At 46.4% G+C, this 57671-nt stretch carries 50 protein-coding genes, 1 tRNA gene and 1 riboswitch (2 of these 52 running past the window's edge); of the genes, 37 read left to right on the plus strand and 14 right to left on the minus strand.

Going from position 1 to position 57671, the window contains the following annotated elements; all coding sequences use genetic code 11:
- Positions 1 to 828, minus strand: the 5' portion of a protein-coding gene (gene cimA, locus MKZ13_RS10525; protein WP_339183848.1) for a citramalate synthase. It extends 792 nt beyond the left edge of the window; the window shows 828 of its 1620 coding nt (coding positions 1–828); the start codon lies at positions 826 to 828; its stop codon lies beyond the left edge, outside the window.
- A 531-nt stretch (positions 829 to 1359) separates the two neighbouring features.
- Between cimA and MKZ13_RS10530 the strand changes: the two genes are divergently transcribed.
- From MKZ13_RS10530 to MKZ13_RS10540, 3 genes are all read left to right on the plus strand, one after another.
- Complete coding sequence (locus tag MKZ13_RS10530) at positions 1360 to 2661, plus strand: DNA polymerase IV (protein WP_221823544.1); 1302 nt, start codon at positions 1360 to 1362, stop codon at positions 2659 to 2661.
- Positions 2662 to 2778: 117 nt separating this feature from the next.
- Entirely contained in the window at positions 2779 to 3021 is a 243-nt protein-coding gene (locus tag MKZ13_RS10535) for a ferredoxin (RefSeq protein ID WP_017689369.1), read from the plus strand.
- A 219-nt stretch (positions 3022 to 3240) separates the two neighbouring features.
- The gene (locus MKZ13_RS10540; protein ID WP_339183850.1) at positions 3241 to 4683 is read left to right on the plus strand and encodes a L,D-transpeptidase family protein; all 1443 of its coding nucleotides are present in this window, start codon (positions 3241 to 3243) and stop codon (positions 4681 to 4683) included.
- Positions 4684 to 4725: 42 nt separating this feature from the next.
- Here the strand turns inward: MKZ13_RS10540 and MKZ13_RS10545 are convergent, their stop codons facing one another.
- Positions 4726 to 4863 (minus strand): hypothetical protein, encoded by a 138-nt coding sequence (locus MKZ13_RS10545; protein WP_017689367.1) that lies wholly within the window; start codon positions 4861 to 4863, stop codon positions 4726 to 4728.
- Between the two features lie 254 nt (positions 4864 to 5117).
- On the opposite strand from MKZ13_RS10545, the gene MKZ13_RS10550 reads away from it, so the two are divergent.
- The 3 genes from MKZ13_RS10550 (at position 5118) to MKZ13_RS10560 (ending at position 7634) form a co-directional block, all read left to right on the plus strand.
- Positions 5118 to 6215 (plus strand): quinone-dependent dihydroorotate dehydrogenase, encoded by a 1098-nt coding sequence (locus tag MKZ13_RS10550; protein ID WP_221823377.1) that lies wholly within the window; start codon positions 5118 to 5120, stop codon positions 6213 to 6215.
- Positions 6216 to 6349: 134 nt separating this feature from the next.
- Positions 6350 to 7165 carry a GTP pyrophosphokinase family protein gene (locus MKZ13_RS10555; protein ID WP_036609636.1) on the plus strand — a complete coding sequence of 272 codons (816 nt, stop codon included), beginning with the start codon at positions 6350 to 6352 and terminating at the stop codon, positions 7163 to 7165.
- Positions 7152 to 7634 carry a DUF309 domain-containing protein gene (locus MKZ13_RS10560; protein WP_221823379.1) on the plus strand — a complete coding sequence of 161 codons (483 nt, stop codon included), beginning with the start codon at positions 7152 to 7154 and terminating at the stop codon, positions 7632 to 7634. The genes MKZ13_RS10555 and MKZ13_RS10560 overlap by 14 nt, the downstream gene beginning before the upstream one ends.
- Before the next feature lie 216 nt (positions 7635 to 7850).
- Here MKZ13_RS10560 and MKZ13_RS10565 read toward each other — a convergent pair whose 3' ends face one another.
- Positions 7851 to 8399 (minus strand): thioredoxin family protein, encoded by a 549-nt coding sequence (locus MKZ13_RS10565; protein ID WP_047842389.1) that lies wholly within the window; start codon positions 8397 to 8399, stop codon positions 7851 to 7853.
- 221 nt (positions 8400 to 8620) lie between these two features.
- On the opposite strand from MKZ13_RS10565, the gene MKZ13_RS10570 reads away from it, so the two are divergent.
- From MKZ13_RS10570 to MKZ13_RS10595, 6 genes are all read left to right on the plus strand, one after another.
- Entirely contained in the window at positions 8621 to 10318 is a 1698-nt protein-coding gene (locus MKZ13_RS10570) for an RsmB/NOP family class I SAM-dependent RNA methyltransferase (protein WP_339183854.1), read from the plus strand.
- Complete coding sequence (locus tag MKZ13_RS10575) at positions 10315 to 11061, plus strand: pseudouridine synthase (protein ID WP_339183856.1); 747 nt, start codon at positions 10315 to 10317, stop codon at positions 11059 to 11061. The genes MKZ13_RS10570 and MKZ13_RS10575 overlap by 4 nt, the downstream gene beginning before the upstream one ends.
- Positions 11062 to 11482: 421 nt before the next feature.
- Positions 11483 to 12286 carry a Cof-type HAD-IIB family hydrolase gene (locus tag MKZ13_RS10580; protein WP_339185378.1) on the plus strand — a complete coding sequence of 268 codons (804 nt, stop codon included), beginning with the start codon at positions 11483 to 11485 and terminating at the stop codon, positions 12284 to 12286.
- A gap of 96 nt (positions 12287 to 12382) precedes the next feature.
- Positions 12383 to 13423 carry a hypothetical protein gene (locus tag MKZ13_RS10585; protein ID WP_339183858.1) on the plus strand — a complete coding sequence of 347 codons (1041 nt, stop codon included), beginning with the start codon at positions 12383 to 12385 and terminating at the stop codon, positions 13421 to 13423.
- A gap of 106 nt (positions 13424 to 13529) precedes the next feature.
- On the plus strand, positions 13530 to 14078 hold the full coding sequence (locus tag MKZ13_RS10590) for a GNAT family N-acetyltransferase (RefSeq protein WP_339185379.1): 549 nt from the start codon (positions 13530 to 13532) through the stop codon (positions 14076 to 14078).
- Positions 14079 to 14270: 192 nt separating this feature from the next.
- A complete protein-coding gene (locus MKZ13_RS10595) occupies positions 14271 to 15401 on the plus strand; it encodes a glycosyltransferase family 4 protein (protein ID WP_339183860.1) in 1131 nt (376 codons plus the stop codon).
- 133 nt (positions 15402 to 15534) lie between these two features.
- On the opposite strand, the gene MKZ13_RS10600 is transcribed toward MKZ13_RS10595, so the two are convergent.
- Positions 15535 to 16590: a hypothetical protein gene (locus MKZ13_RS10600; protein ID WP_253507299.1), complete on the minus strand. Its 1056-nt coding sequence runs from the start codon at positions 16588 to 16590 to the stop codon at positions 15535 to 15537.
- Between the two features lie 204 nt (positions 16591 to 16794).
- Here MKZ13_RS10600 and MKZ13_RS10605 point away from each other — a divergent pair, with 204 nt between their 5' ends.
- The 4 genes from MKZ13_RS10605 (at position 16795) to MKZ13_RS10620 (ending at position 18613) form a co-directional block, all read left to right on the plus strand.
- Positions 16795 to 17376 (plus strand): xanthine phosphoribosyltransferase, encoded by a 582-nt coding sequence (locus MKZ13_RS10605; protein ID WP_036609617.1) that lies wholly within the window; start codon positions 16795 to 16797, stop codon positions 17374 to 17376.
- A 97-nt stretch (positions 17377 to 17473) separates the two neighbouring features.
- Positions 17474 to 17803 (plus strand): hypothetical protein, encoded by a 330-nt coding sequence (locus tag MKZ13_RS10610; RefSeq protein WP_036609615.1) that lies wholly within the window; start codon positions 17474 to 17476, stop codon positions 17801 to 17803.
- A gap of 119 nt (positions 17804 to 17922) precedes the next feature.
- Entirely contained in the window at positions 17923 to 18141 is a 219-nt protein-coding gene (locus MKZ13_RS10615) for a hypothetical protein (protein WP_036609613.1), read from the plus strand.
- Positions 18142 to 18283: 142 nt separating this feature from the next.
- Positions 18284 to 18613 carry a carboxymuconolactone decarboxylase family protein gene (locus tag MKZ13_RS10620; RefSeq protein WP_017689352.1) on the plus strand — a complete coding sequence of 110 codons (330 nt, stop codon included), beginning with the start codon at positions 18284 to 18286 and terminating at the stop codon, positions 18611 to 18613.
- Positions 18614 to 18686: 73 nt separating this feature from the next.
- Here MKZ13_RS10620 and MKZ13_RS10625 read toward each other — a convergent pair whose 3' ends face one another.
- Positions 18687 to 19151, minus strand: a complete 465-nt coding sequence (locus tag MKZ13_RS10625; RefSeq protein WP_036609611.1) for a C40 family peptidase — start codon at positions 19149 to 19151, stop codon at positions 18687 to 18689.
- A gap of 5 nt (positions 19152 to 19156) precedes the next feature.
- A riboswitch (cyclic di-AMP (ydaO/yuaA leader) is annotated at positions 19157 to 19288 on the minus strand.
- Between the two features lie 419 nt (positions 19289 to 19707).
- On the opposite strand from MKZ13_RS10625, the gene pelA reads away from it, so the two are divergent.
- Together pelA and MKZ13_RS10635 are read left to right on the plus strand one after the other, a co-directional pair.
- Positions 19708 to 20670, plus strand: a complete 963-nt coding sequence (gene pelA / locus MKZ13_RS10630; protein ID WP_339183864.1) for a pectate lyase — start codon at positions 19708 to 19710, stop codon at positions 20668 to 20670.
- Between the two features lie 177 nt (positions 20671 to 20847).
- A tRNA-Leu gene (locus MKZ13_RS10635) sits at positions 20848 to 20931 on the plus strand.
- A 146-nt stretch (positions 20932 to 21077) separates the two neighbouring features.
- On the opposite strand, the gene MKZ13_RS10640 is transcribed toward MKZ13_RS10635, so the two are convergent.
- Complete coding sequence (locus MKZ13_RS10640) at positions 21078 to 22763, minus strand: carbohydrate-binding protein (RefSeq protein WP_339183866.1); 1686 nt, start codon at positions 22761 to 22763, stop codon at positions 21078 to 21080.
- A 419-nt stretch (positions 22764 to 23182) separates the two neighbouring features.
- Here MKZ13_RS10640 and MKZ13_RS10645 point away from each other — a divergent pair, with 419 nt between their 5' ends.
- Positions 23183 to 24022 carry a divergent polysaccharide deacetylase family protein gene (locus MKZ13_RS10645; RefSeq protein WP_339183868.1) on the plus strand — a complete coding sequence of 280 codons (840 nt, stop codon included), beginning with the start codon at positions 23183 to 23185 and terminating at the stop codon, positions 24020 to 24022.
- On the opposite strand, the gene MKZ13_RS10650 is transcribed toward MKZ13_RS10645, so the two are convergent.
- Positions 23997 to 24740: an N-acetylmuramoyl-L-alanine amidase gene (locus MKZ13_RS10650; RefSeq protein WP_339183870.1), complete on the minus strand. Its 744-nt coding sequence runs from the start codon at positions 24738 to 24740 to the stop codon at positions 23997 to 23999. The two genes, MKZ13_RS10645 and MKZ13_RS10650, sit on opposite strands and share 26 nt — an antisense overlap.
- Positions 24741 to 24936: 196 nt before the next feature.
- On the opposite strand from MKZ13_RS10650, the gene MKZ13_RS10655 reads away from it, so the two are divergent.
- Positions 24937 to 25155 (plus strand): YqzE family protein, encoded by a 219-nt coding sequence (locus tag MKZ13_RS10655; protein ID WP_339183872.1) that lies wholly within the window; start codon positions 24937 to 24939, stop codon positions 25153 to 25155.
- A 125-nt stretch (positions 25156 to 25280) separates the two neighbouring features.
- Here the strand turns inward: MKZ13_RS10655 and MKZ13_RS10660 are convergent, their stop codons facing one another.
- The 3 genes from MKZ13_RS10660 to MKZ13_RS10670 form a co-directional block, all read right to left on the minus strand.
- Positions 25281 to 26231: a hypothetical protein gene (locus tag MKZ13_RS10660; protein ID WP_339183874.1), complete on the minus strand. Its 951-nt coding sequence runs from the start codon at positions 26229 to 26231 to the stop codon at positions 25281 to 25283.
- A 210-nt stretch (positions 26232 to 26441) separates the two neighbouring features.
- Positions 26442 to 27635 (minus strand): YqhG family protein, encoded by a 1194-nt coding sequence (locus tag MKZ13_RS10665; protein ID WP_339183876.1) that lies wholly within the window; start codon positions 27633 to 27635, stop codon positions 26442 to 26444.
- Between the two features lie 3 nt (positions 27636 to 27638).
- A complete protein-coding gene (locus MKZ13_RS10670; protein WP_339183878.1) occupies positions 27639 to 29402 on the minus strand; it encodes an SNF2-related protein in 1764 nt (587 codons plus the stop codon).
- 383 nt (positions 29403 to 29785) lie between these two features.
- Between MKZ13_RS10670 and MKZ13_RS10675 the strand changes: the two genes are divergently transcribed.
- On the plus strand, positions 29786 to 32425 hold the full coding sequence (locus MKZ13_RS10675; protein WP_339183880.1) for an adenosylcobalamin-dependent ribonucleoside-diphosphate reductase: 2640 nt from the start codon (positions 29786 to 29788) through the stop codon (positions 32423 to 32425).
- Positions 32426 to 32506: 81 nt separating this feature from the next.
- Here MKZ13_RS10675 and catA read toward each other — a convergent pair whose 3' ends face one another.
- Positions 32507 to 33154 carry a type A chloramphenicol O-acetyltransferase gene (catA, locus tag MKZ13_RS10680; RefSeq protein WP_339183882.1) on the minus strand — a complete coding sequence of 216 codons (648 nt, stop codon included), beginning with the start codon at positions 33152 to 33154 and terminating at the stop codon, positions 32507 to 32509.
- Positions 33155 to 33385: 231 nt separating this feature from the next.
- Between catA and MKZ13_RS10685 the strand changes: the two genes are divergently transcribed.
- The 9 genes from MKZ13_RS10685 to MKZ13_RS10725 all read left to right on the plus strand — a co-directional run bounded on the left by MKZ13_RS10685 (position 33386) and on the right by MKZ13_RS10725 (position 46568).
- A complete protein-coding gene (locus MKZ13_RS10685; RefSeq protein WP_339183884.1) occupies positions 33386 to 33946 on the plus strand; it encodes a flavin reductase family protein in 561 nt (186 codons plus the stop codon).
- 574 nt (positions 33947 to 34520) lie between these two features.
- Complete coding sequence (locus MKZ13_RS10690; RefSeq protein WP_339183886.1) at positions 34521 to 36614, plus strand: acyltransferase family protein; 2094 nt, start codon at positions 34521 to 34523, stop codon at positions 36612 to 36614.
- Positions 36615 to 36870: 256 nt separating this feature from the next.
- Complete coding sequence (locus MKZ13_RS10695; protein ID WP_036609593.1) at positions 36871 to 38184, plus strand: extracellular solute-binding protein; 1314 nt, start codon at positions 36871 to 36873, stop codon at positions 38182 to 38184.
- A 105-nt stretch (positions 38185 to 38289) separates the two neighbouring features.
- Complete coding sequence (locus tag MKZ13_RS10700) at positions 38290 to 39171, plus strand: sugar ABC transporter permease (RefSeq protein WP_221823414.1); 882 nt, start codon at positions 38290 to 38292, stop codon at positions 39169 to 39171.
- A gap of 36 nt (positions 39172 to 39207) precedes the next feature.
- Entirely contained in the window at positions 39208 to 40062 is an 855-nt protein-coding gene (locus tag MKZ13_RS10705) for a carbohydrate ABC transporter permease (protein WP_164783106.1), read from the plus strand.
- A gap of 30 nt (positions 40063 to 40092) precedes the next feature.
- Positions 40093 to 41874: a sensor histidine kinase gene (locus MKZ13_RS10710; RefSeq protein WP_339183888.1), complete on the plus strand. Its 1782-nt coding sequence runs from the start codon at positions 40093 to 40095 to the stop codon at positions 41872 to 41874.
- Positions 41871 to 43457, plus strand: coding sequence for a helix-turn-helix domain-containing protein (locus MKZ13_RS10715; RefSeq protein WP_339183890.1), 1587 nt, complete (start codon positions 41871 to 41873; stop codon positions 43455 to 43457). Before MKZ13_RS10710 ends, MKZ13_RS10715 begins: the two co-directional genes overlap by 4 nt.
- Positions 43458 to 43547: 90 nt before the next feature.
- Complete coding sequence (locus MKZ13_RS10720) at positions 43548 to 46124, plus strand: glycoside hydrolase family 2 protein (RefSeq protein ID WP_339183893.1); 2577 nt, start codon at positions 43548 to 43550, stop codon at positions 46122 to 46124.
- Positions 46125 to 46340: 216 nt separating this feature from the next.
- Positions 46341 to 46568 carry a hypothetical protein gene (locus MKZ13_RS10725; protein ID WP_047842410.1) on the plus strand — a complete coding sequence of 76 codons (228 nt, stop codon included), beginning with the start codon at positions 46341 to 46343 and terminating at the stop codon, positions 46566 to 46568.
- A 117-nt stretch (positions 46569 to 46685) separates the two neighbouring features.
- Here MKZ13_RS10725 and MKZ13_RS10730 read toward each other — a convergent pair whose 3' ends face one another.
- A complete protein-coding gene (locus tag MKZ13_RS10730) occupies positions 46686 to 47801 on the minus strand; it encodes an FAD-dependent monooxygenase (protein ID WP_339183896.1) in 1116 nt (371 codons plus the stop codon).
- 270 nt (positions 47802 to 48071) lie between these two features.
- Here MKZ13_RS10730 and MKZ13_RS10735 point away from each other — a divergent pair, with 270 nt between their 5' ends.
- Positions 48072 to 48554 (plus strand): MarR family transcriptional regulator, encoded by a 483-nt coding sequence (locus MKZ13_RS10735; RefSeq protein ID WP_339183897.1) that lies wholly within the window; start codon positions 48072 to 48074, stop codon positions 48552 to 48554.
- Between the two features lie 95 nt (positions 48555 to 48649).
- Here the strand turns inward: MKZ13_RS10735 and MKZ13_RS10740 are convergent, their stop codons facing one another.
- Positions 48650 to 48949: a hypothetical protein gene (locus MKZ13_RS10740; RefSeq protein ID WP_221823430.1), complete on the minus strand. Its 300-nt coding sequence runs from the start codon at positions 48947 to 48949 to the stop codon at positions 48650 to 48652.
- A 214-nt stretch (positions 48950 to 49163) separates the two neighbouring features.
- Between MKZ13_RS10740 and MKZ13_RS10745 the strand changes: the two genes are divergently transcribed.
- From MKZ13_RS10745 to MKZ13_RS10765, 5 genes are all read left to right on the plus strand, one after another.
- Positions 49164 to 51188: a Na+/H+ antiporter gene (locus MKZ13_RS10745; protein ID WP_339183902.1), complete on the plus strand. Its 2025-nt coding sequence runs from the start codon at positions 49164 to 49166 to the stop codon at positions 51186 to 51188.
- Positions 51189 to 51296: 108 nt separating this feature from the next.
- The gene (locus tag MKZ13_RS10750) at positions 51297 to 52235 is read left to right on the plus strand and encodes an aldo/keto reductase (protein ID WP_339183904.1); all 939 of its coding nucleotides are present in this window, start codon (positions 51297 to 51299) and stop codon (positions 52233 to 52235) included.
- Between the two features lie 66 nt (positions 52236 to 52301).
- Complete coding sequence (locus tag MKZ13_RS10755; RefSeq protein ID WP_339183906.1) at positions 52302 to 53090, plus strand: polysaccharide deacetylase family protein; 789 nt, start codon at positions 52302 to 52304, stop codon at positions 53088 to 53090.
- Between the two features lie 215 nt (positions 53091 to 53305).
- A complete protein-coding gene (locus MKZ13_RS10760) occupies positions 53306 to 53512 on the plus strand; it encodes a YwbE family protein (protein ID WP_026081155.1) in 207 nt (68 codons plus the stop codon).
- A 20-nt stretch (positions 53513 to 53532) separates the two neighbouring features.
- Positions 53533 to 54114 (plus strand): DUF4269 domain-containing protein, encoded by a 582-nt coding sequence (locus MKZ13_RS10765; RefSeq protein WP_339183909.1) that lies wholly within the window; start codon positions 53533 to 53535, stop codon positions 54112 to 54114.
- Positions 54115 to 54135: 21 nt separating this feature from the next.
- On the opposite strand, the gene MKZ13_RS10770 is transcribed toward MKZ13_RS10765, so the two are convergent.
- Positions 54136 to 55578, minus strand: a complete 1443-nt coding sequence (locus MKZ13_RS10770) for a hypothetical protein (protein ID WP_339183912.1) — start codon at positions 55576 to 55578, stop codon at positions 54136 to 54138.
- A 396-nt stretch (positions 55579 to 55974) separates the two neighbouring features.
- Between MKZ13_RS10770 and MKZ13_RS10775 the strand changes: the two genes are divergently transcribed.
- Positions 55975 to 57671, plus strand: partial view of a sensor histidine kinase gene (locus MKZ13_RS10775; protein ID WP_339183914.1) — the 5' portion only. 103 nt of this gene lie beyond the right edge of the window; the window shows 1697 of its 1800 coding nt (coding positions 1–1697); its start codon is at positions 55975 to 55977; its stop codon lies off the right edge, out of view.

The raw sequence follows: 57671 nt of genomic DNA on the forward strand, positions 1-57671 counted from the left end.
AACATAACGAGCCACGTTTGTAAGTTGTCTCATGGAATCCTCAGTAACACATTCATAACCAAGTTTCAGTTGCAGGTTCGGGATAATGGATGCGAGATTGGCGTTACCGCAACGCTCTCCATAACCGTTCATCGTTCCTTGCACCTGACGGGCTCCGGCTTGTACAGCGCTTAGTGTGTTGGCCACAGCCAGTTCACAATCATTATGTGTATGGATGCCGAGATGTGCATAAGGCAGGCTTCTATGCAATGTGGATACGATCTCGTGCACCTCGTTTGGCATCGTCCCGCCGTTGGTATCACACATAACGAGCCAGTCCGCTCCAGCTTCATGAGCCTTGGTCAAGACCGCTTGAGCATACTCCGGGTTATGTTTGAATCCGTCAAAGAAGTGTTCTGCGTCAAAGATCACTTCCATACCATTCTGTTTCAGATATGCGATGGAATCATAGATCATGGACAAGTTTTCTTCCAATGTAGTCTGCAAAGCGGTATGCACATGGAAGTCCCATGATTTACCGACCAAGGTTGCAGCCTGAGCACCAGATTCGATCATGCGCTTCAGGTTGGCGTCTTCACTAGCAACACTGCCTTTTCGGCGGGTACTGCCAAAAGCAACAACCTTTGCGTTCAGGTTTAATTCCTTGACTCTTTTGAAAAACTCAATGTCCTTGGTATTGCTGCCGGGAATTCCGCCTTCAATATAATGGACACCCAGGTCATCAAGCTTCTTGGCAATTTTGAGTTTGTCGTCTGCCGATAAGCTGACACCCTCCCCTTGTGTGCCGTCACGTAAAGTCGTATCGAAGATGGAAATGGCCTTTGACATGAAGATCCTCCTTTGAGATAAAGCGCTCTTTTAAAAGTTTGGATTGTAAGTTGGGAAAAGCTGTTAAGTACGTTAGTGGACGAATCCTTCGATTCGGCAACGCTACACTGTGTTAAACTCGATGCGCTGATTTGTCCTAATGTCGTCAATTTGTATAATTAATTATTATAGCACCATTATAGCCAAATGCTACATAGAAATCGCAGTTTCATGTAACAATTAACGGATTTTAGAGAAAAAAGAAGGATGGTAATCATAATCAAGATGTATGTTATAATCTATTATTAAGTTTTAATTTCAATATATGGAAGAAAAGGAGGGACAATTTTGAGTTTTGTATGGGAAAATACAGTTATTGCCCTGATCACTTTGATTCTTTTTGTAAGTGTAGGCTGGTTGATTATTCGGTCTCTGATCAGATCTCGCAGAAAATAAATGTTCGTGACTGAATTAACATAACGGGTTTGATATACTATAGAAGAAAGAAATTCGTTTCATTAATTAGTGTGCAAGAAAGGGCGGGGGTTCATGATGTCTTCAGACGGCAATCCTCCAGCAAATGTGGATCAATATTACCCTGCAGCCGGACGGGTGATTCTGCATGTCGATATGAATGCTTTCTACTGCTCTGTACATGAAGCCGAGGAACCAGATTTATATAGAGGAAAAGCAACGGCCGTTGCGGGCAGCAGTGAACTGCGAAAGGGTGTAATTGTAACCTGCTCATATGCCGCTCGTAATCGAGGCATCTCAACAGGTATGGTTGTCCACCAAGCCATGAAAAAGTGCCCTGATCTCATTGTGATTCGTCCTGATTTCCATTTGTATCGTCAATATTCAAGAGCGTTCATGCAGATTGCGTATAGTTATACGCCTCAACTTGAGGCTACATCCATTGATGAATGTTATCTTGATATTACAGGTTCAAGGCAATTCGGGAATCCAATGGAGATTGCGGAGAGCATTCAGCGTAGAATCAAGGATGAATTGGGACTGCCATGTTCCATTGGCATTGCACCCAACAAATTATTGGCAAAAATGGCTTCGGATCTGAAAAAACCGAATGGTATCTCCATTTTACGCATGAGGGACGTACCCCGGATTCTATGGCACAGACCATGCAACGAGATGTTTGGCATTGGCAAAAAAACGGCTGAAAAGTTGAAAAAACTGGGCATTGAAACGATTGGTCAATTGGCCAAGTCGGATGAGAACATGTTGACCGAACTATTTGGAGTTAATGGAACATGGCTCAAAAATTCCGCCAATGGCATTAACCACTCCGCAGTTCACGCGGAACGTGAGGCCAATAAATCCATTGGACATACAACCACTTTACCGGCGGATGTATCGGATATGAATGAGATTCATCGGGTATTCCTCAATATAAGTGACCAGGTAGCCAGAAGATTGCGCAAGCACGAAATGTTCAGCCAGGGGATTCAGATTACAATCCGCACACCGGATATGAAGACAATCACCCGATCACGTCTAATGGAAGTTCCTACGGAGGATGCAACGGTCATTTACCGTGAGGCCTGTAAACTATTTGAGAAGCATTGGGGTAGTGGCAAGCCTGTACGCATGCTGGGTGTGACACTTCAGAACCTGATTCCAAGAGAAGAATCCGCTGTGCAGATGGACTTGTTCGAATATGAGCAGAAGCCCAAAAAGGACAATCTCATTCGGATTATGGATCAGTTACGTGATAAATTTGGTGAGAATGCTGTTGTGACCGCAGGCATGCTTGGAGACGATCCTTCCGTGTTGCTTCGCAATCATAAAGTGCGTGGTACTTCCCTGCAAAAAGATAACTTGCAAAGTCTTGATTAAATAAGGGATAATAGAGACTTGTGGTTGCAAAATGATTTGTAATTATCCTTACTTTGTATTAATATGTTTCTAGATAAAGACACTGTACGTTTCGAATTTTAGGAGGAGAGAATGTAAATGAGTAAATATACTTGGGTTGAAAAAGACACATGCATCGCATGTGGCGCTTGTGGAGCAACGGCTCCAGACATCTACGATTATGATGATGAAGGTTTGGCAGAAGTTATCTTTGACGGCGATGCTAACCATGGTGTTAAAGCTATTCCAGACGACTTGTTTGATGATATGCAGGATGCATGCGATGGCTGCCCTACAGATTCAATCAAAGTAGCGGACGAGCCTTTCAATAAAGAAGGCTAAGTATTTCTCCTATGAACACAAAGCACCTTCTTTTGTCTTAACGACAAGGGAAGGTGCTTTTTTTTGCATTCATTTAACTGTGATTATCTGACTATGGATCAAGGACGAACATTGTCGAACCCCCTTTTTTCCACCGGGTACTCAAGTCCTATGGATTCAACGCTTGGTTATGCCGATATATAATGATATACGGAAAAAGGCGAAATAGTGGAGGATCGGATGCAAAATACTCATCTAAGAACATATGTCAAGAAACATCCAGACAATAAAATGGCTTGGTACTTGCTCGGAAAGGAGTACTTGGGCGAAGGACAGGAGGCCAAAGCCAATTATTGCTTTCAACAAGCGGGCGAGGTTTATGAGGCATTTGAACGCAGTAAAGCTCCTGCGGACATCTGGGTGGACTATCAGGAGAAATTGGTGGAGATGTCTGAGCAAAAAGAGAAAAAACAACGTAGACGCAAAATGTGGCTTACGTTGTTCATGCTGCTGATGCTGGCAGGTCTGCCACCTGCGGACGCTCCGGGTGTCAGTCGTGAAGCAGCCGATGCACTGTCAGCAGCACTGGAATCCACAGAGGATATCGTAGCGCCTGTAGAAGCGGATCAACAGGCTGGGACTGCATCCATTGCGCCAAGCAATGTGTTCACCGCTGCGGCATTTGGTGGAGGCAACCATGGCGAGGCTGCGCTCGCAGCTGCCTGGTCCGGGTCTGGCCCAAAAGTAGAGACCTCTGCTGTACTGGGTATGCAAACCTCGGATGACTGGTCTTTATGGAAGCGAAATATGCCTGTGAAATACATAGTACAAACCAATACAAGCGGTAAATTAACTGCACAGAGTTATGATTCCAAGCAATGTAACTGTGAACCTCCTGAAGTCACGCCTAAAATCAAAAAGATGGCCTTGGCGTGGACCGCCAAGCAGGAAGCAGCTGCATCCTTATCAAGTGCAATCGTGGCCTATCGCAAAAAAAATGATGCTTGGCCCAAGAGTGTAACGCAAATGGCCCAGCCATTTCCGAACAATATTCTGGGAGAGACTGCGCCAGGGATGACCGAGATGTTTCCGAAGCTGTTAGCTCTGCATCAGGGAAAGGCACAAAAAGGAAAGAGCGATTCAAATGGTAAAGAGAGCGGTTCAACATCTTTGAATTCGTCTCAAGGCAACAATGCCGCTTTTGCAGATACGCTGGGAGGTCAGCCTTTTTTGCAGGAACCGCTGGAGATTGTCATTGATAAGGATAAACATAAACTTGCACTAATCAGTGGGGATACCATTGTTCGTATGTATGATGTGGGACTTGGGAGTGATCGAACACCTGAGGGTTCATTTGTCATCACGGATAAAGTGGTCAATCCGAATGGGCGCTCGAACGGTGAGTTTGGAAGCAGAGGTATGCAGCTCTCGAATACGAATTATGCCATCCATGGGACCAACGAGCCAGACAGTATCGGACTGGATGAGTCCCTTGGATGTGTGAGAATGCATACAGGAGATGTAGAAGAGTTATTCGCTCTTGCTCCGCAAGGCACTCCGGTACGCATTGGAGAAGATGTACTGCCAGATCTGACGCTTGTTCCAGAAGCAAAGCAGCGTTATCAGCATACACTTGTTCCAAAGCAGAATAATCCGAACAAAACGTATCACTGGCTGAATTGATCTGTTTGATATGTAGAATCAGATGGATTCAGCCTGAATCATCTACATGTTGGCAATAATGATAAGAGCACCAATGATGATGATCAAGCCGCCTACACTGGCTGCAGTCCATGCAATGGCTTTGCGATTCACTTCTTCTTTCTTTTGCTGTAATGCAGGTGGTTTACGTTTGGGAGCCATGAGTTATTCCTCCTTATTTGGAATAGAACTGGTGTAGAGTAACCATGCTCTCATTGTAAAGAATTCAACTCGTCATTACCAGTGGGCTGGTGGATTTCTTGTGAGCATTTTGTATTATTCGATTTGTGCTGTCTATGCGCAAACTACTTTCCTTTTTAATAAGAAACAGATAGACTTGTGTGTAGAGTGTTTTTTACATATGAAAAGACGGAAAACGGCTTTTTGGCGTACCGGACCAGAACGGAGTGAGTGATTTGTTATACAGAAGTCTTGCTAAACCTTTGTTGTTCAAAATGGACCCTGAACAGGCCCATCATCTGATTATTGGCGGCCTTAGTGGCGTGGGTAGCATCCGTCCGGTTCCTTCCGGACTGCGAGTGATGTACGGCGTTCGTGAAACGTCTGATCTGGCTGTTGACATGTTTGGGTGTCATTTCCCTACACCTGTTGGTCTGGCTGCGGGTCTGGACAAAAACGGACAGGCCGTAACGGGCTTTTCTTCCATCGGATTTGGATTCATGGAAGTGGGAACCGTGACACCACTTGCACAACCAGGTAACGATCAACCACGGCTGTTCCGTTTGCCTCCAGATGAGGCTTTGGTGAACCGAATGGGCTTCAACAATCTTGGTGCGGAAGCGATGGCAGGTGAATTGGCACGTCTACAGGATCGGCGTATTCCAGTGGCTGTTAACATCGGCAAGAATAAAGCAACGTCTAATGAGGAAGCTCACCTGGACTATTCGAAGTGCATTCAGGCACTATACGATTATGCTGATCTGTTCGTGGTTAATATCAGTTCACCAAATACACCGGATTTGCGTAATCTGCAACATGGGAATGAATTGAAGGAACTGCTCGCTGCGGTTATGAACGAGATGAATGTGCAGCATGTACGAGCGGGTGGAGCGACCAAATCCGTTCTGGTGAAGATCGCACCGGATGTGAATGATCAGGAACTTGAATATATGGTGCGCACAATTGCAGACAGCGGTGTTGCTGGCATTATTGCAACGAACACAACCATTAGTCGTACAGGACTTTCTCACCAACATGCAAAGGAAACTGGCGGTCTGAGTGGTAAACCTCTGCGTGAGCGTTCTACGGAGATTATTCGTCAGATCTATCGTCAGACCGAAGGCAAACTTCCGATCATCGGTTCAGGTGGCATTTTCACAAGTGAGGATGCATACGAGAAAATTAAAGCCGGAGCAAGTCTGGTCGAAATATATACTGCATTGATCTACGAAGGACCTGAGGTGAATCGGCGTATTCATGCCGGACTGCGTGAGTTACTTCGAAAGGACGGTTATCGTCATATCTCTGAAGCGGTTGGTGCGGAGCATCGTTAAGAAGGAATGTGGATCCCCGGATGGAAAATATAGAAGCATGGAAGAGCGTAAAATGGTTCGGGACTCTTCCCCCCACCAAACATCATGTATAATGGAATAGAACAGGGGACGCTATAGAGACAGGAGGCATAAGCATGGACGGTAGAGACTGGGGTACATTTTTACTTCCTTATGAACAAGCGGTAGAGGAATTAAAAGTCAAGTTTAAGACAATGCGGGCGGAGCTGAAAAAACGGGAAGAGTATGCCCCGATTGAATTCGTTACCGGTCGTGTCAAAAAAATATCCAGTATTCTGGAGAAATCCAGACGACTGAATGTGTCGCTTGATGACGTGGAAACAGGCATCGAGGATATTGCAGGTATCCGCATTATGTGCCAGTTCGTGGATGATATCCGTCGGGTTGCCGAGTATATTCGAGGTCGTAAGGATCTCACGGTACTCATTGAGAAAGATTACATTACGAATTTCAAAGAGAGCGGCTATCGCAGCTTCCATATGATTATTGAGTATCCCGTTCAGACGGCTCTTGGACAAAAGAAAGTTTTGGCCGAGATACAGATCCGGACGCTTGCCATGAACTTCTGGGCTACCATTGAACATTCGCTGAGTTACAAGTTTCGGGAAGGGTTACCTGATGAGATGAGAACCAGGCTGAAAAAAACGGCTGAGGCGGCGTTTATACTGGACAACGAGATGTCTGCAATTCGTCTACAGATTTTGGAGGCGCAGAAGGCATTTGAGGATGATTCCAATATCGTGTCAAGAACATTGAATATCATTCATCAATTATACTTCTACCATCTTGTCAGTGAAGCAATTGAAGCACAAAAGCGATTTAACGATTACTGGGAACGGCATGATATGGAAGGGCTCAAAGACTTGCTGGATGACGTGAAGAAACTTCTGAACAACGCCAGAAAGGGCGAAAACCCGGATGAGCATCTATGAGCCACTGTACGTTGACTACTTAATCTACTTCAATCGTGATCAGGATTATTTCGAGTGCCATGAGGTGCTGGAAGAATTGTGGCTTGAACGTAACCGGGATTCTCTCTATAAAGGGTTGTTGCAAGTTGCGGTTGGTTTATACCACTTCAGGAATGGCAATCTCCGCGGAGCAACGATGATGTTACAGAGCTCACTTGATCTTCTGGAACCTTATCCTGCTACGGTTCTGGGCATAGACCTAGGGGCTTTGGTACGGGATGTACAGGAAATCGTGAAGCAACTGTCCCAATCAGATGTTCAGTCTGTGACTTACAGGGATTTATCCATACGAATTGTTAATGAGGTCTTGGAACAAGAGATATCTAGAAGATCGCTTGAGTTAAAACCTAATATTCCGCAGCGCCGGAGTCCTACCAGAGGGCGAATATACGAAGAGAAGATGAAGGCGATGGATCAGAGTAAAAGTTGAACCGTAATCAGCGTTAACATTCAAATGAGCATCCCATGGATATGAAGTTCCATGGTTATGAAACACCCCGACGATTCCTGTAAAGGGAAAGATCGGGGTGTTTTTGAATGTTGCGTCATATTCAGATGATTGCATGGTGGCACAGCCTGTCCTTCAACAGAACAGTATCGGTGATACAAGGCCTGATTGTAGATATTGTGGAAACGGAACTAGCAGTTAACTTGCCGAAGGAGCAGCACTGCCTTTATATTTTTGGAAAAATTGTTTGTAATCGTCCAGTGTATAGCCTTGGTCACTGCCATTTTCTTGCAGTCCGCCAACCATACGGTCTTTCTCGACACCAGCCTCATAATAGACGAGTGTAGGTGTGAACTCGATATTGTAATCAGTCCATCCTGCTTCGAATTCACGCAGATTGAACTGTGGAAGCTCAATACCTTCACTGTCAACCAGTGGCATCAACTGAGGTGTTGTGGCACGGCAGTGCGAGCAGTCGGAAGCAAAGAAATAAACAAAAAAGCTGTCTTTGTTATCGATTTTGGCTTTGAGATCAGTGGGAACAATAATTTGTTGATAGTTGGGATCACTAAGTAGCTCCCTTGTAGCTGGATTAAGCTTGGAAGCAGCGATGCCATAAGCATTTTCCACTGAATCCATCTGTTTCTTGGATTGCTGGTCTACGACAACCAGTGCTGCAATCATAATGATTAAAATACCCAGGAATATAAGGATCGCAGCACTTTTCTTTTTCTTCTTGGATTTCATTGGACATCCCCCATCGATCATATCGAAATATAGTTTGGGCAAAAATAAAGGTTGGGATAATATGCATAAACACCCGAATTTTTGCTCAGGAATCAATCTACTTGCCATTATACTACATTACACGCTGTAGTGGAATAGATACGATATGATAGGAAAGCAAAGCTTGGATATGATAAAATAAAACGATATTGCAATCTTACCAAGACAGGATGAGTGGGAATATGGGTGTAAAGTTACCTTTGATATTTGCTGAGCGAATGAAAAGTTTGCTGGGCGATGAGTTTGAACAATTTATGAAATCTTATGAACAGTCTCCTCATGCGGGACTGAGAGTGAATACGCTAAAAATATCGATGGAACAATTCGATGAGATTGCTCCGTTTGATCTAAGACCTATTCCGTGGTGTGAGACAGGATTCTATGTACCTCATGGTGTTAAACCGGGGCTGCACCCTTATTATCATGCAGGTCTGTATTATATACAGGAACCAAGTGCAATGGCTCCCGTTGAATTATTGCAGGTGGAACCTGGGGATCGCGTGCTTGATCTGTGTGCTGCCCCGGGAGGAAAAACAACACAGATTGCTGCAAAGCTGCAAGGCAAGGGTGTGCTTGTCACGAACGATATCCATGCGGAACGCACCAAAGCGTTGGCCAAAAACGTGGAATTGTACGGGGTGCGTAACGCCGTTGTTTTGAATGAGTCGCCAGAGCGGATCGCGAATGCATTTCCTCATTATTTTGACAAAGTATTAATTGATGCGCCTTGCTCAGGTGAAGGCATGTTCCGCAAGGATGAAGACATGGTGAAATCGTGGGAACATCATTCGGTGGATAAATGTGTGTTAATGCAGCGTGATATTCTCGAAACTGCGGCACGATTGCTAGCCCCGGGAGGAACTATCGTATATTCGACATGTACCTTTGCGCCGGAGGAAAACGAAGCGATGATTGCGGAGTTCCTGAATGTAAACCGTGATTTCGTAGTCATGGACATTCCTGAAGAGACAGGATTTGCTCCAGGACGTCCGGAATGGGTACGTCAGATGATGCCGGAGAAGGCTGAAGAGACGGAAGCTGTACTGGATCAAACGCGTGGAACCGCAAGATTGTGGCCTCACCTTTTGGAGGGAGAGGGACATTATGTCGCTGTATTGCAGCATCGTGCAAGGCAAGGATTAGAAACAGATCAACTTGGAGTAGTTAAAGAAGGAGCAATGGAGTATGGACAGGTCGTGGATGTGTCCAGGATTGAAGTAGAGGGGAACAAGGATCACTCTATTGCTGCTTCTTCAATTGCTATGACCAAGGCTGATCGTAAAAAGGAACGTTTGTTGCGAATCGAATCCCGAGAGTCCCATGACAGACAGGCTGGTGGCGGCAAGAATTCGGATAGACAGAGCAAAAAAGGTAAAGATCACGGTGGACGTAAATCGGAACGGGGTCAGGGACGCGGAGCTGATTCGGCAAGTATTGATCCGGTTGCGATCTACAGTCAGTTTATGAAAGAACAATTGGAGATTGAGTTAACAGGGGAGACGGTATGTTATGGAGATCGTGTGTATCAATCATCGGTTGGTGCAGCTCGGTTGGAGGGACTGAAAGTCATTCGTCCAGGCTGGTTTATGGGCACGATCAAGAATGGACGATTTGTTCCGTCCCATCCGCTTGCGTGTGCTCTGAATGCATCTGAAGCACGGCGAAGCGTAAATCTGTCATCCGCTGATGGCGAAGCCGTGAGGTATCTCAAGGGTGAAACGTTAAATATGGAAGAAGAACGAGTGGTGCTCAAGGCGGATACGGTTGCCAAAGGGTACGTTCTTGTATGTGTAGATGGTTATGCTGCTGGCTGGGGGAAATGGCTGGATGGTGTACTGAAGAATGAATATCCGGCAGGGTGGAGGTGGACATCGGTATGAGTGGAAAAGGCAAACAAACGCTGCGTCTGGACAAAATATTAAGCCATATGGGTGTGGGAACACGAAGTGAACTCAAAAAGATGGTGAAACAAGGCAGAATCCATGTGGACGGCAAAGCGGTGAAAGACAGTGGTGTACAGGTGAACCCTGAGGTCAACGTCATTGAAGCCGATGGCGAGCGGATTGTGTATCGGGAGATGATCTATCTCATGCTGCATAAACCTCCGGGTGTCGTGTCTGCTACCGAGGATAACAGAGATAAGACGGTACTGGATCTGCTGCGCAAAGAGGATCGGGTTTTCAATCCTTTTCCTGTAGGGCGACTGGATAAGGATACGGAGGGACTGCTCATTCTTACGAATGACGGTCCGCTTGCCCATGATCTGTTATCTCCACGCAAGCATGTGCCCAAAACCTATGAAGCCCGTGTACTGGGAAACGTGGATGAAGCGGATGTGCAACGTTTCAAGGCGGGCATTCAATTGGATGACGGGTACGAGACGTTGCCTGCCGAACTGACTATACTTGGTCAGGAAGAGACGGAAGAAGGCACGATCTCGTCGATCTCGCTTATTATTCACGAAGGGAAGTTTCACCAAGTGAAACGTATGTTTCAGGCGGTAGGCAAGCGAGTGATCTATCTGAAACGCGTAGCCATGGGTGAACTGGAACTAGCTTCCGATCTTGCTATCGGAAGCTATCGTGAATTAACCGCAGACGAGTTGAACCTTCTGCGGAAGTAAAAGCTCCCGTCCTTCGCGAAGCGGAGCAGGGAGTCGTGGAGGGAAGCGGAGCCCCGATACTAAAGCCGAAGGCGAAAAAGCTCCCGTCCTTCACGAAGTGAAGCAGGGAGTTGTGGAGGGAAGCAAAGTCCCGATACTAACGCCGAAGGCGAGAAAGCTCCCGACCTTCACGAAGTGAAGCAGGGAGCCGGGCAGAAAGCGAAGCCCTGCCCGTATTGGTCCCGGTTAAGCTTGGGCGGGACCGCCGCTGACCAGCGGTGTGCCCGGCAACAAGCGTTCCTACGACAACCGTGACATAGCAAGACCCGACCTAACACCGGTGAGCAGGACGGGAGTCCAGAGGGCAGAGCCCTCTGGGGCCCTCCCTCGGAAGGGAGGGTTTGGGTGGGTGCGACTACTAACAGATGAGGATGAAGCCAGAATGACTTATAAATTAATTGCACTTGATGTAGATGGAACATTGCTGAATGATCATCATGAACTTACTGAATGGACTCAGGAGACCTTGATCCAAGCTTCCCGTCAGGGAGCAGAGATTGTCCTGTGTTCAGGTAGAGGTCCGGCCAACACGATTCCTTTTATGGAGCAGATGGGACTGGATGGATATGTGATTACACATAATGGCGCCGTTACTGCGCAAGTCGATACCCGTGAGGTGGTTCATCATTTTGCATTAGATGGACAAGGACTGGAGCCAATCATATCCTACTGTAGAACTAATGGAGTACATTTTGACATCAATACGGCATTTGGTCTGTATGTGGATCAACCGGAAGGTTTGGGTTTGCAGGTGCGTGAGATGTATTACAACTTTATGGCAGAGCCACTGAAGTTACCCAAGTGGGTTGACATGACAGAACCGCTGGCAAAGTTCACTGCATTTGGTCCGATTGAACAGATGGATGCAGTACTTCAGGAATGGTCAACTTGGAATCTGCCTTATTATATGACACGGAGTGGTGACTTTTTTATTGATCTGATGCATCCCGAAGCGTCCAAAGGCGCTGCGCTGAAAAGGCTTGCCGAATCGAAAAGAATCATGCCTTCGGAGATCATGGCCATTGGCAACTACTTCAATGACATTACGATGTTGACCTTTGCGGGCAAAGGCATTGCCATGGATAACTCACCGGACGAGGTGAAAGCTGCTGCGGACGAGGTTACACTCTCCAATAACGAGCAGGGTGTGGCACACGCAATCCAAAAATATGTGTTATCCATCTAACCTACATCTTATATTTGAAATGCATGCTTCCCTCATATTCTACCGTCCTTAGGGGCATCCTAAGAGAATAACGTTAGGAATAGAGGAGGACACGTGATGAAATACGATGTGGAATTGGTTGCAGACCTGCGGACATCAGGTGGAGAAGTACAGGACGTGATGGTCAATGGACAATATGCAGGCTCACTTTTCCTTGTGTACAGAGAAGGAGATCGTTTATCTGGTAGTCTTCAGATCGAGCAGGAGTCTCTGCCTGATGGTACAGAGGAACGTATCGTGGAAAAAGTGCATGCCTATGTCCGATCTCTTGCAGACGCGTTGGAAGCTGCATATTATGAAGTGCTGGTTAGTTGTGGCTCATTACATTCGGTTCTGCATAAGCCTGAGTCAGAGACCGTGTGGCCGTCTGAAGATATGAATCATGACGAAGGCAGCTATGACGATATAGAGAGCAGTGGAAGTAAGGTAATTCCTGTTTCACAAGCCGAATCGTTTACATATGAAGATCGGGATCAGGTTCTGGAGATGGAAATGGTAAGCGCGGGACGCAGCATATCGACGTATATATTCAATGATGTCGAAGGGCAGGAACTAGCAGAAGCTTCCTTAAAACAATATGGCGCTGATGTACAAGGTGAAATACACTGGTATGACGAGCCGGAAGAGAATCAATTGGAAGCTGCGGCAGAGTTGCTGGTCAGAGAGCTGGATGAAGATATCATCGATACGATTACGATCCGCATGTGGCATCAGGGCAACGAACTCGAGACGCTAGAGTGGGTACATCGCGATTTCTCCGAGGATTTTGAGGATACTGATGAATCGGATCTGGATGAGCTGGAAGCTGCTGAAGAAACATGTTATGTCATGCTGAAGCGTAAGGATCGGGAGTTCCGGGTATATGAGCTTTTTCTTCAGGAACGAGGTGGATTGCCTGTGGGAACAGCAACAATAGACACTTCTCATTCCGATCTGACGGGATACATTGATTACGAGGTTCCTGGTACCAGCATTCAGCGAAAGAGCCTGGTCGAAGTGTTGATGCAGGAGTTGGACAAGGAAATGGAGTTTGACACCTTGCACCTGACGATGTTGTATCGAAATCAGATTATTGATGAAGCCAGAATAGATGGGTAAAAGGCAGCTGCCTTTTACCTTTTTTTGTTCTCATTTTGACGAAAAATCCATTTCCCGGTATAGTACCATTAGTTTAACAGAGATCAGGAAGCGGAGGAGAACAATGATGCACTCATTCAGGATCAGTAGCGAATATATTAACGATGGTTTTCAAGCGGTTCAGGCGAAGCCGGAAGATACGGAGGATGTGATGTCGCTGCTGGTGGAGACAGCCGAATGGTTACAGAGCCAAGGTTCTTCCCAATGGAACGCTTTGCTTAAAGGTGAAGATTCACATGATACGGCAGGGGCGATTCGGCGTGGGGATGTGTTTGTATTTAAAAAAGGAGCGGATATAGCGGGGATGGTCATCCTTATGGTTCAGCCAAGCCCTTGGGATATTCATCTTTGGGGTTCAAAAGCTCATGCCGAGGATGGTGCAATTTATCTGCATCGGCTAGCGATTCGAAGAAAATATGCTCAGAGCGGTCTCGGACGGTCCATTTTGCAATGGTCCAGCAGCGGCATACATTTTGAAGGCAAACATACGGTTCGGTTAGATTGCGGAGCGAGCAATGCTACGTTGAACGCCTTTTACGCGCGGAACGGGTATACTTTTTTGGGAGAGACCGATGGTTACAGTACATATGAGAAGCCCGTGGAGCTACAGAGCTGAAATTCTGGTTATCCAATGAATATGTTGACGACAACCGCAAGCGATGGACTGCTGAATTAGAGCTTTTGCTTCTGAGGGGAACGTTTCATGAATATGTTGTATATACGAGTTATCGTAATATAGATGTTCCGGCTTCCCTATGTCATAATGGATAGTAGAGCAGTACGTAAGTTAGAAAGGGGGAAACTAACGGTGAGATTGCTGCAGGCGCTTTTCTTTCCTCCGGAGCAGCCCGGAGGTGTATCCTCTATGATTCCGTATATGCAAGAGAGATTTACAACCCCGAGGTGGGAAATGGATCTATTCTCGTTGCCAAAGCGAATTCGCAATAAGGGCAGAGAGGAAGTTCAGTTCGAAACGTTTGACTGGACGGAATATCAGGATAGTCCTGTTGTCCAAAAATATATTCAAACATATCGTGATTATCTTTGGTGGACCAAACTGCGTATTCAGAAGCCCTATGATCTGATTCATGCCCACCACCCAATTGCAGGACTTGCGATGAAAACGGTTTTCCCGGATACACCCCTCATTCAGACGATTCACTCCAGTTATGAACGAGAATTAATCCTTAATGGACGCATTGAAACGGATGGACCGGAGCATCGATTCCTGCTTGCGATATATGGTGAGCTGGAACACCAGGCAGAGCGCCTCTTAACGGTGTCGGATTCGTTCCGTCGTTATCTGGCTCCCTATGTGAAGGAACCTGATGTCATCGGTGTGATTCCCAATGGATTTGATGAGAAGCGCTTTAAGCCGATTCCTCATGATAATGCGATACCACAACTGGTCACGGTATGTCGGCTTGTTCCGGCTAAAGGGTTGGATATTCTTTTCAAAGCTTGTGCGGAACTGAAGAACCGAGGTCATGATTATGTGTTACATATTATTGGAGATGGACCGATTCGTCCTGATCTGGAAGAATTGGCGCAGCGGTTGGGGATTTATAATGAGACCATTTTCTATGGTTATACACTGCACCCTGAGGAATTCATGCCATTCTTTGATATTTTTGTACTTCCTTCACGGGCAGAAGCATTTGGTTCCGTCTTCGCTGAAGCGGCGCTGAGTTGTCTTGCCCTTGTGGGTACGGATGTAGGTGGTATACCGGAACAGATCGAAAACGGTAGCAATGGGTTGCTTGTACCGGCAGAAGATCCTTCTGCGTTGGCTGAAGCGCTTGAAAAGGTGATGCTGGACCCGGCTTATCGTTATGAACTTGCCCGTTCAGCGTGTGAAAAAGCCAAGACACATTACTCGCTCGGCAGATCGGTCAATGAGTTGAAAAAGATGTATCTACAGTTTCCTGTCCAAGCCTAAAAGGTAGAGCAAAAAGTGCGAGCCGCTGTGCTAAACAGCGGCTTTTTGTCATGTTTAAGGAAAGAATACCCACAATGACTTGGGGTTATGAGCAAACGGATGCTCATATTCATGAAGTACATAACTGTGAGATTTATATATTGTTGCGTTTACGAAAGGCTCCCCAGCGGTTCAGTACCAATTTGGCAGCCCAGATTAATGCCATACTTCCGAAGATAGGGTAAAGGATGGACAGCAGGGAACTGAATCCAAACTGACTGAGTGAGTAACACAACAGCATAATGGTTAATGTAATGAAACGGGGATGGACACGTATATGTTGTCTCAGTTGCAAGGTCATTCCATAGATATCGGCTACAAAGGTACTGAATATTTCCATGAAAATAAGGGATACATATACAGATTGCACTGCCCATCCAAGTTGAAAGGCAATGCTGCCCATCGGGATTTCGAATTGGATGATGCCGGGCATCTGAGCTGACATGGCAAAATGAGCTGCCATCAGCATGAAACCAACGCCAATTCCACCCAATACTCCACCCCACTTCAGCACATTCCGACTACGAATCTGGTTACCTACAGGCACAAGAACAGCTTGAGCCAACACCAGATTGAATGAAGTATACAATAGTGGAGACAGCCACACTTGAATAGGGTTTGAGTCTGTCGTCAGTGTGATGAATCGGGAAGCACCTGGATGATGGATGGTACTTGTGATCATGAGCAGAGATAACAGGAGCATCATGGGCACGACGATGCTATTCATTTGTAGGATGGCTTGAATGCCCCGACCGAGAAGCAGGTATGTCCCTACAAGTGTGACGATCAGACCTGTCTGATAATGCAAACCCAGATGTTCGACAAAAACGGAGCCTGCTCCGGCAAGCATGACACTGTTCACGCCAATGAGAATGAGAAGGGTCACCCAGGTGATCCATTTGCCCGCCTTATGGCCGAATAAATGTTTGTTCAGATCCTCATAAGAGCGGGACCCGGTATCGTGAGCGATCAGCATCATTTTGGTACCTAACCAGACAAAGAGCATGGTGGATAAGCCTATGGTGATGGTGGCCCATTTGCCATACTGGGTAAAAAACTGCAAAATTTCCTGCCCTGTAGCGAAGCCGGCTCCGACAACCGTTCCGATGTATGTAAATGCGATCTGCAGCACCCGAAATGCCTGTTTCATGTGTTTCCCCTCTCAGGCCCCTGTATAGTTTGGACATGCGGGTACCATGGTAGAAGGTATGCTTGACCCACCAAACTCATGACAATCGATAGTGAGCTTTGTCTTGAATTGTGTCTCAAGGACAGCGCCCAGGCAATTTCGCTTGAACTTATAGATAGATATATGATACTTTTACCTCATAGGATAGGCTTGGGAGGTCAAATCATGGAATTATTGAAACAACGAATTTTGCAAGAAGGTGTGGTTATCTCGGATCAAGTATTAAAGCTGGATGGTCTGTTGAACCACCAGATTGATCCTGCATTAACGATGGAGATGGGACGTGAGTTTGCTGCCCGTTTTCGTGAAAGTGGAGTAACTCGGGTAATCACGGTAGAATCCTCAGGGATACCGGTTGCTTTTGCAGCGGCCTATGAACTTGGGGTGCCCCTTGTATTCGCCCGTCGCAAAAAAACACTTCTGGCTGATCCTGATGCTTACTGTGAACGTGTACCGTCCTTTACCAAAGGAATTGTAACTGACATTATGGTATCTCGCGAGTTCATTCATGAGAATGACCGCATTTTGTTCATTGATGATATTATTGCCAATGGAGATGCCGCTCGTGGCGTCATCAAAATTATCGAGCGTTCTGGCGCGGAACTCGTCGGATTCGGCGTTGTGGTCGAGAAAAGTTTCCAGGCAGGGGCACGCACGATTCGTGAACAGGGTATTCCGGTGGAAGCCTTGGTACGCATTCGTTCCCTGAACGATGGAACAGTACAATTTGACGATAACGAAATGTGACATTTTAAAGGAATAGGGCCTATTTTTTGAACTATGCCTTTGCATGACCGCCGATTTCATTTATAATGGGGTTATGTTAGGGAGAGGAGGCAACACCATGGGGAACCAACCGGCAACAGAACAATTTTTTAATGATAAGCTGGCGGAATCGAAAGTTCATTTTGAACGTGCCCTGGATTGTAAACATACGGAATTCGATGACCTTTATCCCTATATGATTGAACATCCTCAATTTTTCTGGTACAAACGCTATGTTGCCTGGTCAGAATTACTGACGATTGTAGGCTTGTGCGAAGAGTTGTCCTTCTCTTGGAAAGAACAATTTACACCGCATCAAGTGGAGTACCTTGAAGAACGTGTGATGTCCGCCAAAGTGCTTGATTTTTGGTTCGAGAAGAACGACAGCAAAGAGCACGCGCAGCGGTAACTTTCAGTCGGGACATAATTTCGAATGACATGACAGTCCAATACAGTCACGTGAGACCTAAATGACTTTTCATTTAGGTCTCTTTTTGTAAATAAATTTGAAATATAGGAGCCATGAAGATGATTAGTGATACAGAATTGGACGCCCTGCGTCTGTCAGGTGAGAAAGTTAGAGTCGTACGGGACGAGCTGGAATCGAACGACGTGAAGGGGATTGTGGTTGCCTGGGATGGCGAGCAGGTACTTATCCGTCGTCAGAATCGACGTGTCGTTAAGCTGGACCGAGGTTACAGCTATCAGCTGTTCAGCGAGCCGCGCCAGAGTCCACTTAGTGAGTAACAGCTTATAATTATAGCAGTGGCCATGCGCGTTAAATGTTTGGAATTACCATGATTTCTTGGCATAATTGGCTCACTCGGGAGAGAAGATAGGTACAGTGAGGAAGATCTGTAACTATAGCCGAGAGGGTGTGCTACAAGCCATGACATTGATGAATGATAAAGTTCATGCCTACAAGGATCAGATTGGAGCATTAAGCGATGTGCTGCCAGGTGTGGTGAAGTCGTATCATGAGTTTACCGGAGAATGTTTCCAACCTGGCGTGATTGATGCGAAGACAAAACAGCTAATTGCCCTTGGGATTGGATTGTTTGCCAACAATGAGGTATGTACCTTCTACCATGTAGAAGAAGCCCGTGCCAAGGGTGCAACAGATCAGGAGATTATGGAGACCGTTGCGGTGGCCGGAGCTGTTGGAGGAGGACATGCCCTGTCTCAGGGTGCGATGCGAGTGCAGAAGGCGCTGCATTAGTAAGCAATGCAACATACATTTTTAAGTGCAAAAAAGGCATCCGGTTAATAACCGATGCCTTTTTGTATGTGAATCACATTTTACCTAGCATTTTATCATACATAAACTGTCCAGTTACCCGACGTGCTGTTACATAACGATCATTGAAGTATGGATTCGATAACTTCGTGATGCTTACACCTTTACTGCTGGAGGCATGAGCGAATTGTCCGCCGCCGATATATACACCTGTATGTGAAATGCCTTTGCCTGTTGTATTAAAGAACACCAGATCACCTGTCCGAACATTGCTCTTGGATACGGGAGTACCTGCTTTGGCTTGCTGCTGCGAAGTACGTGGTAATTCAATGCTGTATTTGTTGAAAAGATATCTCATAAAACCAGAACAGTCGAAGCCGGCTACAGTTGTGCCACCCCATTTGTAAGGAATACCTGTCATGTTGTTCACTACGGAGTTGATACTGCTTGCCTCTGTGCTTGTTGCCCCGGATGTAAATAATACAGCTGCTCCAAAAATGGAGATAATCAGTTTTTTCAAAATCAATGTTCTCCCTTCGATGCCTACGGAGTTAGCTAAGGGTTCGGTAGAAGGTTCCCTATATTTCCTATGTATAAGAATAATTCACCCAAATTGGTTCCCCCGTTTTCAAACATGAAACTCGGCAATGAATAATTAAGTTTTTGTAACTATTTGAAACTATATTGCATAAATGCGTAATTGTCAAACCCATTTAAAACCCTTCGTAATACCTCAATGTTAGCGGAATTAAGGTTTTTATATGAAAGAAGGGATCAAGTTTGGGTATCATTCATGACAAAAACGTCATTATTGGTTCGTTTAAGACGAATTTGGATAAATAAATAGGTTTGTCATGAGTTAAAAGAACTATTCCGTTATGTAGAATTAGAGAGATTATATTCATTAAGTTGCATATATTGACAAAAAGCGATTTTTTGCATATTATCTGAGTATCCAATCCACATATTGGATTAAAATTGATTTTATTATGCGATAAATACAAATAAAGGAGGTTTAGAGACGAGTATCATAGGTAAAGTAGAAGTGGAAGATTTATAAAAACGAACATAGGAGAGTGTTACATTTGAAAGCGAAGAAAATAATTACTTTTGTCCTGGCATGTACAATGGTGTTTTCGGCAGTTGGAATGGCAGTTCTCCCTGTAGGGATGGTATCTGCTGCGGATGCATCGGGTACGACAGCGAGTATTTCTGATATTTTGAAGAACCAGCTGCCGGATGGAGGTTGGAGAAAAGATTATAAACAGACAAGTGGAGAGTGGGCAAAGTCCACGATAGACAACAAGGCTACATACTCAGAAATTAGAAGATTGGCGAAGGAATTTAAAAAGACGAATGATCCGCGTTACTCCACAGCTGCAATCAAAGGAATTAACTTTTTGATCAACATGCAGTATTCAAACGGCGGATGGCCACAAGTTTACCAAAGCTCCGGATACCACAAGCACATCACTTACAATGATGATGCCATGATTAATGTAATGATCATGCTGGATGAAGTAGCGGCACGCAAAGGTGATTTCTCTTTTATCGACAGCATACTTGCTAACCGCAGTAAAAATTCAGTTGCCAAAGGTGTGGAGGCGATTTTGAATACACAGGTCGTTTCAGGTGGTAAGCTCACAGCATGGGGACAACAACATGATTCCAGCTCCCTTAAACCAGCGAGCGCAAGAATCTACGAAGTGCCATCGCTGACAGCTGGAGAGAGTGTAACGATTGTTAAATTTCTGAAAACCAGACCTGCTAACGCTAAAATTACTGCATCCATTAAAGGAGCGGAGGCTTGGTTTAACAAAGTGAAAATTACGGGTTACAAGTATGAAAGAGCTAATGGAGATAGTAAAATTATCGCTGATTCCAAAGCTGCACCAATTTGGGCACGCTTCTATGAGATAGGGACGGATAAACCAATCTTTATTGGTCGTGATGGGGTAGTAAAATACAAATTAAGTGATATTGATAAAGAAAGAAGAGGCGGTTATGCATGGTATGGTAACTGGCCTTCCAAGCTGTAATTTGATGTATGCTTCCGTTTTAATGAACCAAACTATTAGCAGCAGTTAAAGGTAAAGCCTGAAAACGACATGGACGTCTGGTTCGGGCTTTATTGTTATTATTTTCAGTGTTGACATGATAGATTCCACATGATATATTATCTCTTGTCGCCGATATTGATCACGGAGATACAATATGCGGTCGTGGCGGAATTGGCAGACGCGCACGGTTCAGGTCCGTGTGGGCTAACCCCCGTGGAGGTTCGAGTCCTCTCGACCGCATCTAATAAAAAGACTCCTTAAGCTAACGCTTAAGGAGTCTTTTTTTGCATTTTTTGATATAAAACTAACTTTAGACTTGAGTATCCAAGAGGTTAGTGCTTAGCTGCACGTACAGCAAATGGTCTTCCATCAGCCATATGGAACGTTTATTGCGCTGCGGTAACATTAACGCTGTCAATATTCGGTCCTTCCGATCCAGTGGTGACCACTTTCAATGTATTGGTCCCCGTGTTCATGGGGACCTGTATTGTTTTTTCAACCCAAGTGGACCAGCTTCCCGTAGCTAGAAAGGGCTCGTTGCTGATGACTTTGGTTCCGTTCACAAAGATGTCGAGGTTCCGAGTGCCGCTTTCCAGCGCATAACGAAACTTTACGTTTTTGGTACCTGTTGTCGTGTTATTAATGCCGTTCCATTGAATGGCCGAACCAGTCATCGCATTGAAGTTAACATACCCGGAGCCAGTGTAACCGGGGTAGATTGTTTCAATGGTAGCTTCCGTAAGTGACGTTCCGGTCTCGGCTTCATACGTAGTGCCACTGCCTGTATTCCCGCCGCTATTTCCGCCAGTAACGTTGGCAACAAACGTTGTTACGCTCTGAGGCGGGAGCTGTGCCGTGAAGGCTCCATTGGATACGGTAAGCGGGTTTCCGCTTGCCAGGTTTCGACTGCTGTCCGTAATCCATGAGGACACAGTGGAGGCATTACCATTCTGCAGAACGAATTTTTGGCTTGTGGCTGAAGTTCCGCGGTTAATTGCCACAACGACGACTTTGTTATCACCTTTATAGGCTGAGACAAATGTGTTTGTATCCGGATTTTTCGTTGCATCGACTCGCAGGTAGCCTGGACGCACGAATTTAGAGAAATGAGCCATATTATACCCGCGTTTGCTTATGGTACCGTCCTCTTTCATCGGACCATACTGTCTGCGGATGTACCACCACACATAGGCCTGGAAATCACCTTCTACCATGGCATTGTGCATGTGATAGGAAACGTCCAGTGCTTCAGGCCAGCGGTCTGCTGAGTTGTTATCACTGTTCGGAACATACACCTCAGTCATCCACAGTTCTTTACCGGCTCCTTTTTGCTTAAAGAGAGGGTAGGCAAAATTAGAAATCTGGGTTCCATACGTATGTGCTCCCAGAATGTCCATGTTGGCAAGCGCCTGCGGATCATTCAGGATTGGGTCGGATATGTTCTTTAAGTACTGGAAGGATTCAGGCGCCATGACTTTGGTACCTTGAATGGACCCGGCATTTTCTTTCATGAATCGAAGGATCTCTTGTGGAGTCCACCAGGTCCAGTCATGAGCATAATCCGGTTCATTCTGCACAGAAATGGAATATAAATCTACGCCGTTATTTTTCATGTAGGTTACAAAGTCGTTCAGATGTTGCGCATAGGCGGCATATTTGTCGTATTTCAGACGTTTGGCATTTGTGTCACCATTGTGGTTGAACGTTTCAACCATGCTGCTTGGAGGATTCCATGGGGATGCAAATACAATAGCACCCTTTTCGATAGCCCGTTTGGCTGTGGCAACTTCACGATACCAGTTATTGGAATCTGGATCGACGTAGATCCTGAGAATGGAGAAGCCTAACTGATTCTGATCATTACCAAAAGCAGTTTCACGTTGAGCGGGAGTCAGATCACCAATCCAGGCAGGAAGGTTAATGCCCCCAAAGCCCTTGATCAGCTGTTTTTCCGAGGACAAATTAATGTTGGCATCGCTGGCTGCTGACACATTTGTCGGGGTTAACATCAAAGGCAGGGCTGTTAAACAGGCCAAAAGAACATTAATCGTCTTTTTTAGTTTGAATTTCACTACTTTCATCCTCCTCGATAATGGTAAATGGTTACATAGAGAAACCGCGACCAGGGATAACAAACAAGAATAGCGGATTGTCTGGCATTTATTTTATGTAAACCCTTTCAAAACCTCCTTCCATAAATCATAGGAATGAAATGAAGCACATAACCTCTTTCATTTGTTGATTCTACTAAATAATTCCTAAACTGAAAACCTGACAAATTACAGTATTTTTTCTAATTAATCTCTATTTTCCAACTGTTCAATGACAGTTCCTGTCTTAATGCAAAGGAGAAAAACTGGCATGATGGGGATCTTCGTTTGAGATAGAGGTCTCCAATGGCGGGGATATTGTTATAAAGGAAGGCTTTGGCTTACATATTCCTCCCTTCATTATCAAACAATGAGATCACAGAAGTTACGGGGAGGGAATCATGATGAAGGAAAAGAGAAAGAATTATCGATTCATTGCAGGTATCATGGCATTTTTGATTGTGTTTTACGCAGGCATATCGGCAGGAGGGCCTACAGCGGCAGCTTCAGAGTCCCCATCGAATGACAAACGGTTAGCGATTATCATCGATGATGTTGGTAATGACATGAGGGGTACGGCAGAAATCCTGGCGATGCCAGTTAAATTAACGGTAGCGGTCATGCCTTTTTTGCCAACAACGAAGAAAGATGCGATAGCTGCACATGAAAAGGGGATGGATGTGATTGTGCACATGCCCATGGAACCCAAGAAAGGACGACCTGAATGGCTGGGCCCGGGTGCAATCACATCCAATCTAACAGATGAAGAAGTCCGCTCACGCGTGGAGAAAGCGATTGATGATGTGCCCCACGCCATTGGCATGAACAATCATATGGGTTCCAAAATTACTTCGAACAAACGCATCATGTCCATCGTACTCGATGTATGCAAGGAGCGGGGCCTCTTCTTTGTAGACAGCCGTACGAACTTTCGCTCCGTGGTGGGGGAACTGGCCGTATCCAAAAATATGCCACCTGTAGGTAATGACATTTTCCTGGATGATCAAAACTCCAAGCAACACATTCGCAAACAACTGGATCTGGCTGCTCAGCGTGCGATTGATAAGAATATCTGTGTTGTCATTGGTCATGTCGGTCATTCGGGGATGAACACATCCGCAGTCATTCGTGAATCCGTCTCCCGTTTGCAAAATCAGGTTCAATTTGTGGGAATCGGTGATCTGGTTCGAGATGTGTGGCAATGGCATTTTGCTCCTACACTACCGACAGATAATAAATAATGCCATTGGCAATGGACTGGGCGATTCGTTTTTGCTCAGCGGGATCACTCATTCTGACTCGATCTGTCGCATTGCTCAAAAATCCGGTTTCGACGATAACGGCAGGTTGTTTCACGTAATTCAATAAATAAAAGGGCTTGCCCCATACGACCTTGTGCTCCGTTCCGTACAACTTGTTCATGGCATCCTGAATGGATTGGGCCAGCAAATAACTCCTACCTTCTTTCTGGTGTAGTACCACCGGGCCGTGTACATTCGATCGGGGACTCCAGTTCGCATGAATGCTGACCACGATATCTGTACTTACTTCTTCGCTAAGGCTTTTACGTTGGGCAAGATCTCTGGTATGACGGGAGCGGCTGTTCAGCCAGCGGTTCTCATCACTAAGTGCATAATCACCAAGTCGATTGATGATAACGGCATAACCTTTGCTGCGAAGCAGCAGATAGACCTTTTGGCTAATGGCCAGGTTGATATCTTTTTCCAACACACCTTGGGCTGACGTACCACCGTCAATACCGCCATGGCCTACATCGAGCAGGATAACTGGTGCTGCAAAGGCATGATGACTTGAGCGATATGCATCTCCATCGGTCACTGGCAGCATGGATGGACTGTTCTGGGACAGGGCTGCTTTTCCATAAGCCACATGGGGCAGCATGAGAAGGCAATGGAAGCTGATTAGCAAGGCTACCGAAGCGGTCAGCAGCTTATACATGGGAATACACACTCCTTCATGGAATAGGGTATCGAATTTCAGATTAATGACTCGATGGATACCTTTGGCATTAGACTGTGCATTCTGAGGGTTTTCATACTTCTTTCAATAAAAAAATGTTTAACCAGTCCACATCCTGCACACAATAGAACTATCGTAAGCTCCGCAAATGTGCAGGAACGAAGGAGGCAGAATTATGGCCAAAAGTGATGAGTTGGTAAAATACATTACGCAGCGTGTTGTTCATTATATCGATACACCGAAGGATGAGCGGAAAGGTCGCACCAAAAGGAAAGAGCCGTGGGCGAAGAAGTGGTTTGGTATGATCCCTTTCGCTGTATCCCTGTGGGTGGGGAAAAAAGAAAAAGAATTCGATACAAAGTCTCATAAACGAAGTTCTTCGGGCAAAGGGTGACCATAGCTTACCTATTTCACTAATGGTAAACCAAAAGACGCAATCCCTTAATATAATGGGAAGGCGTCTTATTTGTTGTTTAACAGTTTATCTGACTGGACTGTATCTTAAGAATTTGCTGATGATCAAGGATTTACGATGTAAAAATGGCCATCTTGCTGCAATGTGCTCAAAGGGACAAATCGTTGAATGGATGATTTTCCACCTAGCGCTACATATAGAATAGACTCTGCTTCCTGATCAGTATGCCACAGCTGATACCCGCTAACAGGTAGAGGACCGCCATATACAACGTTACGATCACCCGCTGAGAAAACAATCTCTTGATTCTCCCCGTGTTGTATCACATCTTTTGCTCGATCCGCAGCAACAGGCTTGGAGGTAATCCACAACAGATTGTCAGCCGGATTGAAGACGGGTCGCAGATGAAGTGGGTCGACTGATAAAGATGGCGTTGTGGATAAATCAGTTATACTGACAGAGGTCTGTTTGGAATCAGCCTCCAGCAGGTTCAGGAACTCTGACGGTAGTACATCTCCGTTCGTAGCATCAATATAAAGTGCAGGATGGTTAGGTTGTTCCACTTTCCAATAAGTCAGCAGGGGAAGAGTATAACCAAGATGAAGCTCTCCTCCGCCAGCAAGTAATGCCTCAAGGTTCACATGTTGTCGATCCAAGGTTTGTCCAAGAAGTTCATTGTTGTATGGTGACTGTTCTCCATGACCATATTCACTAAGCATCATCTGACCCTGCTCTGTGACTGTAATAATCATATATCCGATCGGTTTGCCTTCAAACTCAGCTTGAACGAGCCAGCTATGTGTACCCGGACCCAGAGGGTAGAAGTCCAGGTCGGCGTTCTTCCAATGCGCTTCGGTATCAACTGAGCCAAGTGCAACAGCTTGTTGCTCTGCAAACCGTTGTACAGCAGTGGGAGCTAATTTGTCATTCTCAACGGCAAGATGTTCGGGAATATATTCTGTTGATGATGCGGGGGACAGTGAAGACGTTTCTTGTTCCTCTGCATTGGCTATCGACCAAAAAGAGAATAGGGCAAGACAACTGAGCAAGCCCAAGGTTATACAGGTTGTTTTCCGAGCGTTATTCCAACACATATGAAAGAATCGTTTCAAATTCACACCTACTTTTCATTTATCCGTTACCTGAGCGGCTCCTAGTTTCATTCTAGGGGACAGGCTATGCAAAGGTTGCCACAACCTGTCGGGCAGCCGATCATGAATAAACACTACTTTTGCCAGCATTTGCAGGAAAAGTAGTGTCTTCGTCTATCTTAAGTGAAACATGCCGCTGCTAATGGCAGTCACTTTCACTTTGGGTTCATATTGCCAGATCATCTCGGTCCGGCGCGTCTCATACTGCAATTTCATAGCTTCACGATCGATTACCGCCTGTTTTGCTTTCTCTTCTTCGGCATCTGTCTCGGAGTCGATCGGTACTGCGGCTTCTGCCGCCAGTTCTACATCTGCTCCAATGGGTTTAGCGTTAGTGATATCCAGAACTTTTTTCAGTGGTACAGGTGGCGTGCGGTTAGAATGGACATTCTCCGTGTCTGAGGTTATCTTACCTGGTGATTCTACCTCAGGCGTATCTTCTCGGAGTACTGCTTCATAGTAGGTGTCCAACACGTCCAGCTCCAGATCAAGCCGCTCTTGGGCTTTCTCGGCCCAGCTATAATCGAGTTCCAGCAAGCGGTTTGTCAAATGAGATTCCAGAGCAGCTCCGGCGTCAAATATCGAAACTTTAGCTGTCTGCACATGCATGTTCTCCGCAAGTCTCGGACTGAGATCACGTCGGTTCAGCTTGGTGCCGAATTTTTCTATAATTTCACCCGAGCGAAGGGAGATGCCGAGAAAATGCAATTCCTCCCGTTTCAAATCACAGGCGAATTCCACCTTGAAACACACACCAAGCCAAGGCTCATATACGGCTGGGGCTGTAGCCCGCAGTTGCCGTTTGGCAGCCTGTTCGAACAGGTTCACGAAGGCACCGCCTTCACGGGCAGCGCCGAAAATCTGCTGGAGTCTGCGACTGCCGTACACCACTTCTTCACGTAATACTCGTCCTGGCCCCAGCTGTGGCAGGGATGGCGTAATACCGAAGTAACGGCCTAGAATAGTTTCTTTTGGTGGCTCGCCTTGAGGACTCCCGTTGGTTATGCCATTCGTTTCAGCAGGGTTAGGCACAACAGGAGGTGATGCTTGCGCAGCTTTGGCTTCTGCTGCTTCAATGGCCTGCTGATAACTGTCAGGATCAAATATAAATGTAAAGGACATCGTCTCAGCCGGTGCTCCGGTTCGTTCCACGAATCCCCAATAATAGGGGCGATTGGTCAACGCTTTGTCCGCCTCAGGCGAGAGTTTCACTGTAACATGGGCAGGGGAACGCTCCATAATCTGACAATCGAGTGCTTCCAGATAGGTGAGAACATATGCCTGCACTTCATGGGGAGACATGGTCATGAGTTAGCTACCTCCTTTACGAAGATCTAACAACCCGGATACGGCAGGCCCTTCATCTGAAACCTCACGTTGAATAGAGTTCAGCGATTGTCCAAGTGAATCCATTTTTCGGCGAATGTCTTCATCAGTTTGTGATTCCAGCATGATTTTGTACAAACTTTTCTCAATAGACTCCTTCTTCTCTAATCGTTCCAGAATAACATCCAGCCCGCCGATCACCATTTCAAACATATTGATCTTCTCATGCAGCAGACTCAGAATATGTTCCTCAATGGTTCCAGTCGTAGATAAATTGAAGATGTTCACGTCATTTTGCTGTCCCAGCCGGTGTACCCGACCGATCCGCTGCTCTACCCGCATAGGGTTCCAAGGCAGATCAAAGTTGATCATATGATGGCAAAATTGCAAATTGATGCCTTCACCACCCGCTTCGGTTGCAATCATGGCCTGCACACGCCCGCGGAAGAGATCCATCATCCAGTCTTTTTTGCCACGATTCATGCCACCCCGATAAGGTACAGCCGTAAGCCCGTTGTTGCGGAAATAGTTTAGCAGATACTCCTGCGTGGCCCGGTATTCGGTGAAGATGATTACTTTTTCATTCATGTTCCGAATTAGTTCCATTGTTTTCTCGGCTTTGGTATTTTCCTTGATCGCTTTAATATGGGCAACGAGTTCCCAAATCTTGTCCCGAAGGGGAGAGTCCAGCGGAAGTTTCTTCGACAGATTAACCAGCGTCACGAATACAGCATCCCGACTGCTGCACACTTCACGCTGCAATGTAACAAGGGAGAGCATGCTGCTCAGATTGCCGCCAGCTTCCTGGTACTGGTCTTTGACAAAGGAAGTCACACCATCATAAAGCGCTTGTTCTTCGGGCGATAATTGCAGATTCACGTTGGAGACGTTCCGTTTGGTAAATTGAACGGGGCCTTCGCCGCGTCGGTTACGAATCATGACTTTGGATAACTCATTCTTAAGCTGTTCCTGATTTTTCGGAACCCGCTTGTCTACAACAAAGTTGGCCGCAAAGTCACCCTGACGACCCAGTTGACCGGGCTTCAGCAGGTTGATCAGATTGAACAATTCACTCATATCGTTCTGCACAGGTGTAGCTGTGAGCAGCAGGCAATACTTTTTGCGCAATTTCAGCATGAATTGATAGTTGGTTGTTTTTTTGTTTTTGAGCTTATGAGCCTCGTCAATAATGATCATGTCGTAATCGGTATTCAGCAGCATATCTTTGTGCGGGTCACGTTTGGCTGTATCCATGGAAGCAACAACCACTTCATTCTGCCAGGAATAGGCCTTTTTCTGGGCAATAGCAGGGATGCCAAATTTTGAATTCAACTCCCGTACCCATTGCAGCACAAGAGACGCTGGCACGAGAATGAGTACCTTGGATACGAGACCTCGAACCATATATTCTTTCAGAATGAGACCGGCTTCAATGGTTTTGCCAAGACCCACCTCATCGGCGAGAATGGCCCGGCCTGACATTTCAAATAATACTCTGCGTGCAGTGTCCATCTGGTGAGGGAGTGGGGTAAGGCCTTGTAGATGCTTGAGACATTGGATCTCGTCAAAATTGGGAATCAAATTGGTTTCTTCGGCTTGAATCCCCAGTTGGAAGAGTCGATAATCCCCCCAAGGACCTCCTTTATCCAGTCGTGATTCCAATTGATTAATCCAGCTTCGATCAAATTCCAGCGGAACGGGCAGCTCGGCTACAGGTTGATTCGTGTGGTGCGGGTTTTTCCGGTTCATGGTGTGTCCTCCCCTGCCATACGTGATGACGTTTTATTCGTAGGTAATAGTATGGACGAATGAGAGTCAGTTCATAACTATGTGGGTTCAAATAAGGAATATTTACACTTGTCACTCCGATGACAGAATAACCTTCCAATCGCTGTTATCCCCAGATTTTTTGTGTGCCAAAAAATTCACAGATATCGTATTCATGCGTATGAGGGTGTGTGAAGAAGTTTGTCCGAGCAGGGGAGTCTATAAAATAAGGTCTGTGATAAAAGTCATATGGAAAATCAATATATGGTGTAATATACTGGTTTTATATCACTATATGTGGTGTTTCATCATAATTTACTCTTATAGTGAAAATGGAGATTTATTTCGGGAGGTTGAACGTAGCGATGAAATCGAACCAACGATCGTACCCACTAGAAGGACTCAGCGAAAAAATATTTCTGGACCGATACGCCTGGAAGGACGCTGATTCGAATCATGCCAAGGTCGGAGATGTTGTATTGGTATTAACGAAGGATGATCCGAAGTTCCCAACCAAGGAAGTGGGCGAAATCATAGAACGTCAGGGTCAGCTTGTACAGGTAAGGACTCGAAGCGGAGAGATGATCAAGACAAATGTGGAGAAACTGACACTCAACATAGAAAAAACACCGGAAGAGATGTGGGACCGCCTCGCCAAAGCGATGGCTTCTGTCGAATCCACAGCCGATCAGCGGGCAACGTGGGAGTCCAAGTTCCGCTCCGTGTTGGAAGATTGGAAGTTAGTACCCGGAGGCCGCATTGCTGCCGGTGCGGGGGCAAGCGATGAGCTGACACTCTTCAATTGTTATGTCATTCCGTCTCCGCAAGACAGTCGGGGTGGTATCATGAAGACTTTGACCGAGATGACGGAGATTATGGCACGTGGGGGAGGCGTAGGTATTAATTTGTCCTCTTTGCGTCCTCGCCGAGCGGTGGTGAAAGGTGTCAACGGATCATCCAGCGGTTCCGTATCGTGGGGCGGATTGTTCAGTTATACGACTGGACTGATTGAACAGGGCGGAAGCCGCCGGGGTGCGCTCATGCTGATGATGAATGACTGGCATCCGGATGTGCTTGATTTTATTACCGTGAAACAAACGATGGGGCAGGTGACCAATGCCAATCTGTCTGTATGTGTGAGCAACACATTTATGGAGGCTGTCAAGCAGGATGGAGATTGGGACTTGGTTTTCCCCGATACGAACGATCCGGACTACGACACCGAGTGGAACGGGGATATGCAGCAATGGAAAGCAGCAGGTCATTCGGTGGTGCACTATCGTACACTGAAGGCTCGCAAAATCTGGCATACCATTATTGAATCAGCCTGGAAATCGGCAGAGCCTGGTGTGGTATTCATGGAGTACTACAACCAGATGTCCAACAGCTGGTACTTCAATCCGATAATCTGTACTAATCCTTGCGCGGAACAGGGTCTGCCTGCCTGGGGTGTATGTAATCTGTCTGCCATTAATCTGTCCAAATTCTACGATGAAACAAATCATGATGTGGCATGGGATGAACTGGCGGAAACCACTCGCATCTCGGCTAGATTTTTGGACAATGTCATCGATGCAACACCATATCATTTTGAGGAAAATAGACTGAATCAGCAGCGTGAACGCCGGGTTGGGCTTGGCACGATGGGACTGGCAGAGCTGATGATTAAGCTGCGTATTCGATACGGCAGTCCTGAATCTCTTGTTTTTCTGGATAAACTGTATGGATTCATGGCGAAGGAGGCCTATCTGGCATCGGCAGAGATTGCAGCAGAGAAGGGAGCTTTCCCAGCTTTCGAAGCTGAACCGTACTTACAGAGTGGATTCATGAAAAACATGGTTGCGACGTACCCTGAAGTGGGAGAGGCTATTCGTAAACAGGGCATTCGAAATGTCACACTGATCACACAGGCGCCAACGGGAAGTACAGGCACGATGGTGGGCACATCAACAGGTATTGAGCCGTATTTCGCCTTCAAGTATTTCCGTCAAAGCCGTCTGGGTTATGATGAACAGTTCGTACCGATTGCACAAGATTGGCTGGATGAACATCCGGGTGAAGCTTTACCAGACTATTATGTGACGGCAATGGATCTGTCGGCTGAGAATCACATCCGGGTGCAGGCTGCGATTCAGCAATGGGTGGATAGTTCGATCTCGAAGACGGCCAACTGTCCGGCTGATTTTACAGTGGAGGATACGGCTGAGCTGTACGAACTGGCCTTCGACCTTGGCTGCAAGGGAGTAACGATATACCGCGATGGCAGCAGGGATGTGCAGGTGCTGTCCACGTCGAAGAAGGAAGCGACCCAGGCTGAAGATCAGAACACGGCGGAAGCTGAAGAGAAGACAGTCGTATCTGTAATAGAAAACCCGAATAATGCTGAAGTACAGGCAAGTGATGGAACTTCCAATAGCCAGGATGGTGTTAGCACGCATTCTTCCGATCAAGCCCCGTCCTCTTCTACAGTACTGGATAAACAATACAGAAGCCGTCCTCAAGTACTGCGCGGTGCGACATACAAAATCAATACGCCATTTGGGATGGCTTACATTACGATCAATGATCTGGAGGGAACGCCGGGTGAGATCTTCCTGAATGTGGGCAAAGCGGGATCGGACGTGTTTGCCATGGCTGAGGCACTCGGTCGAGTATGCTCTCTGTTCCTTCGATACGGAGATCATGGGCACAAGGTTGAACTGTTGATCAAACATCTCAAGGGAATCGGTGGTTCGGGCGCGATTGGCTTCGGAGCCAACCGGGTTGAATCGATTGCTGATGCAGTCGCCAAAGCATTGGAAAGTCATGTACAGAGCAATGTGCAGGAGAACGAAACTGAAGCATTAATAGAACAGAATCAAGTGGAGAGCACGTATCCAAAAGTGGAGGATCAGAAAACCTTTATCGAATCAAGAGATTTATGCCCTTCATGCGGCTCGGCATCCCTGATGAATGTGGAAGGATGCAAAACATGCAGCAACTGTGGGTACAGTAAGTGCAATTAAATATCTCTTGAAAAAAGAGCAAAAGAAAGGCATTCCTGACTCCATTACGAAGTCAGGAATGCCTTTTTGTCATTTAAATAACTAACACCAATCCTGGCATCGATCTGCAAGTGATTGCAATTCATTAAATACAACACCGGCATGGTAGCCGTCGCACACGGCGTGATGTAACTGAACGGATAAGGGAAGATATACTTTATCGTTCTGTTGAACATATTTCCCCATCGTGAAAATAGGCAACAAGTAGGTTCCCTCATTGTAAATATTCAGATTAAATCCCGTAAAGTTCACCCAAGGAATACTGGAAACGGGAAAAGTATTTGGCGGTTCATTGGGTTTGGCAGCAAATTGTTTGTGATCTTTGTAATTCTTCATATCTTCCAGATAACGATTGTGGAACGTCTCGAAATCTTCATGGAATGCCGTCCAGATCGTTGAGAAACTTTTGTTGTCCTCATGAAAAATCGTATAACTCGGAGACATTTCGTCCCAGTATCCCAATTTCCCCTCGGCATCAAAACAGGTTCGAAATTCCCTGTGTGCATTGACGACCGTAGAGATCATATGAATAAGAGCGGGATAGAACTTCAATCCTTTAAGCTTGAGTTTGGTGATCGATAGCGTGATATCCAGATTAGCAGTTATGCTGTAGGTACATCTGACCTGATTCAAGTAGTGGTCAAAGTATGGCTTTCGATCCCACTGATCTAACACGATTGAATTAAACATAAGTTATAACCTCCTAAATTTGAATAATGGATTTATTTAGGAGGTATATTTGACTGATTTGACCATATCCTATCACATTCCCAGTATCGTATTTTTAGAAATTGACCATTTCAGTATAACATGATAGTGAATGTGTTGCTTATAGCGAAATCGTCTGCAAAACGCTTTTTCAACCTGTTTCTTTCCTTTATAATTAAAATTGTCTTTATAACGAAGAAGAGAGGGGATTAGATGCGTCAGCCGATAGAAGAACCCATATTTTATTCTTATCCTGGAATGGTAGCGGTGGTGACTTCACGTCATGAGGGAGTTCAGAATGTGATGGCGTCCGGATGGCATACATACATCGGATCATCACCAGGCGTATACGGCATCTCCCTTCGTAAGGAAACATACTCCTATGAACTCATTGAGAAGAGTGGCGTATTCGGTGTTCATTTTCTGCCGGGTCATCGTTCGGAGTGGATTCAAGCTGCAGGAACGTTCAGTGGAAGAGTTACGGATAAATTCACAAGATTCGGCATTCCGTATGAGGAAGGAATCAAGGTAAGTGTACCGATTTTGACAGACGCTTATTTTGCTTATGAATGCAAGGTTATGGAGATTACGACATATGGTGACCATGAATGGATTGCAGGCGAAGTTTTGCAGCGATATCAGGATCAGAAGTACTTCCTGGAGAATGGAATGGTTGATCTGGAGAAGTTGCAAATCCCAATGTACACAGGGCGTTCAGCATACCGGATCATGGATGCGAGGACAGAAGAAAAGATTCACCCGTTCCACCTCTAGGGTCCTAGGCAAGAAGAAGCAATTATGAGCAAAACTTTCAATCCGGTCTGACATAGGTTTATAATGGATATTGGCTGCTGAGCAAGTCGGCAGCCTTTTGTTATGAATTCAATTGTTTCAATCGATCTGTGCGTGGGTATGCTGGTTTGCGCAAGCGGGACAGGTAATTTTAGCCACTCGATGAAAAGTACTATATTTAACGACAAAATTAGAGTATGATTTTACAGCTATATGAGCTGGCAGGAAAGGTTACATCGGTTTAATCGTTTGTAACTATTCCTGTAAAGTATGAGGCTTATTTCGGGCGTATAATGCTAAACGTGAACTCACGAATGAATATAAAGAATATTTTAATAATTAAACTTAATGGACAGGCAAATCGTCTTCTTTAAGATTATAGAATTCACACAGAATGTAGCATCATTGGATCGTGCTTCAAACAGAAGCTTTTCTTATGTTGTAAATGAAAGATGGAAGGTGCAATACGTATGTTAATGACAACCAGAACGATCAGGAGTTCCTTTATGCCCCCAACACCGATGTTATTGACTCACAGTAACAAGGAGGGGCATGCATGTCACAATCGTTAAATCGTAAGAGACATATGAACGGACTTGACGGCTTGCGAGCCATCGCTGTACTTGCGGTAATCGCGTATCATCTGAATTTGGATTTTATTCCGGGCGGACTGCTCGGTGTAGGTATATTCTTTGTTCTCTCGGGATATTTAATTACAGATATTCTCGTGTCACAGTGGCAGGAACATGGACGCATTTCACTCGGTGATTTCTGGGTAAGACGGGTAAGGCGTTTGCTTCCAGGCATGCTGACCATGACAGCTGTGGTGATGATCTGGTTAGCTTGTACAGACCCATCCCGACTTGCTGCGCTTCGTGGTGATATCGTTTCGGGTGTATTATACATAAGCAATTGGTGGTATATCTTTCACAACGTTTCCTATTTCGAAAGTTTTGGCCCTCCATCACCGTTTGGACATTTCTGGTCGCTGGCTGTGGAAGAGCAATTTTATCTTATATGGCCTCTTCTACTGATCGCAGCAATCGTAGTGTTCAAAAGAAAGGGATGGCTGGTCGTTTTCATTGTCGTCGCAGCTGAATTATCTGCTGGCGCAATGGCCATCATGTATAATCCGGATTTGGACCCGAGCCGTGTATATTATGGAACAGACACGCGGGCATTTGCACTGCTTGCTGGTGCTGCTCTTGCCGTGGTGTGGCCTAGTCGCAAGCTGTCGAACTCTCTGTCTGGCATGAATCGGCTTGTGCTCGATGTGTCGGGACTTGCTGCGCTTGCTTTGTTAATCTACATGATGTTGAACAGCAGTGAATATGATCCGTTTCTGTATCAAGGGGGCATGGTGCTTCAGGCTATTGCAACAACGTTGCTGGTAGCGGTGTTGGCTCACCCATCGTCTTTCCTGGCACGTATCATTGGCGCAAAGCCATTACGCTGGATCGGAGAGCGATCCTACGGATTATATCTGTGGCATTATCCTGTCATTATGTTAACCAATCCCGCGGTGGATACGGGAGGAGCACATCCTGTACGAATCATTTTACAGGTTGCTGCAACGGTTGTACTGGCCTCATTGTCCCTTAAATATATTGAAAATCCGATTCGGTACAATGGATTCCGTGATTCTTGGTCCCGATTATGGGGAAGAGGGCGGTCATCAATCGGTATACGTAACGTATGGGTGAAGCGGGCAGGTCTGTTGATGACGATTCTGCTGTTGTCCTATAGGGTATCTCAGATGATGGTCTCACATGCAGCGAACTCCGATTCCCATTCGGTATCGATGTCCAACACATTAAATGGAGAGAATTCCGTAGCGGAGGAACAGGGACAGAATGTGTTGCCAGCTATTACAGGAACGTCAGGCTCTGGCGAAAAGAACGATGCTCATACCCATAAACCGGAAGCAGGAACGAAAGATGATCCGGGGAAAAATGAGAAGCCAACAGGAGAGTCTGCTCCAGACTCAAAACCTGACGACCAAGACAATTCAGTCAATCCTGGCAAGGACGGTCAGTCTGAAGATAAGCCGGCTGATGACTCCGTGACGAACGAGAATGATACATCGGATGACGCCGGAGCGAATCAATCCGATGATACGGATCATACGGATGATGCACCTGATTCATCTCAGGACAATGAAGAAACGGCTCCTCCTGCCCAGGATGGCAAGGTTCATTATACCGTCATTGGAGATTCGGTGATTTTGGATGCAAAACCGTATCTGGAGCAAAGTATATCGGGAGTGTATGTGGACGGACATGTCGGTCGTCAGATGTGGCAGGCAGGCGATGTATTGGAAGGTCTGAAGCAAAACAACCAAATGGGCAGCAAAGTGGTGCTGGAGCTCGGGACGAATGGTTCCTTTAACTCCAAAAACTTGAATGCTGTGCTTGATTATCTGAAGGATGAGGATCGGGTATATCTGGTTACTGTGCGCGTACCTCGTCCATGGGAACGAACGGTGAACAGGGCTTTGAATGAGGCTGCATCCAAGTACAGCAATGTCTCGTTGATTGACTGGAACAGTGCAAGTGAGGGACATGACGAATATTTTGAAAAAGATGGCGTACATCTCACTACGCAAGGGTCCGAAGCTTTTGCGGAACTGGTGAAGAACAGTATCCAATAATACGCAATCCATATTTAATACGATTTAGCACTTATTCACTATATATAGCCTGGGGTGAAGCTGCCGACGGATGCAACACAAAGAGCTCTCATTGTGAGGGCTCTTTTTTTATATTATGAACAATGAGTCAGCAAAGTAAGTTCCAAATAGGGGAACCGATATTTTTCACCCCTGCATCCGTGGATCGTCACCTTACGGTATGATAGCGTTACCATTTACAATAAGTGTATTCAAATCGCCGAGGGGGATTATAGAGATGTTGAAAAAATGGCTTTCGGGTTTTCTGGCAATAACATTGTTCTCCATTATTCTGGCTGGCTGTGCTGGCGGGGACACTTCAGAAGGAGGCAGCGGCAATGACAAAGTAACCGTCACACTCTGGCACAACTGGACCGGACAGGATGCAAAGGCGGTTGCGATGCGCAAAATAATTGAAGATTTTCGCGCGGCGCATCCAGATATTGAAGTTGTGGATGAAGGCCTGCCAACAGATGGTCTCAAAACCCGGCTTCGCACGGTGGCAGCTGCCAATGAGATGCCAGATCTGTTCGTGATGTGGCCGGATGCCATGACCAAGGAATTTGTGAAAGGTGACCTGTTACAGCCCATTAATGCAGAGCTGGACGCAAAACCGGAGTGGAAAGACAACTTTATCCCGAATGCACTGGATGGATACACTGTGGACGGGAATATCTACTCCGTGCCGATGAATCTGGCGCCAAGTTCCTTTATTTATTACAATGAAGCTCTTTTCAAACAGTACAACGTAAAAGTGCCTGAGACCTGGGCGGAACTGGAACAAGCGATTGCTACTTTTAATCAAAATAAAGTCATTCCCATGGCACTTGGCAACAAGGCCAACTGGGTAGCTCAATCAACAATATTCAGTACACTGGCTGATCGGATTACCGGTACGGACTGGTTCCTGAAAGCGGCAGCACAAGAGGGTGCAAGCTTTACCGATCCACAATTTATTGAAGCATTGAACAAGATGCAGGAGCTAGGCAACACCAAGGCATTCCAGGATGGATTCAACAGTATCGATGAGACACAGATGATGCAGCTTTATTTCCAAGGTAAGGCAGCGATGGTCATGAACGGCGGATGGGCCTTGGCTAATCTGGTGAACAATGCACCTGAAGAGGTGTTGAACAACACACATATTACGATTCTTCCTCCAGTGGACGGAGGTCAAGGTGAACCAAGAACAACATCCGGTGTTGTAGGAACCGGGTTGGGTGTAAGTAAAAAGCTGAGCGGCGCACAAAAAGAGGCAGCGATGGAGCTGTTCTACGCGCTGGCAGGACCTGATGGTCAGAAGGCCACATTGGATAGCAGCACATTGGTGAGTTACAAGATTGATCTGGACAAAACCAAGGCACATCCATTGTTCGTTGAATTATATGATCTGATGCAGGAAGTGAAAATCACGCCAGTATACGATTCCAAGTTGGGATCGGCGACGGTTGAGGTTATTAATAATGCATTGCAAGAGCTACTAATGGGAGGTAAGGCCGAAGACATCGCAGCCAAAATTCAGGCGGCTCAAGCCAATGCAGTTAGTCAGTAACCATTCGTTAGAACCCCTTCCCGGCAGGGGAGGGGTTTTGAGTCTGGACGAGATAGTCAGTTGCAAGTTGAGAAAGGTATCCATTCAAGGAGGGGAAGTGAACAGATGAACGCACTGCGAAGTCGGCGTTTTATTATGCTGGGGCTGGCCCCGGCAGTCATCATTTATGCATTGTTTGTATTTGTACCGGTCGTGTGGTCGGCATACTACGGTTTCTTCAACTGGTCCGGCATCGGCGCATCGAAATACATTGGTATGGATAATTACGTGGAGATCTGGCATGATCCTGTGTTTTGGCGGGCACTGAAAAATAACGTTATTTTTGTGTTGGCATCGGTATTTGGACAAATTCCGTTAGCGCTGATGTTGGCGGTCATCTTACACAAAAGCAATCCATTACAGCGGTTTCTGCGCTCAGCCGTATTTCTGCCGATGGTGTTATCCACTGTCGTTATCGGAATGATCTGGCAGTATATTTATCATCCACAGATCGGGATATTGAACTTTCTATTGGATGCACTGGGGCTGGAAAGTTGGAAGCTGCAATGGCTTTCCGATGACAAGATTGCCATTTTCTCATTGGTACCACCGCTGCTCTGGAGCTTTGTTGGGTTGTATCTGATTATCTTCATCTCGGCACTGCAAAATATTCCCGGCGAGATTCATGATGCTGCCAAAATAGACGGTGCTTCAGGAATCCGGAAGCTGGTATCGGTCTCATTGCCCATGATCTGGGGTACGGTTCAGGTTGCGATCATTCTATGTATTTCGGGTAGTCTGAAATCATTCGATCTGGTCTACATCATGACCAAGGGTGGTCCAGCACATGCGACGGAACTGCTTGCAACGTATATGTACAATTCAACCTTTACAACATACCGATATGGTTTTGGTAGTGCGATCTCCACAACCATCGTACTGATCTCGTTACTGCTGATCGGAACAAGCCAGTGGTTAACCAGTCGCAAACGAAAAGAGAATCAATAGAGAGGAGGGGCTATCATGCGCGTGACACCTGTATCCATGCCATCACCACGAAGCAGCTCGGGCCATCCGATTCGTCGCCTACGTAGCGGAATTGTTTGGACGCTGCTAACGGTCTATGGTATTTTAACATTGTATCCGTTCTACTGGCTCGTGATTAGTGCATTCAAAACAAATGAAGATTTCTATAGCCGTCCCTTTGGACTGCCGGAAAACTGGAATGTTGCCAATTTCAGCAATGCATGGGAAAGCTCCAGGCTGGGGACCGCTTTTGGCAATTCACTAATCGTATCGGTGGGGTCACTTATTCTGACGCTGTTTATTGCAGCGCTGGCTTCATTCATCCTGGCTCGTTTCCAGTTTCGCTGGAAAGGGTTAATCATGACCTTTTTTGTTGTTGGCATGCTCATTCCGATCCATAGTACACTTGTCCCCTTATTTATTCTAATGAAACAGATGTCCTTGTTAAATACGTACTGGGCCTTAATCTTACCTTATACGGCTTTTGCACTGCCTACGGCAATTTTTGTGCTTACGGCTTATCTGACAAGTGTTCCACGTGACATTGAAGAGGCGGCTTTTATTGATGGAACAGGCCTGTGGGGGCTGTTTACCCGAATTATGCTGCCGATGTCCGTCCCTGCGTTGTCCACGGTTACGATCCTAAGTTTCCTGCATGCGTGGAATGACTTTTCATTTGCGCTTGTGTTCATCAACAAAACCGGATTGAAAACGTTACCGCTGGCCATTGCGAACTTTGCGGATGGATATCAGACGGATTACGGATTAACGCTTGCTGCCATGACCCTGTCGGTCATTCCAACCATTATTCTGTATCTTATATTCCAGGAACAGGTTATGAAAGGCATGACCGCAGGAGCTGTCAAAGGGTAAGCGAAAGCGCATCCAGAGGAGGAGAAACGTTTGGCACGCTGGCTCACATCTTCATTACAAAGGAAGCTATCCGTCGTTGTGACGGCTTCAATGATTGTGCCTTTGCTGGCCTTGGGCCTGTTCGCCTTTCTGATCTCTTCCCGCATCACAGAGCAAAAAACAAAGCTGTCCGGCATGGATACGCTGAAACAGGTAGAAGCAAATCTTCGTTATATGTTGCAGGATGCCGAGAATCTCTCCATTTTCCTGATTGGAGAACGGGACATCCAGCAGTATCTTAGCCACAATGAAGATCATGAGCTGGATCGGGTGGATATTCTGGGCAGAATGACCAATCTGGCGGCTTCCAAGAAATATATCGCCAACATCGCCATATATCCGGGACGTTTTGATGCTACATTGTCAACCGCTACCTGGTATGAATCCAATGAATCCAACCTATCGTATCCTTCTGTTCCAAGCGGTGAAGCAGTCAAACAATGGACAGGGGTATACCCGGTGCAGAATTACGCGGGTATTCAAAATGTGATCACATTGGTTCGGCCGATTCGCAGTATCCATGATTATCGACCCATCGGCTGGTTAGCCATTAGTCTGGATGAGAAGGCCATATCCAAGGGATGGGTCGCTCTGGGGTTAGGCAGAGGGCAGGGCAGACTGGAACTTATCGGCAGTTCTGGAGAGATTCTGTCTTCGATGGACAAATCCCGGCTTGGGCTTAAGCTGGAAGGTGTCGAACCAGGGATTACAACGTTGATTCAGGATGGCGGTAGCGGAACCACCACATATGGCAGTGGTGACGATAAACGGACGCTGCTCTATTATCCGGAAGAATTGACGGGGTGGACGTTGGTTGGAACGGTTCCTTATGACCAGTACAAGTCGGAGAATCGGTACATTCTTATTCTAACTGGCTGCGCCGTTGCCATGTCTGCTGTGATCAGTGCTGGCTTGGTCTGGTTTACGGTGCGGCGTGTGACGAGGCCGCTTCGTGTACTCACCAGACATCTGTCCCGAATTGATCCGGAACGCCCGCTTCCTTTGTTTCGATCTGAAAGTGATGACGAGATTGGCAGGCTTGGGGAGAGTTACAATCTGCTCGGTGCACATATTCAGTTATTGAAGGAAGAGGTTATTCGAGGTGAGGCTCGCAAAAAAGAAGCGGATCTTCGGGTGCTTCAGGCGCAGATTAACCCGCACTTTCTGTATAACACACTCTCTTCAATTCATTGGATTGCCTTGATGTCTGAAGAGAAGCGGATCGCGGATATGGTTGAGGGCCTGAGTGATTTTCTACGTATCAGCTTGAATAATGGTCAGGATTACTGCCCTGTGGAACAGGAGATTGCTCATATTCGCCATTATGTGCGTGTGCAGTCGATTCGTTTCCCTGATCAATTTGTTTTGCATTATATCGTAGATCCAGCGCTTGAGAAGCGAATGATGCTGAAGCTATTGCTGCAACCGCTTGTTGAGAACGCCATGATTCATGGCATTCAGCCCAAGGCAGGCGTGGGCACCATCACCATAATGGTTCGCAAGGACCCGGATAATGAACGGATGAATGTGCTGGTGCTGGATGATGGTGTCGGCATGGAGTCGGACAGACTGGAGCAATTAAGGATAAGCATTAGGGAATGGAAGGGAACACAGCCGGAAAAACAGCTAAACCAAGGCGGTTATGGGCTTTGCAATGTGAATGAGAGGCTGCTGCTCCATTATGGAGCGGATGCACAGCTTGAAGTAGACAGCAGGGTTGGGGGAGGTACCCGGATTTCGTTTTCCATTCCAATCTTGGAGGGTTCGCCATGAGACTATTAATTGTTGATGATGAAGTGATTATCCGTACAGGGCTTGCCAGCGTTATCGCTTGGCATGACCTCGGAATTGAACTTCTTCAACCTGCTGCCTCGGCAGAGGAGGCGTTAACACGCATGGCTGAGGAACGTCCACATATCCTGATGACGGATATTCGGATGACAGGCAGATCGGGACTAGAACTGGCAGAAGAGGGCCTGCAATTGCTACCTGAGCTGGAGGTCATTATTTTGTCTGGATACGATGACTTTTCTTATGCGCAACAGGCGATTCGCCAAGGAGTCACAGATTATCTGCTCAAAACAAGCAAGCCGGAAGAGATCATCAAGACCGTATTACAGGCCAAACAGCGAATCACGGAACATTGGGCAGAGAAGTCCAGAGAGGGCCAGCTTATGCGGGAGAATCGGGAGCGGTTATTTGCTGGATGGATCATTGATGGTGACACCGCTTCGGGCTATTTTCCTTCATTCTTGCGATCTGATGCTGGAAAAGAGGCAGGGATTGGTGGCCTTGATGATGAACAGATTCTCAGACAAGTCATTATTCTTCGAGCAGAGGGTTGGGATCGATCCTCGGATGCGCTATTACGATTTGCGGTGCAGAATACCCTGGAGGATATGTTACCTGGTGCCATTGCTCATGTAGAGAAACAGCAAATTATTTGTGTAGTTTCATGGCCGCCTGTGGAACATGAAACTACGTTCAGGCTGGAGAGTGCATTACGTCGGGTGGAGCAATTATTGAAGTGCACCCTGCGCGCAGCCGTAGGTCTGCCTGTGCGTGGATATGCGGATCTGCACGAAAGCTACAGAACTGCTTCAGCTGCATTCCGATATCGGGGTTTGATGAATTACAAAGTATGGCATTATGAGCACGTTCAGGATCGCAAAGGCGGTAAAACTGTACTTACGCACGAAGAGGAGACCAGACTTGGTACAATATTGCTGGATAATGATTCAGTCACGTTAACGAAATGGACGCGGGAACTTGTGGCTAATCTTGTTACGGAACCGGAGGTCACACCAGAATCGTTCAGTGCTTGTTTGCACTCAGCCGTCATTGCAGGTCATCGCTGGCTGACTCGCACAATGCGAGCCACAGGGCATGAAGAACCCGCAAGGCTTGAGCCCTGGTTGCCGGAACCGGATTCTGAAGCTGCGGAGCTCGGGGATATGCTGTTCCATCATCTGTATGGTCTGATGCATGTCTATCATAGCCGAATGGGTCAGGGACAGGCTGCCCATGTGCAGAGGGCTATCGGTTATATTGAATCTTCATTGGCGCAGGATATTAATCTGCAGCAGGTAGCTGGACATGTTCATTTGCATCCGGGTCACCTCAGTGAACTGTTTAAAAAAGAAATGGGTGTGACCTTCGGAGATTTTGTCACCGATATGCGTATACGAAGAGCGATGGATATGCTCGCGGTGTCTCCAGCGAAGGTCAGTGAAGTCGCTGCCATCAGCGGTTACGAGGACGTGAAATATTTTAGCAGGCTGTTCAAAAAACATACCGGCAAAACCCCGAGTGAATATCGCGAGGAGGCAATGTCGTTTAAGCCTTCGGGAAGTTAGAAATGAGCAGATTGGGAAACATGTCTTGCTTTTCTGCAAACGTTTTCGATATGGTATTACTCAGAGATATTGGAGAGTGAGGGCATACGGATGAAGACCCATAGTTCAAGTCAGGATTTATCGGGACAATGGAAGATACAGTATTTTGAAGTTGGAGAGAAGCGCGCAATGGATGTGGCAGCTGCTGCACTGGATGACCGTTTCTGGATTGGGGCTGAAGTGCCTGGCGATGTACACGCTGCACTGGTTGAACGCAGTATCATTGATCCGCCCTATTACGGACATAATGATGCTAAAAGTCGCTGGATTGAGCAAAAGGAATGGTGGTACCGCACAACCTTCAATCTGGTAAAAGATGCAGAGACCGAGGAGCACTTTGAATTGGTGTTCGAAGGATTGGATACGTTTGCAACGGTATATGTCAATGGCCATGAAGTTGGGAAAACGGCCAATATGCTTATGTCACATACGTTTATTGTAACGTCTCTGGTACGCAGCGGCTGGAATGCGATTGCTGTCAAGTTTGATCCGCTTCACCTGCATCACCGGGACAAAGAAACCTTTGACTGGTCCTCGTATACGAAGGAACGACCATGGTTGCGCAAAGCAGCGATGAACTTTGGCTGGGACTGGGGTCCACGTATGGTTACGGTGGGGATCTGGGGTGCTGTACGGCTGGAAAAACGAACAATCGCCAAGCTGAAAAGTGTGTATGCTCTTACGGAATCAGTCAGTTCAGAGCTTGCTGTATTACGCGTCACGGCGGATGTGAAGTCGGTCTTGTCTTACCGTAGCAGACAGAAACGTGAGCAGGCTGTGGTTGCGACCTGTAATATTCGTCTGTTGGATCGGAGCGGACACGAAGTGGCATGTGCCACTGAACTACCTCTAGAAGGTGGTAAGGCAGATACCACATTAAACGTTACGTCACCGCAGTTATGGTGGACTCATGATCTGGGTGAGCCGTATCTGTATACCCTGGAGGTTACATTATACGCAGATGGCATTGAGGTGGATCGTTATAACGAGCCTTATGGGTTACGAACGATAGAGCTGGCTCTTCACAATGAACAGGGTGAAGATGCATTTACTTTTATTCTGAACGGAGTCAAAGTATATGCCAAGGGTGCCAACTGGATTCCGGCTGATCATCTGATTGGAGCCATCCCAAACTCCCGGTATCGTGAGCTTGTGGAGCTGTCGGTGGAAGGTCATATGAACATGCTGCGTGTCTGGGCTGGTGGTATATATGAGAAGGATGTCTTCTACGATGAGTGTGATCGGCAAGGGGTGTTGGTGTGGCAGGATTTTGCATTCGCGAATGCACTGTTCCCGGATTTCAATCGTGATTTCATGGATAATGTACGGCATGAGGTAGAAAACAATGTCCTGCGCCTGCGTAACCGTGCCTCGCTTGCCCTCTGGTGTGGGAATAATGAAATAGATTGGCTCTATGATATGAAGTCTGCAAGTGGAGATATTACCAGCCCGTTCTACGGTGAACTTATCTATCATGAGCTGATCCCTGAAGTGCTGGAGCGCTTGGATCTGTCTCGTCCGTACTGGCCTTCTTCGCCGTTCGGAGACAGCAACGGTCAGGATGCGAATGACCCGGATGTGGGGGATCGTCACAACTGGCAGGTATGGCATGGTTCGGTCTATCCAAGGAGGCAGGGAGAGCCGCCGCTGCTGGACTACAGCATTGAAGGTGTAACGTTCAAAAATTACAAAAACGATCATGCGTTGTTCAGCAGTGAATTTGGTATGCATGCTTCGGCCAATCGTTACACGCTGGAGAACAATATGCCCACAGGGCAGTTTTACTGGGGTAGTCCGGAGATGGCCTATCGTAACAAGGATACCAATCATCAGAAAGGCATGCTGCTGATGGAGGGTTACACAGGCATTCCGCAAAATATAGAAGAATACATGAACTATTCCATGCTGACTCAAGCGGAAGGATTGCGCTATGGAATTGAACATTTCCGACGTATTAATCACCGTAACAGCGGTGCGCTTGTGTGGCAATTGAATGACAGTTGGCCAGGAACAAGCTGGTCCATGATTGATTATGAACTGCTGCCGAAGGCATCCTTTTATTACGGGAAAATATTCTTTCATCCTGTCCTGTTGTCACTGGAGCATGAGCCGGGGGAGCCGCTTGCGTTGTGGGTTGTGAACGATACACGTGACGTCTTGAAGGGGGAGCTTCGACTCAATGTCTATGCATTGAATGGAGAGAAGATCTACTCCAGCTCACATGCTGTTGAGGTAACATCCCAATCCTCACGGTGTATTGCTGAATTAACTGAAGTAGAGGTGTTACAGGGCAGACGTGCGGAGGAAGTAATGGTTGAGTTGGTATCTGAAGGGTTTGCGGCACCGAGCAATCGATACTTCTTGCGTGATCCCAAGGAGGTGACGTTGCCAGAGTCGCAATTGAGCGTACATGTGAACGAAGAGGAGCAGTCTGTAACGGTTACGGCCAGTGGAGCGATTGCACGATTGGTGAAGCTGGAGCTTCCCCTTGGGCGTGTCCGGTTCAGTGACAATTATTTCGATCTGCTCCCTGGTGAGAGTCGAACAGTAAGGCTTCGTCATCCAGAGCAGTCGTCTCTGCCTCTGAAGGAACTTCGAGTGAGTGCCATGAACGGCAGAGAAGGATAAAATAATAAGAATAGACTTCGAATCTTATTCGAGGTTCAAGGTGGTAATCCTGAACAGGGATGCCACCTTTTTTACCTTTGCAGCAGGTGAGATCATATCGTCGTGTCAAGGTAGTTTTGTCCTTAGTCCACAAGTGATACTTCCAATCGGGTTCACATCTTGGATCATTAAGGTTAGAATGATAGAAAGAAATCGTTTTCAAAAGGAGGTGGATTCATGTCATTTGTCTTTTATCCCGAAATGGTCATATTCATTCTGATGTTGATCCTGCTGATTATTGGTATTGTATATATCGTTCGTAAAAGCAAACAAGTATTGCGCCGCTTAAGCAATCTAGAGAAAGCAGTATATGAAAAAGATAACATCTCATCCTATCCGAAGGACGTTGATACTGTACAAGAAGCACCCAGAGAAGATACGTTTGCTCCACGCAAACGAAAATAAAGAAGGATACGGAATTACATAAAAAAGATAAACCAACAAGCCAAACAGCCGATTCTTCTCTATGATGAAGTGATCGGCTGTTTGGGCATATAGGCATTTTATCTGTATTAACTGGGTTTAGAGAAAGGATTCATAACGCTGTTGGAAAGAGGATTCCATCTCCACTTGCCGAGCAAGTTGCTGCTGTACCTTTGCACCGCGAATCGTCTGAAGTTCCTGAAGTTGTACAGTGGAACGGAATTGATCTGCAGCCATTTGGACAAGTAATTCGGAGAGCACATCCGCATCTTCGAGCGCAGCATTAAGTCCAAACGCACCGGTTGGTGTCATGGTATGAGCGGCATCACCGATGAGTACAACATTGTCCTGTGCCCACGACTTGCAATAGCTGCTTTCAACAGATAACAGAACAAAATCACTCCAGCTCTGGATGTTGGCTGCTACTGAATCAGACAGGCAAGGAAAAGCAGATACAAGTTTATCTACAAAAGGAGCAATCGGCTGCTCTCGCAGCTTGGAGTAAGCCCCCTCGGGAATGTTCCATCCAATCTGAACATAACCGCCGAACTGTGAGAACAGGGCGAGCTGTTGACCATCCATGCTGGCCATTCGAACAGCGGGTTCCCAGCCTACGGGTGCCGGAATGCGCGCCCAGAGCAGATCATACCCGTGCTTGCGAATCTCCGGGGTCATACCGGAATGTTTGCGTACAGCAGAGTATCTGCCATCAGCACCCACAATAACAGATGCTTCAATGGAGGCAGGAACGCCGTTCTTCCGAATGTTAATACCCACGACCTGGCCGTTCTTGTCTCGTAACAAACCGGTCATAATCGTATTGAACAGTACTTGTTCATATGAACTGTGCTGCTGAGCGTGTGACACGATGGCTTCCAGGAGATGATCTTGGGGTACATGAATACCAACATGAGATTCTCCATTGCCCGGTGATACCGTATGAATAATCTGCCCATTTTCCCAATACTGAATCTGCTCCAAGAGCAGCGCTCCGCGTTGCTGAATGAGGGAATAGAGGTCGTGTTTATTTAAAATGGCTTCGCCGTCCACATTGAGCAACTCCCCGCGAAACGACTTGTGCAGATGGGGCTGCCGCTCAATGAGCATCGTGGAAATTCCTTTTTGATTCAGTAAATAAGAAAGCAAAGCACCGCCAGGTCCAGCGCCGACGATGCAAACATCTGTTTTGAGTTGAGATTGTGTATTCTGATTCATGTGCATAAGTCCCTTGCATTATAATGGTGACGCTTTATTTACTTTATAACAACAGATTTATTAAAATCATTAAGTAACTAAAAGTAACTTTAAAGATATAGGTTATTATAAACAAACCCGTTGCCATAATGCAATAGGTGAAACCCTAAATAAAACAAGAGTCATGCAGTCAACGATAGGGTGCCGGATACAAGCGCATTTTTCACAAACATCATAGTGTAAATATGTTACAATATAAGGTAGGTTATGATGAAAGGCGGAGGAACGTTTATGAGCCCGGATACGGAGCGAAACTCTCAATTGGCAAATGTAGATCAATTGTTGGAGGCCTTCTTCAGATATAAAAACAAAGTATTGGATCAGCAGCAGAAGAACGAAACCAACTGTAAACTGAATCCGACAAAAAGTCATATATTGGGCATGATTTTACGTGAAAAACGCTGCATGGCGGTTGATGTGGCCAGACAACTCAGTTTGTCTTCCGGCGCAACCACCATTGTACTGAATCAACTGGAGACGGAAGGGTTGATCCAGCGGGTGCGCAGTGAAGAAGATCGGAGAATTGTGTGGCTGTCCTTAACGGATGAAGGCGTGCAGCTTGCCAAGACACTTAATGTGAATCGCGGCCGAATGACGTGGGAATTGTTGCAAGCACTTTCCGAAGAGGAGCAACAGCAGATGTTTGGCATGCTGAAGAAAATTGAACTGAAACTGCTGGAGAACATGAAGTCGTTTGAGCAGATCCACCGGTAGTCCATATATGACTTGATCCTTGAATACGTCAGTCCTCATGATTTCGTCCCTAATTGCGGGGGGATGAACCTTGAAGACTGGCGTTTTTGAGTTGGTTACAAATGAAAGCGAACCACATGATCCGTAAAGCCTTCCTGGATCAAAACTTCTTTTTGTTTGCTGCCCATCAGGTCAAAGTGGGGAAATGGCTGCCGCCGATGAATGTATCGCGGGTTCAGCCCATGATCATTGCACCAACGCTCGAGACGTTCCAGATCTGCACAGCCAACTTTGGTGACACTGGTGATACCAGGGAATCGGTTGTCAATCCAGAAATGAGTGAGGTACGCAATCTCACCACGAGCCACTTGTTCCTTCCACGCAGCAAGCTCCTGTCGTTTAATTCCAAATGCCATAGATGCAAGTTCCTTTCCAAACGGGTATTGTCCTTAGCATATTGTAACATCTTATATACAGAATCCATCAGAAATCTTTCATTCAGACTGGTCTGAGCCCAGTTGAATGGGTATATGAATATGACAACATTTTTATAACAAAGGTTGGATTATGTTAAAATAAACCTATACAACAAAGGTTTCACCACTTCTATAGCGGAAAGGGATTGTCATCATGGAAATATTTATAGCCGTACTTGTGCTACTGGTCCTGATCGGTTTATCCAATATTTTAAACCGGTTTGTACCCTTTATTCCCATTCCGCTCATTCAAATCGTGCTTGGTGTAGCTATAGCTTTGCTTCCCGCAGGTGTTCACCTGCCGTTGAATCCGGAATTGTTCTTTGTGCTGTTCATCGCACCTTTGTTATACAACGACGGTAAGCGAACACCAAGGAATGAATTATGGAATCTGCGTGCACCTATACTTCTGCTTGCGCTGGGACTGGTATTCGTGACGGTGGTCGTGGCGGGATATGCCATTCACTGGCTGATTCCTTCGATTCCGTTACCTGCTGCTTTTGCTCTTGCAGCCATACTGTCCCCGACAGATGCTGTGGCCGTTGGCGCCATGGCGGGCCGGGTACATTTGCCCAAAGGCATACATAGGCTTCTTGAAGGTGAAGCATTAATGAATGATGCATCTGGCCTCGTGGCCTTCAAATTCGCAATTGCAGCCACAGTTACAGGTGTATTTTCCCTGGCGAATGCAACCTTCAGTTTTATTCTGATTGCGATTGGCGGACTTCTTGTCGGGGCATTGTTATCTTTTCTGTTAATCAGGCTCGGGGTATGGATCCGTAGATTGGGCATGGAAGATGTGACCATTCACATGCTGCTGCAAATCCTGACGCCATTTATCATCTATCTGGTGAGTGAAGAAATTGGGGTATCAGGTATTCTTGCGGTAGTGGCAGGCGGTATTATCCACGCCATTGAGCGTGACCGCGCTGAATCGGTTCAGTTGAAAATGCAGGTGGTATCTGCGAGCACTTGGTCAGTCATTTTATTTATACTAAATGGTCTGGTGTTTGTTATTCTGGGTGTACAGGTCCCGGATGTGTTGAGTACCATTTTTGAAAATGTATCGTTTAATAATCTGCAGGTGTTGGGATATGTGGGCTTGATTTCGGTGCTACTGCTGGTTCTGCGCTTTCTCTGGATCTATCTCTTCTGGCAAGGGAATGAATTGCTTCGTACCAAATCCTCAATTGGCAGGCCCAGATTCAAGGATATAACGATCATTTCCCTCTCTGGGGTGCGGGGGGCTGTAACATTGGCGGGTGCGTTCTCCATTCCATATGTGCTTCAGGATGGATCACCTTTCCCTGAACGGGATTTGATTATTTTTCTGGCGGCAGGGGTTATCCTCTTCTCTCTGATTGCGGCGAGTGTGTTTCTTCCAGTTCTGGCCAAGGACGATGGGAAATCCACAGAAGAAACCCCGCAGAAGTCAGAACGAAAAGCGCATGACATTATGCTGAATGCGGCAATACGAGCTGTCAAATCCGAAATGAACGATGAGAACAAAGCTGCGGCTCTCGCGGTCGTCTCAGATCTATCCAAATACATCAGGCAGGCCGCAGGTCAGCTTACCGCCGGTAAACGCAAAGATATTCAGAAACAAGAAACGGCTATTAACCTGATTGCCACCCGGGCGGAGCGTAAAGAAGTTGAAGTAATGTTAGACGAAAATGCAATTGCTTCTGATGCGGCCTTCAAATGTGACAGCTGGCTGGATCGCAAGGAAATGATGCTGGCGAATCGCACAAACACTCAGTTCATGACCTCGATCAGCGAGATCGGTCGTGTGTTAGGACATCTGTTCACCAACCGGTCCCAGAAGCCGAATCAACCATTCATGCTTGAAAATGCAGAACTGTTCCGTCAGGTGAAGCTGCGCACCTCTGAAGCAGCCATTAAGGCTATTCGTGCCCATATGAATGATGGGAATCGAGTCGTCGCACTGTCGGTCATTGCCAAGTATGAGCGAGTAATTGCCAAATTGCGCACCTGGAACCAGGGTAAAACGGAAGATCCGTTTAATCAGGAGAAATTGGAGTTGCAGATGGTAGCTATTCAGGAACAGCGCAATACGGTTCAGCAACTGTATGAGAACGGCGAAATCACACGTGATGTAGCTGCCAAATTACGCCGGTTTATTAACGACGTGGAAGCAACTGCGCTGAAAAATACCTAATCCGATAAATCCGATATTTTATATATGCTAAGCGGTTTGATATAATATGGACAAGAAAGACGTCACAACTAAATTGTACTTATTCGATCAGTGAAGGAGAGATGAGACATGGCAGAACAACAAATTCGGTTGGGCAAGACGGATCTGATCGTAAATCCCATTGGATTGGGTGCGAATGCAGTAGGCGGACATAATATCTATCCGGACATGCTGAATGATGAGACGGGTAAGGAAGTGGTTCGTACAGCTTTGAAACAAGGCATTAACTTTGTGGATACGGCATACATCTATGGACCTGAGCATTCCGAACGACTGATCGGTGAAGTATTGAAGGAAACCGGTCAGCGTCAGAATACCATCATTGCAACCAAGGCAGCTCATAAATTAGTGGATGGCAAGATTGTCATGGATAACTCACCTGCTTTTCTGAAAACATCCGTGGATGAGGCGTTGAAACGTCTGCAAACCGATTACATTGATCTGTTCTACATCCACTTTCCGGATGAACATACGCCTAAGGATGAAGCGGTAGATACGTTAAAACAATTGAAAGACGCTGGCAAAATTCGTGCCATTGGTGTATCCAACTTCTCCATCGATCAGTTGCTTGAAGCCAACAAAGACGGGCATGTAGACGTACTGCAATCTGAATATAATCTGTTCAAAAGAGATGCCGAGAAAGAGCTGTTGCCGTATACGGCTGAGCATGACATTTCTTTTGTGCCCTACTTCCCACTGGCTGCGGGACTGCTGGGCGGTAAATATAATCGCAATACAACTTTTCAGGATGGACGGGCGAAGAACCCGCTGTTCACAGGTGAAGCTTTCATTGAAAATCTGGATAAAGTTGAGCAACTGCGCAGCATAGCACAATCCAAGGATGTTGAGGTTGCTCATCTGGTTCTGGCCTGGTACCTGACTCAGCCTTCCATTGATGCATTGATTCCGGGTGCCAAGCGACCGGAGCAGGTCATTAACAATCTGCAAACTTTAAATGTGGAATTAACTGCTGAGGAAATTGCAGTCGTGGATCAGATCTTTCGTTAATGAGTTCGGGTGAATCGGGAAATGCTAACAGGGAGTTTACGTATGAAGACAAAGTGAGGACACCACATGAACCTGAAGGCAGCCCGAGTCATCGGAATGTTCACGCTAATTATTTTGCTGGGTAGCAGTTCTGCCTATGCAAAGCCTGTACAGAAGAACCGTCAGTATTATGAGGAACGAGGAGAGATTGTGTGGGAAGTTCCCACACAGGATAAACTCATCGCCCTTACCTTTGATGATGGACCAGATCCAATTCAGACTCCGCAGATCCTGGCTTTGTTACAGCAGTATCATGCTAAAGGAACTTTTTTTGTACTTGGCAAATGGGCAGATAAATTTCCTGAACTGATTAAGCAGGAACAGCTCGAAGGGCATGAAATCGCCAACCATACGTATGCGCACACGTATGCAGTTCGATCAACTAATGCGGACAAGTACATGAAGGATATGAACGAAGCAGAAAGTTCCATCATTCAAGCAGGTGCGGAGCGTCCCCTGTTGTTCAGGCCACCGGGCGGCTATTACAATGACATGGTCATCCAGGCTGCCAAACAAAAAGGGTATACCATTGTACTCTGGTCTTGGCATCAGGATACACGGGACTGGGCTTCTCCAGGTGTATCGGCCATTGTTAAAAAAGTACTGAATAACGCGCGTAATGGGGATATTGTACTCTTCCACGATAAAGTGGAAGGCAAGTCCCATACGGTAGCTGCGCTCAAAACAATCTTGCCGAAGTTACAGCAGCAGGGATATCAATTCGTGACGGTGTCTGAGCTGCTTGCTGTGAAGGCACGCGAAGCTGCGAAGGATGGAACTTCGCCTTCGTCTATTCTGAAGCATGTGCAGCCCTGAACATGGCCAATCCAAATAGAAACCGTAGGTCTCAGATGAAGAGACCTGCGGTTTCTTTATCTTGGTTTTCATATCAACCATGGAATCAGCCTTTAGGAGGTTATTGCCGTGTCCCTTTTGTTTTGAAACCAAAACGTCTACAATAGATGGAGCTTTGTTTTTAAGGGTATATAGTATACACGGTATGAATCACGACATAGAGGAGAGAGAACATAATGAATGGACAACAACGTGTAAATATTAAACCAGGTCTGGAAGTGGACATAGTGCTGAAGCAGGACCAAGCTACAGGTAAGCTGACACGTGGCATTGTGAAGGATCTGTTAACCAAGTCACCTACGCATCCACACGGAATCAAAGTACGACTGACGAGCGGTCAAGTGGGACGTGTGAAACAGGTCATTACAGGAGGCTCGAACTAACTGTGGCCCAAGGCGGGGAGATGAGTACTACCGCAGAAGTAATGGCACATCTGGCTTCGGGTAATGCACGTCAGCAGGACGCCTATCATGTGTTGCAGAGCAGTGGATTGCTCGATATATTAGCTGACTATCACCCATATCCAGCAGGAACGGTGCCGATTGATATTGATATACCTGGAAGTGATCTGGATCTGCTGTGTTATGCAGAGGATCTGGACTTGTTTGAAGCCGAGATACACAATCGAATTGGAGCCGTTGCTGAGTTTCAATGTGTACGTGGTGGGGATCTTCCAGACCAACGTCCTTATGTGACTTGTAATTTGCAAGTGGGACATTGGCCTGTGGAGATTTTTGCCCAATCCGTGCCAGTTTACAGGCAGAATGCATACTTACATATGATCGTAGAGTGGAGATTGTTGCAACTGTGGGGAGACGCGGGACACCGTGAGATCCGCAGACTGAAACAGGCAGGGTGGAAGACGGAGCCTGCATTTGCTTCTGTACTTGGACTACAGGGAGATCCATATGTGGACATGCTGCATCTGGCAGAGATGAAACGTGAAGATCTCTGGAACTGGGCGCGTTTACGCACGTCTTTTTAAACGGTTTAGCATAACTTTTGGTCAGATTAGAAAGATGGCTACAACTGTTGTTACCGTAAGCCCCAGCAGTACAGGCTTCAGGTTGCGTCTTGCAAGTTCAAAAGGATTGACTCCGCAGATTGCAGCAGCAGGAATCAATGCCCATGGAATCAAGGTTCCGCCACCTACCCATATGGCTGCAACCTGACCTAATGCTGTCAGTACAGGTGCGGAATCTGCCGAACCTGCAAACATGGACGCAATCGAGCCAACCAGGGATATCCCCGAGAACCCCGAACCATCCATTCCGGTCACTGCTCCGGTCACCGTCATTGTAATGGCGCCCACCGTATCATTCAATGGCACCAGCCCAGCAAGTGCGACCCCAAGATCATTCACGATCCCGTGTGAACCTTCAGGAAGAGGGTTGATGAACAACTCCGTAATCGCAGCATCTCCCAGATAAAAAAATGCGGCTATGGGAATAACCGGTCCAAACACCTTGAAACCAAACTGAAATCCTTCTATTAAATAATTGGTCGTTTCCTCTGGGCCGGCATGACGATGTGCGGCAAGGGTAACAGCGATCAATATAACCACAGCGGTTCCGCCAATCAGAGCTGTTGCGTCGCCGCCTTGCAACTTCAATACAAACATCAGAATCACATCAACTGCGAATAACAGAGGGATAAGCAGAGCGAATGCTTTTTGCAAACGGAGTGACATGGCTTGACGTTCAACAGGCAAATTGCCAGGTTGAGAAGTAGGCACAGCCTCTGATGAGGAAGAAGGTTTCGTGCTCATGGTACCTGATATAACGTTTGGGGAATGAGCAGGTGAGCCTGATTTCATCTCTTTGCGCAGCATCCAGAAGGCTGTAAGTGTAGATACCGTTCCCATGACAATGACCAGAGGTATGCTGGCCGTCATGACGGAAGTAACCGGTATACCCGCCGCATCAGCTGTAAGTTTGGGAGCCCCCTGAATAATGTAATCCCCCGACAGTGCAATCCCATGTCCGAACAGGTTCATGGCAATAGCAGCTCCAATCGGAGGAAGACCTACACGCACGGCTACAGGAAGCAGTACTGCACCGACGAGTGCTACGGCTGGGGATGGCCAGAAAAATAGTGATACTACCATCATGATCAATCCGATACCCCAATACGCGACCTGAGGAGAACGGATAAAACGGGTGACGGGTGTTACCATGACCTCATTAATGCCTGTTCTGATAAGAACACGGCTCATTGCCACAATAATCGAGATGATGAAGATCGTACTTAACAATTCTTTTGTTGCATAGATAAAACTGCTGAAGATCCCAGCAACTGACCCGCTTAAGGTTTCGGTTGCCAGAAGTCCAATGGTCATAATACCCGCAACACAGATGATCGTGGTGTCCCTGCGCCGGATCATTACGGCGATGATCAAGACGATAAATGCCAGATAGACATAGTGTAACGCAGTGAGTTGAATATTCATCGAACAGGCCTCCTACATCCTGGTGACTAACCCGAGGAGTGATATATCGTATGCATGTCAAGATCGGGCGTTCATGGAGTCCGGGGCTTGCCGCAGCATTTATTTTTAGGGAGAAGCTTCTGAGCTATAAATGAAGGATTTATTTTACAACTGGAGAATTTATTACAACATGAAGCGTGTTACTCTTGAAATTGGAGCGGATGAAAGTCACCAGAATTGATATGTGGAGGTCACGGGACCCCATAGACAATGGCAAGCAGGGGTGATTACAATAAACATGCCATCATAAGGAAGAAAATAGAAAAACTATGTTGAAATAAAGTGTGTGTTCAAAAAGTCTGGTTCAGTACAGCGGACTTTTTGAACTACCTCTAAGAGGGCGGGAATCCATAATCCATGAGCTTTATCCGTTCACTTCGTTTTAAATTTATAGTGGGTCTTACATTGATCATGCTGCCATTATTCATGCTGCTTTATTACAACAACGTCTACGCCATGAAAGTTGTACGTGACAAAGTATCCCTCACCAATATGAATCATCTCGCCAAGAGTGTGGAGCAAAATGAACGTGTGTTACAGGAGACGAATCGGTATTTATATAGTCTGGGTGAGCGGGACCCGGATATTATCTCTCTGTTTTTTCTGAAATACGGCAGCGGTGATTATATCATTGCAAAGCAACGGATTATGAACAAATTCATGACAGATATCGGTTTTTATAACTTAATCGATTCTTTTTTTCTATATGATGCCGTGAATGATGATCTGCTGCTCGCCACTTCAGGCAATTATGATGTCAAAAAGTCGGTTGTGCAGGAGAGTATGCCAGTCCAGATGCAGCAATTGGAAGGGGATATCCAGAAGCCGGAATGGAGCATCGTGCGTGGCGGGACGTGGAATGCGCTGGTGAAAACGGTGCGAATCAACCAACAGTTCTATGCTGGTGCACTTGTCGATATGAATGCACTGAATCATACACAACAATTCACTGAATCCGGAGATCGGGGAGGTGCAGTCATTGTTGGAACAGATGGTGGGGCGCTATCGGATTCCACATTGAATACTGCACAGATTCAGCTGGCTGCAGCACATCTTCCCGGCTTGAAGAATCCGTATCAGGTGATCTCTGAAGTTGTGAATAAGGGAGAAGCACGTCAATATTTGATGTTGGGTACTGCCTCGGCCATGTCCCAGATGAATTATATCGTGCTGCTGCCTGAGGAAGACATGATGCGTAACCTCCCGTTTTTCCAGCAGATCATTCGTCTGCTCCCCATTGGTGCGGCAGTAATTCTGGTTACTGCACTGATCTTTTTGCGGCATCTGTTATTCCGCCCGATGAATGCGTTAATCCGAGGCATGAGAAGGGTGAGTCGTGGAGATCTCGATGTGAAGCTGGACCCGCCATCTTCCTCGGAGCTTGAATTTATGACACGAAGTTTCAATCAAATGACCAGTGAAATCAGGCATCTGAAGATTGATGTGTATGAGGAACAGCTGCGGACGCGAGAGGCAGAGTTCAAACAACTGCAGATGCAGATCAATCCTCACTTTTACCTGAATTCACTCAATATTATTCATAGTCTGGCTTCCTTGCAAAAGCATGAGTTGGTGCAGCAGATGGCTGGTCATCTGGCCGATTATTTTCGATTCAGTCTGCGTGCAGGCAAACGTATTATTCGTCTGGATGAAGAGCTGGAGCACATTCGTCATTACTTAGAAATTCAAAAGCTGAGGTTTCCAAGCAGATTCGATTTTGAACTGGATGTTGAACCGAATCTGGGACATTATGTGATTCCGCCATTAACCATTCAGCCTTTTGTGGAGAATGCCATTATTCATGGATTTCAGCGCCGGACGCAAGCCTTTGTCATTCGGATCGTGGCGCGCCTTGGTGAGAAGTCATCCGGTCAGGTCGATGGGACGGTGCTTCAACTGATGATTGTGGACAACGGCGTCGGATTTGATGAGGAATTGTTGGGACGTCTGCAACATGGACAATACGCTGAAGACCCGAATGGACAGCATATCGGGATATGGAACGTGGCTCATCGGCTTTTAGTGAAGTATGGTGATCAAGCCAGTTTGCAGTT

The organism is Paenibacillus sp. FSL R5-0701 (assembly GCF_037973995.1).
Classification (GTDB): domain Bacteria; phylum Bacillota; class Bacilli; order Paenibacillales; family Paenibacillaceae; genus Paenibacillus.

Coding starts and splice junctions, on each gene's coding strand:
- MKZ13_RS10530 (WP_221823544.1), top strand. CDS start 1,360: ATGTCTTCAGACGGCAATCCTCCAGCAAATGTGGATCAATATTACCCT.
- MKZ13_RS10535 (WP_017689369.1), top strand. CDS start 2,779: ATGAGTAAATATACTTGGGTTGAAAAAGACACATGCATCGCATGTGGC.
- MKZ13_RS10540 (WP_339183850.1), top strand. CDS start 3,241: ATGCAAAATACTCATCTAAGAACATATGTCAAGAAACATCCAGACAAT.
- MKZ13_RS10545 (WP_017689367.1), bottom strand. CDS start 4,863: ATGGCTCCCAAACGTAAACCACCTGCATTACAGCAAAAGAAAGAAGAA.
- MKZ13_RS10555 (WP_036609636.1), top strand. CDS start 6,350: ATGGACGGTAGAGACTGGGGTACATTTTTACTTCCTTATGAACAAGCG.
- MKZ13_RS10560 (WP_221823379.1), top strand. CDS start 7,152: ATGAGCATCTATGAGCCACTGTACGTTGACTACTTAATCTACTTCAAT.
- MKZ13_RS10565 (WP_047842389.1), bottom strand. CDS start 8,399: ATGAAATCCAAGAAGAAAAAGAAAAGTGCTGCGATCCTTATATTCCTG.
- MKZ13_RS10570 (WP_339183854.1), top strand. CDS start 8,621: ATGGGTGTAAAGTTACCTTTGATATTTGCTGAGCGAATGAAAAGTTTG.
- MKZ13_RS10575 (WP_339183856.1), top strand. CDS start 10,315: ATGAGTGGAAAAGGCAAACAAACGCTGCGTCTGGACAAAATATTAAGC.
- MKZ13_RS10580 (WP_339185378.1), top strand. CDS start 11,483: ATGACTTATAAATTAATTGCACTTGATGTAGATGGAACATTGCTGAAT.
- MKZ13_RS10585 (WP_339183858.1), top strand. CDS start 12,383: ATGAAATACGATGTGGAATTGGTTGCAGACCTGCGGACATCAGGTGGA.
- MKZ13_RS10590 (WP_339185379.1), top strand. CDS start 13,530: ATGCACTCATTCAGGATCAGTAGCGAATATATTAACGATGGTTTTCAA.
- MKZ13_RS10600 (WP_253507299.1), bottom strand. CDS start 16,590: ATGAAACAGGCATTTCGGGTGCTGCAGATCGCATTTACATACATCGGA.
- MKZ13_RS10605 (WP_036609617.1), top strand. CDS start 16,795: ATGGAATTATTGAAACAACGAATTTTGCAAGAAGGTGTGGTTATCTCG.
- MKZ13_RS10610 (WP_036609615.1), top strand. CDS start 17,474: ATGGGGAACCAACCGGCAACAGAACAATTTTTTAATGATAAGCTGGCG.
- MKZ13_RS10615 (WP_036609613.1), top strand. CDS start 17,923: ATGATTAGTGATACAGAATTGGACGCCCTGCGTCTGTCAGGTGAGAAA.
- MKZ13_RS10620 (WP_017689352.1), top strand. CDS start 18,284: ATGACATTGATGAATGATAAAGTTCATGCCTACAAGGATCAGATTGGA.
- MKZ13_RS10645 (WP_339183868.1), top strand. CDS start 23,183: ATGATGAAGGAAAAGAGAAAGAATTATCGATTCATTGCAGGTATCATG.
- MKZ13_RS10650 (WP_339183870.1), bottom strand. CDS start 24,740: ATGTATAAGCTGCTGACCGCTTCGGTAGCCTTGCTAATCAGCTTCCAT.
- MKZ13_RS10655 (WP_339183872.1), top strand. CDS start 24,937: ATGGCCAAAAGTGATGAGTTGGTAAAATACATTACGCAGCGTGTTGTT.
- MKZ13_RS10665 (WP_339183876.1), bottom strand. CDS start 27,635: ATGACCATGTCTCCCCATGAAGTGCAGGCATATGTTCTCACCTATCTG.
- MKZ13_RS10670 (WP_339183878.1), bottom strand. CDS start 29,402: ATGAACCGGAAAAACCCGCACCACACGAATCAACCTGTAGCCGAGCTG.
- MKZ13_RS10675 (WP_339183880.1), top strand. CDS start 29,786: ATGAAATCGAACCAACGATCGTACCCACTAGAAGGACTCAGCGAAAAA.
- catA (WP_339183882.1), bottom strand. CDS start 33,154: ATGTTTAATTCAATCGTGTTAGATCAGTGGGATCGAAAGCCATACTTT.
- MKZ13_RS10685 (WP_339183884.1), top strand. CDS start 33,386: ATGCGTCAGCCGATAGAAGAACCCATATTTTATTCTTATCCTGGAATG.
- MKZ13_RS10690 (WP_339183886.1), top strand. CDS start 34,521: ATGTCACAATCGTTAAATCGTAAGAGACATATGAACGGACTTGACGGC.
- MKZ13_RS10695 (WP_036609593.1), top strand. CDS start 36,871: ATGTTGAAAAAATGGCTTTCGGGTTTTCTGGCAATAACATTGTTCTCC.
- MKZ13_RS10700 (WP_221823414.1), top strand. CDS start 38,290: ATGAACGCACTGCGAAGTCGGCGTTTTATTATGCTGGGGCTGGCCCCG.
- MKZ13_RS10705 (WP_164783106.1), top strand. CDS start 39,208: ATGCCATCACCACGAAGCAGCTCGGGCCATCCGATTCGTCGCCTACGT.
- MKZ13_RS10715 (WP_339183890.1), top strand. CDS start 41,871: ATGAGACTATTAATTGTTGATGATGAAGTGATTATCCGTACAGGGCTT.
- MKZ13_RS10720 (WP_339183893.1), top strand. CDS start 43,548: ATGAAGACCCATAGTTCAAGTCAGGATTTATCGGGACAATGGAAGATA.
- MKZ13_RS10725 (WP_047842410.1), top strand. CDS start 46,341: ATGTCATTTGTCTTTTATCCCGAAATGGTCATATTCATTCTGATGTTG.
- MKZ13_RS10730 (WP_339183896.1), bottom strand. CDS start 47,801: ATGAATCAGAATACACAATCTCAACTCAAAACAGATGTTTGCATCGTC.
- MKZ13_RS10735 (WP_339183897.1), top strand. CDS start 48,072: ATGAGCCCGGATACGGAGCGAAACTCTCAATTGGCAAATGTAGATCAA.
- MKZ13_RS10740 (WP_221823430.1), bottom strand. CDS start 48,949: ATGGCATTTGGAATTAAACGACAGGAGCTTGCTGCGTGGAAGGAACAA.
- MKZ13_RS10745 (WP_339183902.1), top strand. CDS start 49,164: ATGGAAATATTTATAGCCGTACTTGTGCTACTGGTCCTGATCGGTTTA.
- MKZ13_RS10750 (WP_339183904.1), top strand. CDS start 51,297: ATGGCAGAACAACAAATTCGGTTGGGCAAGACGGATCTGATCGTAAAT.
- MKZ13_RS10755 (WP_339183906.1), top strand. CDS start 52,302: ATGAACCTGAAGGCAGCCCGAGTCATCGGAATGTTCACGCTAATTATT.
- MKZ13_RS10760 (WP_026081155.1), top strand. CDS start 53,306: ATGAATGGACAACAACGTGTAAATATTAAACCAGGTCTGGAAGTGGAC.
- MKZ13_RS10765 (WP_339183909.1), top strand. CDS start 53,533: ATGAGTACTACCGCAGAAGTAATGGCACATCTGGCTTCGGGTAATGCA.
- MKZ13_RS10770 (WP_339183912.1), bottom strand. CDS start 55,578: ATGAATATTCAACTCACTGCGTTACACTATGTCTATCTGGCATTTATC.